Source organism: Microbispora sp. NPDC004025 (assembly GCF_053604425.1).
Genome location: NZ_JBSGHN010000008.1, coordinates 57,672 through 115,149 on the forward strand (window position 1 = coordinate 57,672; position 57,478 = coordinate 115,149).

A 57,478-nucleotide genomic window follows, 5' to 3' on the forward strand; every position below is an offset into this window, starting at 1 on the left:
GGGCACCCGGAGCAGCAGGCCGGTCACGGTAGGTCGATCGCCGCGTAGGTGACGTCGAGGTACTCGAGGATGCCCTCGTGCGACCCCTCCTTGCCGATCCCGGACTGCTTCACGCCTCCGAACGGAGCAGACGGGTCAGAGATCAGACCACGGTTGATGCCGATCATCCCCGTCTCCAGCCTTTCGGCGAAGCGGAGCGCCCGCTGCAGGTCACGGGTGAAGACGTATCCGGCCAGGCCGTGCTCGGTGTCGTTGGCCTTCGCGATCACCTCGTCGTCGGACGTGAACGAGATGATCGGCGCCACCGGGCCGAAGATCTCCTCCTGCAGTATCCGCGCGTCTTCGGGCACGTCGACGAGGACCGTGGGCGGGTAGAAGTGGCCCGGCCCATGCGAACGCTCGCCGCCCACCAGGACACGGGCGCCGCGATCGACCGCGTCGGCGACGAGCTCGTCGATCTTGGTGACCGAGGGCTCGTCGATCAACGCGCCGACGTTCACGCCGTCGTCGAGACCATGGCCCATCGAGAGCGCGCCCATCCGCTCGGCGAAGCGCGCCGTGAACTCCTCACGCACCGGCTCCTCGACGTAGATCCGGTTGGCCGCGATGCAGGACTCCCCGATGTTGCGCATCTTGGCCACCATGGCACCGTCGAGCGCGACGTCCAGGTCCGCGTCGGCACACACGATCAAGGCCGCGTTGCCGCCCAGTTCCATGGAGGTGCGCAGCACGTTGTCCGCCGCCTGCCGCAGCAGCACACGCCCGACCTCGGTCGACCCGGTGAACGACAGCTTGCGGGTCCGGCGGTCGGCCAGCAGTGCCGAGACCACCTCGCCAGAACGCTTGGTCGTCACCACGTTGACGACGCCCGGGGGAACGCCGACCTCCTCCATGATGCGGGCCAGGAACAGCATGGTCAGTGGCGTCTGGGCGGCCGGCTTGGTGATCGTCGTGCAGCCCGCCGCCAGCGCAGGAGCGATCTTGCGGGCACCCATGGCCAGCGGAAAGTTCCAGGGCGTCACGAAGACGCACGGTCCGACCGGCTTCGGCACGGTGAGCACGCGATATCCACCAGCGGGAGCGGTGTTGTAGCGCCCCTCGACGCGCACCGCCTCCTCGGCGAACCAACGGAAGAACTCGGCGCCGTAGGCCACCTCTGCCCGAGCCTCGGCGAGCGGCTTGCCCATCTCGAGCGTTATCAGCCGGGCGACCTCCTCGGATCGCTCGGTCAGTGCCCGGTACGTCGCGAGCAACAACTCTGACCGTTTTCGCGGCGGGGTCGCCGCCCACTCCGCCATCGCCGTGCTCGCCGCGTCCAGAGCGGCGAGCCCGTCAGCGACGCCGGCGTCCGCCACCTCGGCGATGGTCTTACCGGTGGCCGGGTCCTCGACGGGGAAGGTGGCTCCGCCGGCGGCATCGCGCCAGGCGTCGCCGATCCGGAGCCGCCGGTGCTCGGGGGCCAGGACGTTCATCGGGTCACTCATCGCGTCGCCTCCTGTGATGTTCTTGGTGATGTCCGGTGTGACCTCGGCGATCGCGCCACGCGCGTTGACGAACGGGTCACACGACCTCGTGGGGCCGAGGTCGCCGAGCGGGTCCAACGTGGCCTCGGTCCTGGCCGCAGGGCGACGCCCCACGCCCACGATCGCCTTCTCGGGCCATGGCTGCTTCGGCGTCGTCAGGCCGTGCTCACCCGTGACGCCGAGGCTCGATCGCCACGTGCGGGCGCATGTCGACGTCGCCGCCCTGTCGCCGCCCCTGTGCGGTTACCTCCCGGCCTCGGACAGCGCCAGCCCGGTGCCCGCGTCGAACAGGTGCGCCCGGTCCAGGTCCACCGTGACATGCAGCCGCTCGCCCGGCGTACCGGTAAAGGTGGGTCGTGCCTTGACCTTGAGGATCTCCGTCCCCACTTGGACGTCGACCACCGTCCGGTCACCGAGCGGCTCAAGGCCGTAGAGCTCACCCGGCAACGACGCGTCCCCACGCTGCTCGACGGACAGGTCCTCCGCGCGCAGGCCCAGCAGCAGCGGACGTCCGTCCTCAGCCGTGGTCCAGCGGGGCCGCGGCAGCGTCCAGCCGTCCGTCCCGACCAGACGATCTCCCTCGGCGCGGCAGGCGAGCAGGCTGATCGACGGGCTCCCGACGAAGCCTGCGACCCACTGGTTGGCCGGACGCTCGTACACCTCGGCCGGCGTTCCGACCTGCTGCACCTTCCCGTCCTTGAGGACCGCGACCTGGTCGGCCATGGACAGGGCCTCGACCTGGTCGTTGGTGACATAGATGAAGGTCGCTCCGAGGCTCCGGTGGATGCGGGTGAGCTCGGTGCGCATCTCGACGCGGAGCTTGAGGTCGAGGTTCGTCAGCGGCTCGTCCATGAGGAACGCGCGCGGGCTACGGACCAGCGCCCGGGCCAGGGCGACACGCTGCATCTCACCGCCCGACATCTGCGCCGGACGACGCTGCAGCAGACGTTCGATGTGCAGCAGGCTCGACATCCGCTCGACGGCAGCGGCGATCTCGCTCGAAGAGCAACGGCGTGCCCGCAGCGGCGAAGCGATGTTCTCGTACGCCGTGAGTCGCGGGTAGAGGGCGTAGCTCTGGAAGACCATGGCCAGGTCGCGATCGGCCGGGGCGTCACCGGTCGCGTCCCTCCCGTCCAGATGCACCGACCCGGCGTCGAGCTTCTCAAGGCCGGCGATCGCTCGCAGGGTCGTCGTCTTGCCCGCCCCGGAGGGTCCGAGCACGACGAAGAACGAGCCGTCCGGCACGTCCAGCGTCACCCCGTCCAGGGCCTGGACCTTACCGAAGGACTTGCGCAGCCCCTCAACTGCCACGGTTCCCATCAGGCCACCAGCTCTTCCGTGCTCACGTCGTAGACCGGCGGGGGCCCGCCGGTGTGCCGCAGCCCGACCGGTGCGTCAGCGGCGAAACGGACAGTCGGTGGCATCCGAACCCGTACGTCGCGCTGGCCGCCGTGGTCGACCACGTAGATGATCTCGTCGCCCAGCCACTCCGCCGAGACCACGCGGGCCGGGACCGTACCCTCCGCCCCTGGTTCTGTGACTTCCAGCGCCTCCGGCCGGACGCCCGCGACCAGGGATCGGTCGCGCGGCAGGCCCGGCGGCGGCGTGAGGACCAGTCCGCCCTGCGCGCGCAGCTTCCCGTCGGCCACCTCCACCTTGATGAGGTTCATCGGCGGGGAGCCGATGAATCCGGCGCAGAAAAGACTCGCCGGACGGTCGTAGACCTCCAGCGGCGTGCCGATCTGCTCGACGCGGCCCTTGTTGAGGATGGCGATTCTGTGACCGAGCGACATCGCCTCGACTTGATCGTGGGTGACGTAGACCATCGTCGCCCCCAGCTCCCCCTGCAGGTGCTTGATCTCCGTGCGCATGTCCTCCCTCAGCTCCGCGTCCAGGTTGGTGAGAGGCTCGTCCATGAGGAATGCGCGCGGGCGTCGCACCAGGGCGCGGGCAAGCGCGACGCGCTGCTGCTCCCCGCCGGACAGCCGGTGCGGTCGCCGGTCCAGGAGCGGAGTGAGCCGCATCAGCCGGGCGGCCTCGTCGACCCGCTCGCGCACCTCCGCCTTGGGCAGTCCCTCGGCCCGCAGTGGGAACGCCAGGTTGTCGCGGGTTCTCAGATGCGGGTAGAGAGCGTAGAACTGGAACACCATGGCGATGTCGCGCTCGGCGGGCGGCAGGTCGTTGACCAGCGTGTCGCCGATGCGGATGTCGCCCGTCGTCTGCCTCTCCAGGCCGGCTATGGCCCGCAGCGTCGTCGTCTTGCCGCAACCCGAAGGGCCGAGCATCACGAACAGCTCGCCGTCGCCGATGGACAGGTCCACGTGTTCAACTGCGACCGTCCCGTCCGGGTAGCGCTTGTGCAGGGCGGTCACCTCGATGCCGGCCATCAGCGTCGCACCGCCCCGAGCGTCACACCGGCGACGAGGTGCTTGCGCACCAGGTAGGCGAAGACGAGCACCGGTAGGGCGAACACCACGGAGGCGGCGGCCACGAGACCCCAGTCCACAGTGGTTCCACCGATGAGACCGGCGATGGCGGGTGGGGCCGTCCGCACGCTGTCGCTGGAGGTAAGGAAGATGGCGAACACGAACTCGTTCCACGAGAAGATGAGTGCGAAGACCGCGGTCGCGGCGATGCCGGGCAGGAGCAGGGGAAGGGTGAACTTCCAGAACGCCTGCAAGCGGGTGTAGCCGTCGAGCATGGCGGCATCCTCATACTCCGCGGGCACCTCGTCGACGAACCCCTTCATCATCCAGATCGTGAACGGGACGTTGAACGCGGCGTAGATGAGGATCAGGCCGAGCTTGCTGTCGATGAGTCCGACTTGGCGGTACATGAGGAAGATCGGGATCACGACCACCACGGGTGGCATGAAGCGGGTGGACAGGATGAAGAACAGCTGGTCCTTCTTGGCCTTCACGGAGAAGCGTGAGTAGGCCCAGGCCGCCGGGACCCCCAGCACGGTGGCCAGCGCCGTGGAGACTCCGGCGACCACGACGGAGTTAAGGAACGAGACGGACAAGGCCGAGCGGCCGCCGGAGGCGACGAACACGTCCTTGAAGTGATCCAGAGTGACCGTGAAGTCGAAGAACTTGGCCGGGATGGCGTAGACGTCCCGGTTCTCCTTGATGGACGTCTCGATCATCCACAGCGCCGGGAAGAGCATCACGACGGCCAGCACGGCCAGTAGCGCGACCTCCAGCACGGCGCGGCCCCGGCCGCCGAAGCGACGCGCGGGGGGCGTGTGATCCCGGCCAGGACCTGTGGACACGGCCTCGTCGACGGAGACGGCCATCAGTCCTCCTTGAGCTTGTTCAAGTAGCGCAGATAGAGCTGCGTCAGGACGATGACGATGAGGACCATGAGGATCCCGTACGCCGAGGCGGTTCCGGTGTTGAAGCCCAGGAACCCGACCTTGTAGACGTGGAACGACAACGTCTCGGTGGAGACGCCAGGACCTCCGTTGGTGAGGATGTAGACGAGGTCGAACAGCCGGAAGGCCTCGATGGCCCTGAACAACACGGCGATGAGGAGCAGCGGCCACACCAGCGGAAGGGTGATGGTGCGGAACTTGAACCACTCGGACGCGCGATCGATCGAGGCGGCCTCGTACAAGTACTTGGGAACCGCGGTGAGGCCCGCGAGTGCGATGAGCATGATGAACGGCGTCCATTGCCAGGTGTCGACCACGATCAGGGAAATCAGGGCCGTTCTCTGCCGGGTGAGCCACTCCACCTGTCCCAGGCCGAGCGAGCCGAGCATGCTGTTGATCACGCCGAATTGCGCGTCGAGCATGAATCGCCAGAACAGCCCGACCACGACCGGCGACAGCATCATCGGAACCAGGAACAGAGTGGTCAGCACTCCTCGCCCGCGCGTGCGCCGTGAGATCAGGTAGGCGATGGCGAAACCGAGCACGGTCTGCAGGACGACCGCGCCGACCACGTAGATCAGCGTCGTCAAGGCCCTCAGGTGGACCTGCGCCGAAGTCAGGATGGCGGTGTAGTTCTCGAACCAGACGAAATGGGCCGGCCCCCCGCGGGTGGCCGAGTAGTCGGTGAAAGACAGGTACAACGCCCACAGCAACGGGAAAACCGACATCGCGAGCAACAGCAGCAGCGCCGGGGAGATGAAGGCCACGGCGAGCGTGCGGTCGCTCAAGCGGCGGGACCGCCCCGGTGCAGGCGGCGTCGCGGACGCCACCTGCCCGGGGTGGTCGGTCGTCAGAGGGGAACTCACAGTCCGCCGCCGCCCTTGCGGTTGCCGGAGTCGAGCACGCCCTGCTGCTGCTTGGCGATGTCGTCGAGCGCCTCCTTCGGCTTCTTCGCGCCGTTGAGAGCCGCGTTCACGTTGGTGTTCTCGATGTCGACGAGGCGCGCGTACTCGGGCACGTTCCACATGTCCCGCATCCGCGGAACCGAGTCGGCGTACACCTTGTTGAACGGCCCGGCGTTGAGGAACTCGGGCGACGCCAGGGCGTCCGTACGCGACGGCACGCCGCCGGCCGCGGCCCACTTCTTCTGGATGTCAGCCTGTTCGAACCACTTCATGAAGTTCAGGGCCTCCGCCTGGTTCGCCGTGGGCGAGTAGGCCGACACGTGCATCCCCATGCCGCCGAGAGGCACCAGGTTCGTCTTCTGGCTCGGCAGGGGGGCGAAACCCAGCTTGTCGAGAATCTGCTCCCGTGAGGTGCCGAGCGTCGACTGCTTCGGGTCGAGCAGGCCGCCGCTCGCGGCGATCCAGTTGAACGCGATGCATGCCTTGCCCTGGGCGACCGCCGCGTTCACCTCGTCGATGAACCAGTTGCCGGAGCCCTTGGCGGTCAGCGGCTTCATCTTGTTGACCAGGACGTCCATCGCCTCCTGGCCCGCGGCGTCGTTGAGAACGCCGTCGATCTTGCGCGTCTTGGCGTCCCAGAGGTTGCCGCCGTAGACGCCGTTGACCGTGTTGTAGGTGACGGCCGCGGCGTCGGAGCCGTTGGCCTGGTGGAAAGCCAGCCCGCTGACGCCGGGGTTGTCCGCCTGGCACTTCTCGGCGACCGAGATCATCTCGTCCCACGTCTGCGGCGGCTTGTCGCCGATCAGATCCTTGCGGTAGATCATCGTCCAGGTGTCGCCGAGCAGCGGCAGTCCGTACAAGCTGGCGTTTTCGTCGCGCTTGCCGGTCTCCGCCTGGGGGTACTGGCCGTAGGCCGCCAGGAGGTAAGGGTTGTAGGCATTGACGTCGATGTTCTTCTTGACGAAGTCGGTGATGTCGAGGATGTTGCCGTTCGTCACGGCCTCGCCGATGTGTTGCGAGTCCAGGATCGCGATGTCGAAGTCGGTCTTGTGCGCTGCGAACTGGGTGAACATCGCGTCGTGCCAGTTCGCGTTCGGCACGGTGTTGACCTTGACGGTGACGTTCGGCCGCTCCTTGGCGTACTCCGCGTTCGCGAACTCTTCCAGCGCGTGGGCGGGGGGCCAGTCGAACCAGATGAACTTGAGGGTCAGCGGGTCCTTGGTGAGCTCCGGGACGGTCGCCGGCGCCTTGGGGGCGCTCGACTGCGCGCCGTCGTCCTGGCCGCAAGCCGCCATGGTCGTGGCCACCAACATGGCCGCCGTCGCCAGCCGCACCGTTCGACCGGGAACGGACAGTCGTCCTATTCGCTTCGGATACCGCATCCTCTTGCCTGCTTTCTGGGGTGGGGACGTCTGGAGCCCTGCTGCGTGCTTCGCCGAGCAGTCTGGGGGGTGTTCAGGCGTGTTGCCGGCTGTCGCAGGGGCTGACCCGCAGACCGGCGTCACGAGTACGCCGCGACGTAATTGGGCTTCAAGCAGTCGAGAAGTCCTTCGGTCCTTGTGCCGCCCAGTGGCGGATCGAGTAGGACCGACGTCGACATGCTCATGAGAAGCTCCAACTGATCGAAGCGGAGCGATGACGGGCGGTTTCGTAATGGGTGAAGGATGGCTGGCATCCGCCACCTTTCCTATACGATCCGAGTGGGGGCGTCAATATCCCGCAGCGTTGCGACCGACGTCAACAGGTCCCCGAAGACGTAAGAAAGGACCTCATGTCAACGATGGACGACGAAGTCTTGATCGCGCGGCGCCGTGGGGCCACGACGGGCGGAACGCCGCCGCGAAGATCTCGCGGCCGGCTTGCCGACGAGGTGTACGACACGCTGCTCGGACAGCTGATGTCGCTACGGATCGAGCCTGGCTCCCGCGTCACTATCGACGTCCTGGCGCGAGAGCTGGGGGTCTCGCAGACGCCGATCCGCGACGCCTTGAACCGCATGGAGGCCGAGGGCCTGGTCGTTCGTGTGCCCCATGCCGGCTATCGCATTCCCCCTCAAATCACCCGTCAACGATTCGAGGACATGCTTGAGCTCCGCCTGCTCCTCGAGCCGGCGGCGGCGCGCAGATCCGCCGAACGCGCATCCTCACAGCAGGTGGCCGGCCTGCGACGGATGCTGGAGGAGATGGCGGAGCTGGAGGGGGGCAACGGGATCATGGCCTATGGCGCTTTCGGGCTGCGCGACGCCGCTTTTCACGATCTCGTCGCCTTGAGCGCGGAGAACCAGGTCATCCGCGAAGCGCTCGCTCGCCTGCACACGCACGTGCACCTGTTCCGGCTTCTCCACGACACCCAGGTCACTCACTTGGCCATGGCCGAGCACGAGGAAGTCGTGGCCGCGATCGCCGCGCGCGACCCCGACGCCGCCGCCTACGCCATGCGTCGGCACATCCTGCTGTCCGGCGAGCGGTTCCGGCGATTGTTCGACGAAGTCAAGGACGCGGACGAATAGCGGTAAAGGCTTGACGGGCGGGCTGGGCCGAGGAATGCTGACTCAATCGGATCGGATCCGATTGGATCCACCTCATCCGCCCCAGTTGCGAGGAGAAGCAGGTGCCCAGAGCACTGCTCCTTACCGGCGATGCCGCCGAGGAGCTCGACACCATGTATCCCTACTATCGCGTGCAGGAGGGCGGCTGGGACGTCGACGTCTCGTCACGGACGATGCGTGACGTTCAGCTGGTCATCCACGAGTTCGACCCCAACTCCGACGCCTACGTGGAGAAGAACGGCCGGAAGTTGCCGGTCGACGTGCCCTGGGCCGAGGTCGACGTCGAGCGCTATGACGCCCTCATCATCCCTGGGGGACGTGCTCCCGAGTGGATCCGGGTCGACCCCGACGTCAGGCGCATCACCGAGCACTTCTTCGCGCGCAACCTCCCGATCGCGCTGGTGTGCCACGGCGCGCAGGTGCCGGCTGTCTACGGGCTGCTGAAGGGCCGCAAGACGGCGTGCTTCCCGCCCATCACCGGCGACATGGAGAACGCGGGCGCGACGGTCATCGACGCTCCCGACGTCGTGGACGGCAACCTTGTCTCCTGCCGCGGCTGGCCCGACATGCCGCAGTTCGGCCGGGTGATGATGGAGGTCTTCTCGAAGTCCGTCAACTCCGCATCGGCATGAGCACACCTCAGGTGTCTCGGTGACGGCACTTCGCACCGTTACGGTCGACGGCTCCCCCGTCCACGTCATGGAGAGCGGCACCGGGCCCGCAGTGCTGATGCTGCACGGCTCCGGACCCGGTACGACCGGATCCGGAGCCTGGGCGGCGACGGCACAGGCGCTGGGCACGTCCTGGCGCCTGGTGGCTCCTGACCAGGCGGGGTTCGGCCGTACACCGATCCCGGCGGGCTCCAGGGGTGGACTCCGGCTGTGGACGGAGCAGGCCGCGGGCCTGATGGACGCTCTCGGTGTCGAGCACTACGCCGTGGTGGGCCACTCCATGGGCGGTGCCGTGGCGCTGGCGTTGGCGGCCGCGCGTCCCCAGCAGGTCACCCGTGTCGTGGCGGTCTCGACGATGGGCGCCCCCGGGGCACCCCTGTCCGCCGACCTCGACGCGGTCTGGGCCGCCCCCGCCGGCCCGCTCGGGGCGCGGGACATGTTGAGTCGCCTCGTCTTCGACCAGGCGCTCGTGACCGAGTCGGCCGTCGCGGCCCGTGCTGCCGCAATGGAAGCGGGGGCGGCCGCATACGCGTCGTTGTTCCCTCCACCCAGGGCACGCTGGGCCGAGGATCTCACCCTCTCGGCGCAAACGCTGGCAGGGATCCGCGCGCCCGTGTTGCTCGTCCACGGTGCCGAGGACCGAGTCACCCCGCTCGGGACGGCAGCCCTGCCCCTGCTCGAACACCTGGCCGATGTCCGTCTGCACGTGTTCGGCCGCTGCGGGCACGTGCCGGCGCTCGAGCACCCGCACGACTTCAGGCGACTCCTGTCGTGCTTCCTCGGCGGGGAACGAGGTCACTGATCGCTGCGACAGGTCCGCAGCCCGTGCTCAGCAGATCAACATGAAGCAGGCGTGATCCGCGCAGAAGCTAGCGCCCTCCCCCAGACCCGAGCCGTGACGAGGCAGTGGCCTACCGCCAGGGCAGGTGCACCGGTTCGGAGGGGAGGTCACCGGCAAGCAGCCGGGGCAGAAGTGCGCCGATGCCGACGGGGAAGACGAGGTCGGAGGTGGTTTGAAGCTCGTGGACGGTCCACCAGCGGTGTGCGGCGATCGCCTCGCGTTCATGGGCTTCGTGGCCGGAAGGGGCCAAGGTCAGACGGTCGACTCGGGTGAAGAAGAACGAATCGACAGCGTGCAGGGTGAGCTCGCCGAATCGGGCAGGACCAGAGGAGACGGCCACCACCGAACCCAGGCGCTGCGGAGCCAGGATGTGACCGGTCTCCTCGAACAGTTCACGCACCGCCGCCTGAGAAAGGGTCTCTCCGTCGTCGACACCACCGCCGGGCGTGACCCAGAAATGGGAGGCGGGCAGATCGACGGAGGCACGGAACCGGAACAGCAGGAGCCGGTCGTCGCGGTCGACCAGCAGAACGCGGGCACTGGCCCGCATGGCGGGGACGGTCACTCTGCCGATCCTAGGTGGACCCGATCGTGGCGTTGGTGACAGTCGGCTGATCGGTGGAAGGCCGTCCGGTGCGGTGTGACGTTGTCGGGTGTTGTCGTACCCCAGCCATGGTGCAGGGCTTGAGCGCGCGTGCCTGCCCGGCGGTGTGGTGCTATCTCCGCCGGGGTGCCTGTCGGAGACGGACGCCGGGCAGGTCGCCGACTGAGCCGCCCGGTCAGTCGATGCCTTCGACGATGCGGGAGTCGCGCTCGACGCCGTCGGAGAGGGCGAGCAGCGCCTCCTGGTAGGCCTCACTCTCGTATGCCGCGACGGCCTGTTCAAAGCTGTCGAACTCGATCAGGACACTGCGCTCGGCGATTCCGGCGTCGTGTGCGACGACCGATCCCGGTACGGACCCGGCGCCGCCAGGTTCGACCAGGGCTGTCATGCGCGGCTTCGTCGCCCGCACCGTTTTCGAACGCCGGCGAAAGGTGAAGGCGGCCACCGGCGCGCAGTTCTGCGAGGTCCGGGTGGACCCCGACACCATGGAGGTACGCATCTCGCGCCGGCTCGGCGTCTTCGACGTCGGCACCGTGATCAACGCCAAGACCGCGACCAGCCAGCTACGCGGCGGCATCGTGATGGGCATCGGCATGGCCCTGTCGGAGCAGACCCTCATTGACGGCCGTGACGGCCGGATCGTGAACCCTAGCCTGTCCGAGTACCACGTGCCGGTGCACGCCGACATCCCCCACATCGACGTGTACTACCTGGACGAGCCCGACCCCGCCACACCGCTCGGCCCGCTCGGCATCGGCGAGGTGGGCATCACCGGGGTCGCCGCTGCCGTGGCCAACGTCGTGGCCACCGGCAAACGCGTTCTCGACCTGCCCATCACCCTCGACAAGCTGCTGTGAACCAACAGGGTGTCCAGCCGGGGTGATACACGAGTTTCGCGACTAGCGATGCAGCTACCCGTTCACCCCTGCGCCACAGCAGCCTCACCGTCGGCCATCACGATATCGTGATGGCCCAGGTCCTCGGCGATGGCCAGGAGTTCCGCGGTGCCGCGGCCCAGGCGCTTCATCTCGTGCACCGTGAAGATGACCCGCTGGTGCGGCACGGCGGTCTTGATGGTCTGGGCCGGCAGCTTGGTCGCGATCAGCACCTCCAGCAAGTCGAGCGTGTCATCCACCGCAGGTCGAGCGCGCTCGCCGCCGCGCCCTCCCGGGGCGAGCAGATGGAGCGTCGCGCCCGGCGCGACACGCGTTGGTCACGCGTCGCTGTGCATCCTCGATACATCCGATCTTTTTTCCTCGCCTCCATCGGGCACCTAGGAACCGGCAAACCCCCTGCTTACGTCGGCAATGTGAGCCGTCTCGGGGGAAATTGTTGATTTTTTAGAATAAGAATTAAGCCTTGACGGAGCTAGACATCCGATGTTGACTGCGGCTGACAGTCCTGAGACGGCGGCTGTGCGGTGCCTCGTGCCGGAGGCGGCGTGCGGATCGCGTCCAGACTGCGATGCGGGGGGAGAGGTCTGCGTGGCGCCCGTCCGGTCGCCGATTGCCGGGCGACGCCGCGTGGCCTCTCCACCCTGCATTCCTCCGGAAATCCCCTACGCAAACACTTCTACATCTCCGGTGCGTTCACTGCCGGAGAGCGGTGCCGCGACGCGTCCACCCATGAGGGGCGGCCACCATCACGAAAGGTGATCAGGTGATGAGGCTCTTACGGTTCCTGCCGCTGCTGGCGCTCCTTGGAGGGCTGGTGGCTGGCGGGGTCGCCGCCCCCGCGGTCGCCTCGGCGGCCGACGCCGCCTTCGATCAGGCGAGCGGCGCGCTGAACGTCGACTACGCGAGCTACCTGTCCAAGCACGACGTCGTCTACAACCGGCCCAACACCAACCCCGCGTACGGGCTGACCGTAGGCAACGGCCGTACCGGCGCGATGGCCTGGAGTCAGAACGGGCTGACGATGCAGACGTCCGGGGTGGACCTGTCCGAGCAGTCCGCGTACGCGGCGGGGCTGGTCAACCTGGCCACCAGCCCCGCCATGGACTCGGGCTACTCCACCTTCCAGCAGCGGCTGTCCCTGTACGACGGCACGCTGGTCACGAAGTACGACTCCAACCGCACCGTGACCGTCATGGGGTCGCCGAACTCCGAGGTGATGGGCATCCACGTGGACGACTCCCGGAGCGGGCTGTCGAACATCGCCCTGACGCTGAGCATGTGGGACCCGGCCACGGTCACCAACAGCGCCGACGTGCCCGACCTGAACACCTGGAAGACGATCTCCACGTTCGCCGACTCGAGCGCCGCCGGCCTGAGCCGCGGGCAGTCCGACCCGAACGGCTTCGGCTACACGCTGGCGGCCACGGTCGAGGGCGCAGGCTTCTCCACCCAGGTGGTCGACTCGCGGACGGTCCGGCTGACCATCACACCGACATCGTCCTACACGATCTGGTTCAGCGCGGCGAGCCGGATCAACGCGTCGAACCGCGACTCCGTCGCCCAGGCGCGCGGCCAGCTGAGCTCCGTGAAGTCCACCGGGTACGCCCGCACCTTCGCCGACTACAAGAACTGGTGGCACGCGTTCTGGGCCAGGTCGTTCGTGCAGTACTCCGGCATGGGCGGTGACGCCGACTACCTGGAGAACGTCTATTACCTGTCCACCTACATGATCGCTGCGGGCGGCCACGGCAACTACCCGGCCCACTTCATCAACGGCGTCTTCCGCGCCACCCAGGACAACACGAAGTGGAGCAACGCGTACTGGTACTGGAACCAGCGGGACGTCTACCTGTCGTTCCTCGCCTCCAACCACAGCGACCTCACCGACCGGCACAACAACCTGTACAGCCGGAACTACAACGCCTTAAAGTCGTACACGCAGACGAGGTACGGCGTCGACGGCCTGTGGGTGCCGGAGACCATGGGCTGGGACGGCAACGCGCGCGGCACGGTCGGCAGCGACTACACCAAGAACATCCTGTCGACGGGCTACGAGGCCGCCTACAGCATGTACATGAGGTACCGGTACACCGACGACGCGAACTATCTGCGGAACGTCGCCTACCCGTTCATGCGGGAGACCGCGAAGTTCTACTCGGCCATGCTGTCGCACGACAGCGCCACCGGCACGTACTCCGTGGCCAACTCCAACTCCCACGAGACGTACTGGAACGTCCGCAACGCGATCACCGACCTGGCCGCCGTGCGCAGCCTGTTCCCTCTGGCGATCCAGGTGAGCACGCAACTCGGGGTGGACTCCGGTTTGCGGTCCACCTGGCAGAACGTGCTCGACCACCTCGCGCCGTACGTCGTCTCCAACGGCGCCTACCAACCGCACCAGCCGCCGATCTCGCAGACCAGGAACAACGAGAACGTCTCGGCCGAGCTGATCTGGCCGTACGAGGTGACCGGCATCGGCTCCCCCGACTACCAGACGGCCCTGAACACCTGGAACCAGCGGCCCTTCCCCTACGGCAACGTGTGGTCCAACGACGCCGTGCAGGCCGCCCGGCTGGGCCTCGGCGACCAGGCCTACCAGGGCATGAAGACCATGCTGCAGAAGTACCAGAACTACCCGAACGGCATGACCAACAACACCAACGGCGTCTTCGAGTACCTCGGCGTGCACCTGACCGCGCTCAACGAGTCGCTCATGCAGAGCTACAACGGCAAGATCCGGGTGTTCCCGGCCCCGCCCGGTGACGCGTCGTTCGCCGGGAAGTTCACACTCCTCGCCAAGGACGGCTTCCTCGTCAGCTCCGAACGTGAGGACGGCGAGGTGAAGTACGTCGGCGTGAAGAGCCTGTACGGCAAGCAGGCCACGGTCGTGAACCCGTGGAACGGCCAGCAGGTCCGGGTCCGCCGGGTGTCGGACGGCACGATCCTCACCACGAGCTCCAGCGCCGAGATCACGTTCGCCACAGCCGGGAACACGGTCTACGTGGTCGAGCGCACGGCGAGGCCGCTCAGCTCGTACGCCTCGGCCCGGCTGACCGGCACCGCCAACCAGAACGCCAAGTCCCTGAGCGGCACCGCCTCGACGCTGGGCCTCGGGTCGGGGGTCCCCGGCGGCTCCGGCACGGTCAGCCTGCGGGCGCGCGCCAACAACATGTACGTGGCCGCGGACAACGCGGGGGCGTCAGCGCTCATCGCCAACCGGACGACCATCGGCGGCTGGGAGCAGTTCGACCGGGTGGACCTCGGCAACGGGAACATCGCCCTGAAGGCGCGCGCGAACGGCAAGTACGTGACGGCCGAGAACGCGGGCGCGCAGCCGCTGATCGCCAACCGCGACGCGATCGGCCCGTGGGAGACCTTCCAGCAGATCAGGAACCCGGACGGCACCATCAGTCTGAAGGCGCAGGCCAACGGCAAGTACGTCTGCGCCGACAACGCTGGAGCCTCCCCCCTCATCGCCGACCGCACCGCGATCGGCCCCTGGGAGTCGTTCGACCTCATCACCAACTGACATTCACGCCGTCCCGGCCCGGCGGGCCCGCGCGGCCCGCCGGTCCTTCGCCCTATGGGAGAACCCCTTGAGCCTTCGCATGTCCCTGACGGCGGTGGTCGCGATGCTGTTGCCGATGGCCGGGCCGTTCACCACCGCGGCCCCGCGCCGGCGGCCGACGTACCGTGGAACGGCACCTGGGCAGCGTCCCCGCAGCGGGGCACCACCAACCGGTTCGACCGGGACGTGCTCGCCCAGGCGAACGTCCGCTGTCGCAGACGGCCTACGACTCCTACGACAGGTACGACCGCGACACCATGACAGTTCCGGTGGGCCGGAGCTCACGCGGCTCCGGTCCAGCGTGGCGCGCCGCCACCGGCCCGCGGCATCGACCTGCGGCACCGGCTCTCCGGACACGGCGGGCCGGAAAGATCCGATGACTTCCGCCTGCCGGTCGCACTGCGAAGGCGAAGACATCGCGATCGACGCGATCTGCGCATCGCTGCCTTCGCATTGCACTCTCGCAATCTGAGTATTGCGCTACTTTGTTGATTTCTGTCACCATGGCTGTAAGCGGTCCGATGTTAGGCGGCGCTGACATACACCGCTCAGCGCCTTCGGTGGTGCTTGGTCGGAATGCAGCCCCTCGTACTGGAATGGGCCATCGAGCTCTTCCCCGTGACACGGCGACCGCTCATCGTCGTCCGGCCATGCCCGGATCCGCGCGCTGACGACCGCCGATCCGACGCGGCGGCTTCGCCGGCTCCACCTTCCCGCAGGCGCGCACGAGCAGTCCCTCTAATCGAAGGAGAGATTACGTGTCCGTCTCGCGCCGTACGTTCATGACCTCCGTGGTGTCCGGGTCCGCCCTCGCCGCGGTGTCGTCGTCCCAGCTGGTGTCCGCGCTGACCAGCGCGGCGAGCGCCGCGAGCGCTCCTGGCGACGTGGTCGGGAAGATCACCGTCGGCTACCAGGGCTGGTTCGCCTGCCCCGGCGACGGAGCCCCCATCAACGGCTGGTGGCACTGGAGCGCCAACATGTCGCAGCCGCCTTCCCCCAGCAACACCACCATCGTCGCCTGGCCCGACATGCGGGAGTTCACCAGGTCCTACCCCACGGCGTACGCCAATCTCGGCAACGGGCAGCCCGCCACGCTGTTCTCCTCCTACGACCAGCAGGTCGTCGACACGCATTTCCGGTGGATGCGGGAGAACAACATCGACACCGCCGCCCTGCAGCGCTTCAACCCCGTCAGCGGCGAGGGCCCCACCCGCGATGCGATGGCCACCAAGGTCCGCACCGCTGCCGAGGCCAACGGCCGCAAGTTCTACATCATGTACGACGTGTCCGGCTGGACCAACTTCCAGCCCGAGATCAAGACCGACTGGACCAACAAGATGAAGGCCCTGACGGCCTCACCGATGTACGCCAGGCAGAACGGCAAGCCCGTCGTGGGCATCTGGGGCTTCGGCTTCAACGAGAGCAAGCATCCCTCCGACCCGGCCGCCTGCCTGGACGTGGTCAACTGGTTCAAAGCGCAGGGCTGCTACGTGATGGGCGGCGTGCCCACCTACTGGCGGCAGGGCATCAACGACTGCCGGCCCGGCTTCATCGACGTGTTCAACGCGCTGAACATGCTCTCGCCGTGGATGGTCGGCCGGATCGGCAACATCGCCGACACGGACCGGTTCTACACCAACATCAACGTCCCGGATCAGGCGTACTGCAATTCGCACGGCATCGACTACCAGCCCTGCGTGCTGCCAGGGGATGTGAAGTCGCGGCAGCGGGCGCACGGCGACTTCATGTGGCGGCAGTTCTACAACATGGTCCGCCTGGGCGCCCAGGGCATCTACATCTCCATGTTCGACGAGTTCAACGAGGGCAACCAGATCGCCAAGACCGCCGAGACGATGGCGATGGTCCCGACCAACGCCGGGATGCTGGCCCTCGACGAGGACGGCACCTTCTGCTCCTCGGACTACTACCTTCGGCTGACCGGCGACGGCGGCCGCATGCTGAAGGGCCAGATCGCCCTCACCGCCACCCGGCCCACTCCGCCCGTTGCCGGGGGTGGAGGTCCCGCCCCCACGGTGATCGCCCTGCGGTCCAGGGCCAACAGCCGCTACGTCACGGCCGCCAACGGCACGGCGCTGATCGCGAACGGCACGTCCACCGGGACGGGCCAGCAGTTCGAGCGCGTCGATCTCGGCGGCGGCAAGATAGCGCTGAAGGCGAAGGTCAACGACATGTACGTCTGCGCCGAGAACGCGGGAGCCGCGCCGCTCATCGCGAACCGCACCGCGATGGGCGGATGGGAGACCTTCCAGCTGATCAACAACCCCAACGGCTCGGTCACCTTCCTGGCCCAGGCCAACAACATGTACGTCTGCGCCGAGAACGCGGGAGCCGCGCCGCTCATCGCCAACCGCACCGCGATCGGCCCATGGGAGCAGTTCGACGTCGTCGGCATCTGAGCACCGGCATCTGAGCAGCCGCGTCCGGGCATGCCTTCGGGGCGTGCCCGGATGTCGCTCGCATCACCCCCATCCTGATCACGGGCCACTCGGACCGCCCCTGCTCGGGCCGCGAGCATGACGTGCGTCTTCCCACTCCCGACGAGGTCCTCAAGGCGCTAGAGCTCCCCGAGGGCAGTGGGAGGTGCTCCTGCTCGCGGAGCACGAGCGCGTCCCGCCCCGCCCCGACGGCCCGTCCGGTTCCCGCACCGACAACGTCTCTAAAGGCCCGGCGCCTCGACGGCCCACTCCCCCAGCGGCCCACACCCTGACAGGCGAATGGGCACGCAGGCTTCAGGAACGCACGTGCGTCAACCGCAGGGGCGTGATCACTCGCAGGCGGCGACCAGGCGCTCCAGACGGGGTTCGGCGATATCGGGAAAGGACAGGCTGGACAGGTAGGTGTCCCCGAACTCGAGTACCCGCGGGCTGGGTTTGAAAAGCCGGCCGTCCGTGTGCATGCAGCCCAAGTCGACCACAGTGAGCAGAAAACGACGGGCCGCAGTCCGGGTGAGATCGGTCCGGGCGGCCAGTTCGCTGAGGGTGAGCTCGGGGTTGTCGGCGTCGAACGCGCGAATCACTGCAAGCCCGCGCTCCAGGGACTGGAGAAGTAGCTGTCGCGCCCCCGGCCGCCGGCCCAGGCTCAGCAGCGCCGCATTGTGGATGACGGGGCGGGCCGGGGGCCGCGCGGCTCCCGGCCCGCCGTGGTGCTAGGGAGACCTAGCTGCCGTAGACCTCGAAGGTGAACAATGAGTAGCCCCATTGCGTGCCGCGGGCCGTGCCGTAGATGCGCACGTACCGGGTGGAGGCGTTCAGGCCGGTGTTGTCGTCCTCACCGCCGTTGCCGCCGGTGACCGATCGGATCGTCGTCCACGTGGTCCCGTTGGGCGAGGTCTGGATCTGGTACGCCGAGCCGTATGCAGCCTCCCACACCAGGCGCACCCGGCTGATGGTGTAGGTGGCGCCCAGGTCGACCTGGATCCACTGCGGGTCGGAGAAGGCGCTCGACCACCGGGTCGTCGACGAGGCGTCCACCGCGGCCGACGCCGGGTAGGCGGCCGACTCCACGCTCGACGCGGTCGCCGGCTTGTTCAGCGCGAGGTTCGTCGCGGGCGGCGGTGGCGGCGTGCCGAGGTCCTTGATCCGGATGTTGCGGAACGCGACCTGGTCGGCGCTGCTGTGGTTCTGGATGCCGACGTACCCGTCGAGGTTGCGGTTCGGATCGGTGTTGGTGAAGTCGTTGATCAGCGAGCCGTTGAGGTACACGCGGATGCGCTGGCCTTCGACGAGGACCTCGTAGGTGTTCCACTCCCCCGGCGGGTTCAGCGCGGCGTCGCGCGCGGCGATGTCGGCGGATTTGAACCCGTAGATCGAGCCCGTGGTGCGGTCAGGGGTGTCGGTGGCGTCGATCTGGATCTCGTACCCCTGGTTCACCGCGACGTTCGGGTCGCCGCCCGGGTTGGGGAAGCCGACGAAGATGCCGGAGTTGCTGTCTCCGGTGAGCTTCCAGTCCGCCTTCAGCGAGTACGAGGTGTACTGCTTGGCGTTGTACCAGAACAGGCCCATGCCGCCTTGGGAGGTCAGCGTGGCGTCGGAGTTGGTGAAGCTGCCCGGTCCCGACTGCGCCCAGCCGGTGGTGGAGCCGTTGTAGAGCGTGGTGTACCCGGTCTCGGGCCGGCAGTCGGCCTTGGCCCGCTTGGCCGCGTACCGGATGCCGCCGAGCAGCTGGGAGCGGAACGCCGCCTCGGTGTAGGACGCCTGTGTGTGCCCGAACCCGGTGTAGAACGACCGTCCGCTGTCGATGGTCTTGCACCAGGTGATCGGGTGGTCGGCGCCCATCGAGCCGCCGGAGTAGGAGGACTCGTCGAGCGTCGCGAGGACGCGGGCCGAGCTCCGCGGGTTGGTTTGGTAGTTGTACAGCTCATCAGTACGGGTCCAGGTCTGCGGCAGGTGCGCCGTCGCCGGGTGGGCCCGGTTCTCGGTCTTGGAGTTGACCTGCTGGATCGCGGGGTGGCTGGCGAACCAGGCTCCGACGAGCTGGCCGTAGAACGGCCAGGCGTACTCGGTGTCGGCGGCGGCGTGGACACCGACGTAGCCGCCGCCCCCGCGGATGTAGGACTCGAACGCGGTCTGCTGGGTCGCGTTGAGCACGTCGCCGGTGGTGCTGAGGAAGACGACCGCCTCGTACTGCGCGAGATTGGCCGTCGTGAACGCGTTGGCATCCTCGGTCGCGGTGACCGTGAAGTTGTTGGCCGCGCCGAGGTCCCGGATCGCCTGGATGCCGTTCGGGATCGAGTCGTGCCGGAACCCGGCGGTCTTGGAGAACACCAGGACGTCGTAGGGCGCGTCGGCGGCCTGGGCCGCGGGCGCGGAGAACACGGAGGCGGCGAGGGCGACCGCGGCGCCCACCCCCGCTAAGAGTCTGCGCATGGTTCCTCCAGCGAGCGGGGCGCCCGTGTGCGGCACGGGCGCCCCCGTCATCGGTGTCAGGGAAGGGTCCACTTCTGGTTCGCCGCGCCGGCGACGCACGTCCGCAGCTCCACGACGGTGCTGTCCGCGGAGCCGGTTCCGGCCACGGACAGGCACTTGCCGGACTGCGGGTTGCGCAGCGTGCCGTCGGACTGGGACGCCCAGTTCTGCGCGGCCGTGCCGTTGCAGGTGTAGATCTGGATCTTCGCGCCGTCGGCGGTGCTGCCGCCGGAGATGTCCAGGCACTTGCCGAGGGCCCGCAGGGTCTGGCCCGACCGGGTCCAGGTCTGCGCGGCCGTCTGGTTGCAGGTGTAGATCTGGACCTGTGTGCCGTCGGCGCTGGAGGCGCCGCGCACGTCCAGGCACTTGCCCGCCAGGCCGGTGATGGGCCCGGTGCCCGTACCGCCGCCGGTGCCGGTCGCGAAGGTGAAGCTGTCCAGGTCGAACAGCGCGGCCGTCCCCGAGCCGGCGAAGGTGACGTAGAGCGAGGTGGTGGTGGCGGGCGCGCCGCTGATCGTGCCGGTGACGTTGGTGAACGTCTCCCAGCTACCGGTAGGCGCCACCGCCGCCGAGCCGATGATCGTGCCGGTCGGCGAGCCGGTGCGGAACTGCAGCGTGCCGCCCGCGCCGCCCGAGGAGACCCGCGCGGTGAACGAGGTGGCGTTGTTCAGCTTGTACGGGTCGAACTGGATCCAGTCGCCGTTGTTGATGTCACCGACGGTCTTGCCGCCCTCGGCCGCGGTCTTGCTGTAGGTGGCGACGCCGGAGGAGGTCTTGAAGTGCTCGGCCTGCCGTTTGCGCGGCTGCAGGATGTTCTGCGCGTGGACGGTCAGGCCGCCGTTGTCGGTGTAGGAGGCGTCGAAGATCGGGAAGATGTTCGCCGCGTCGTCGTGCTCGCCGTCGACCGGGATCGTGATCGTGCCCGAGCAGCCGGTCTGCGAGGTGATCTGGTGCGCGTGCTGGTCGTGGCCGAGCACGTACGCCATCGTGACGCGCGAGCAGTTGATCGTGCCGTCCTCGGGGTCGGTGACGGTGACGCTCCACGGCACGCTGTCGCCGAACGAGACGAGCTGCCCGGCCGCCGGGGTGTTGACAGTGACCGTGGGCGCCGTGTTGCCGACGCTGATGACGACGCTCGCGGTGCCGGTCGCGCCCTGCGGGTCGCGGACGGTCAGCGTCGCGGTGTAGGTGCCGTTGGTGGAGTAGGTCTTGGTCGGGTTGGCCGCGGTGGAGGTGGTCCCGTCGCCGAACGCCCACGAGTAGGTCAGCGCACCGCCTTCGGGGTCGCTGCTGCCCGCCGAGGAGAACGTCACCGTGAGCGGCGCCGCGCCCGAGGTCTTGTTGGCGCTCGCGACGGCGGTGGGGGCACGGTTGCCGCCGCCCACGTAGTCGTAGCGGTAGAGGGCCGAGTTGGCGTCGCCGTTGAAGTAACCGGTGCCGTAGTCGAGTACGTACAGCGCGCCGTCCGGGCCGAAGGCCATGTCCATGACCTGTTTGCCGTTCCACGGGAAGTTCTCGATGGCACCCGGGGAGCCGTCCGTGTTGAGGTGGATCGGCTTGACCCAGCCGCGGCCGAACTCACCGGCGAAGAACTGCCCGTCGAACCCCGCCGGGAACTTCGTGGCCGAGGGGTTGGAGGCGTTGTACCGGTACACCGGGCCGCCCATCGGCGACTCGCTGCCGCCGCCGAACTCCGGCGGGGACCCGGCGTCGCCGGCGTAGCGGATCCAGGCCGGGCGCGCCGCGGGCAGGGTCTGCTGGCCGGTGTTGCGGAACGAGTTGTTCGTCGGGCCGCCGGCGCAGTTGAACTTGGGGCCGGTGCTGTTGGTGGCGAAGTTCCACTCGTTGTAGGTCTCGCTGGTGGTGTTGGCGCCGGTGCAGTACGGCCAGCCGTAGTTGCCTGGGCCGGTGACGCGGTTGAACTCCACCTGGCCGGACGGGCCGCGGTTCGGATCGGTGGTGCCCGCGTCGGGGCCGTAGTCGCCGACGTAGACGTAACCGGTGGCCTTGTCGACGCCTATCCGGAACGGGTTGCGGAAGCCCATCGCGTAGATCTCGGGCCGGGTGTTGGCGGTGCCGGGCGGGAACAGGTTGCCGGCCGGGATCGAGTACGTCCCGTCGGCGTTCACCTTGATGCGCAGGATCTTGCCGCGCAGGTCGTTGGTGTTGCCGGCGCTGCGCTGCGCGTCGTAGGCGGGGTTGCGGTCGGTGCGCTCGTCGAGCGGGGCGTACCCCGCCGAGTCGAACGGGTTGGTGTCGTCGCCGGTCGACAGGTAGAGGTTGCCGGCCGCGTCGAAGTCCATGTCGCCGCCGACGTGGCAGCACATGCCGCGGTTGGCGGGCACGTCCAGGACGGTGACCTGGCTGGCCATGTTGACGGTGAAGTCGGCGTTGAGGGTGAAGCGCGCCAGCCGGTTGACGCCGGTCCAAGTGGTCCAGGTGCTCGCCGTACCCGTCGCCGGCGCGTCACCCGCGGGGGTGCTCAAGGGCGGCGCGTAGTAGAGGTAGATGAACCTGTTGGCGGAGAAGTTCGGGTCGACCGCTACGCCTTGCAGGCCCTCTTCGTCGTGGGTGTAAACGGGGATGTTCGCGATGACCGAGGTGGTGCCGGCGGCGTCGGTGCGCCGCAGCGTGCCGTTGCGGGCGGTGTGCAGGACCGAGCGGTCCGGCAGCACCGCGATCGTCATCGGCTCGCCCGTCTCGGCCACGCCCTTGGCGAGGGTGACCTGCTGGAAGTCGGTGGCGTTGATGGGGTGCGCCTGAGCGGGAGCAGCCGTCGTGACGGTCGAGACGACGGTGGTGAAACTCGTTGCCACGAGCAACATGGCTGCGGCCATCAGCCGCCATCGATGTGCTGGGGGGTGTGGCTTCATTCTGTCCCTTCCTGACTGAACGTGCCAGGTGGGGCGCGCGCCGTCGCGCCGGAGCCATAGACGGGGTGTCGCGATTGAAATCTCCGCTGTCATCTCCGCGTCCACGCCGATTGGACACATCGACGAAACACATCCGTCTCGTGATGGACACAGTAGGAGCTTTCGATAGACCTGTCTATGCTTTTGACACCACTAGGATAACTTCTGCTCAGTTCATCAGAAGCTGCGAACAATTCCCCACAGAAGGCGGTTGGGCTGTGCGGGCGGGCACAGCCAAGTGCCAGCCCGCGAGTTAGGCGGTGACACACCGAGGACGCGAGGCGGCCGTAGCGAGTCGGCACGGCGCCAATGAGGACCTGGACACCAAGTTCCCCGTACGACCACGAGGCTGCGCGGCGATGAGGCACATGCGACCGTGCCGTGAACGTAGCCGCTGCTGAAGGACGGGCGCGGTCGCGGCAGATATGCGGTTGTCGCCGATTACCGGCCGTTGCTACGGCTGTGGCCGGCAATCACGGGTGATGATGGGTGAGCCCGCCGGGGAGATGCCCCGCTCATCGGTTCAGCGGAGGCGGTACCCGATGGGCGCTGGTGCCGTCAGCGCCTACCGGCCTCGGCCAATGATGAGCGGGGCGGGGTCGGCAGGGTGGTCGGCGTCCGCCCTGTCGTCCCCGATTTCCCTCGTCCGGTCGCGCGGCTCGACCCGGATGTGTCCGATGTCGCCGGCGCATTCGTCCGAACCGCAGTACAGCTTGCTTCCAAGGAGGGTGCCGCAGCCGACACCACTGCGAGCTGCGGTCCCGAATCGCTCCACCTCCTCCCAGTTTGTCAACAATGGGAATGACTTTTGATGCAATCTTAAAAATTTCTCGGAGGTTGTCTAGAGGTTTCGATGACTACCGCTCAACTTTTGTTACTTCGAGGCCAAACTTTGGATATTAAGGACGAATAGGATGGATTATGCAGTGACTAGCGGTAGCAGGTCGATTATGACACAAACCAACAAAAAACCCCCATCAGTGGTAGGTGCCGACGTCCTGCGCCAACACCATCAATGGACGCGAATCAGCACGCAGGCGCGATAGACCGCCACCTGGCATCGCTCCGCTTGCTCCGGCCGCCCCCACGACGCTCCTGGCGAATTTCCGTATCAGCGGCGAGGCGGGATCACTCGCAGGTCGGCCTCGATGTGCGCCGCCGCGGCCAGCAATTGCGGCCGCAGACCCCCGTCGCATCGCCTCGACCGTGTAACGGGCGGCATGCACAGGATTGTTGATGGCCGCGACGACGGAAACCGGTCCGGGCGCGGATGGGTGCCGCCCCAGAAACCCAGCCCTTCCGCCGCGGTAGCTCAGGCGAGCGCGACCCGATCGATCGACGATCACCCAAGCAAGCGATCTATCCCTGAGCGCTCGCCTTTACAGCGTAGATTCCATTCGCACTTGAACACGGCCCGGCACCCGGCTACGCAACCCCTCGAATGCGGTGACACGCTGGACAGCCACCGGGCGGCACGGTCCGGGGGCGACCACACTTGCAAGTTCGAGCCTGCTGCCAGGAATCCGGAAGAAGACAACGTTCCCCCGGCGCGCGCTGGAAAATCTCGTCGTCCTCGCCAGTAGGGAGGGCGTCGATGCAGTGCTCTTCGCCGGAGACGTCTACGACGGAGACTGGCCCGACTACCAGACAGGGCTGACCTTCGCCCGCCAGATGTCACTGAGCCTTCAGTGGAGATCCGGCTGGACCTCGGTCAGTCGATGCCTTCGACGATGCGGAAGTCGCGCTCGACGCCGTCGGAGAGGGCGACCAGCGCCTCCTGGTAGGCCGCACTCTCGTACGCCGCGACGGCCTGCTCGAAGCTGTCGAACTCGACCAGGACGGTGCGCTCGGCTAGTCCGGCGTCATGCGCCACGACCCGACCGCCACGGACGAGGGTCCGGCCGCCCCCGGCCTTGACGGCCGGACCGGCCAGCTTGTTGTAAGCAGCCAGCTTCTCAGGGTCTGAAATGGTGCGGTAGGCGCTGACCCAGTAGCCCTTGGGCATGGAACCTCCAGTGTCGGGATGGGTGGATCTTACTTACGGGTTGATCTCGGACGAGCGTCGGCGGGCGAGAGCGAGGCTTGTCAGCGTCGTGATCGCCATGGCGCCGATGCCGACCAGCGCCGCGGTGGTGTAGGCGCTGTCGTCGGGGAAGAGGCGGCCGGGGCCGGTGCCCGCGGCGAGGATCAGGCCGCCGATGGCGCTGCCCAGGGAGTACCCGACGCTGCGGACGACGTAGTTGAAGCTCATGGCGCTCGACGTCTCGCTCTTGGGGGTGACGGCCAGGATGACGCCGGGCATCGCGGCCGAGAAGCCGCCGACGCCGAAGCCGAGCACGCCCATCGCCGCGAACAGTTCGGCCAGGTCCGACCGGGCCGCCGCGAACAGCGCGAACCCGCCGCCGACCACGACGGCGCTGCCGGCCAGGAGCAGGGGGTCGGCGATCCGCGTCCGGACCCGCGACGTGAGCTTGCCGGCGACGAACCCCAGCACCGAGAACGGGATGAGGACCAGCCCGGCGACGAAGGTCGTCAGCCCGAAGCCGTAGCCGACGCCGTGCGGCGTCTGCGCGTACCGGGTGATGAGCGTGAGCAGGAGGTACATGCCGATCCCGCCGACGAACATGGCGAGGTTCGCCCCGGCGACCGCCGGGTGCCGCACCGCCCGCACATCGACCAGGGGCGTCGTGCTGCGCAGCTCGATGACGGCCCAGACGCAGAGCAGCACCACAGCGACGACGGCGAGGCCCGCCGCCACGGCGAGGTGCCGGCTCCACAGATTCCGTTCGCCGGCGAGGAACAGCACCAGGAGCAGCGCAGCGGCCAGGACGACCGCGCCTGCCACGTCCACATGGGCGGAGCGGCCTTCGGGGGCTTCGGGCATGGAGCGCCACGCGGTCAGGAGGGCGGCGGCGGTGACGACCAGGCCGAGGCCGTAGGCGGCCCGTACCCCGCCGAGCTCGGCGAGCAGTGCGGCCAGCGGGTAGCCGACGCCGGCCCCGATGATCGACACCACCGAGACCAGGGCGATCACGGCCGCGCTGCGCTCCTCGGGGAGGTGGTCCCGGGCCACGCCCATCATCAGCGCCGTCAGCCCGAGCCCGACGCCCTGGGCCGCCCTGCCGGCCAGCAGCCACGCGAACGGCAGCGGCAGCACGGTGAGCGCGCTGCCGGCGACGACGACCGCCAGCGTGGCGAGGATCGTGGCCCGCCGGTGCGGGCCGGCTCCGAGCCGGCCCAGGACCGGCGTGGCGACGGCGCCGCTGAGCAGCGCGACGGTCAGCGTCCACTGCGCGCTGCCGAGCGAGACGTGGAACGAGGTCGCCACGGCGGTGATGAGCGGCGTCCCGAGGCTGGCGACCGCCGCCACGACCAGAGCGATGAACATCAGGGCGGGGACCAGCAGCCGCACCTCGGAACGCGCCCCCGGGAACGCCTTCGCCGCGACCCCGCCGACCGGCTGCCCGGTCACCGCTTCGGCCCTTCGCGGTCCTGGCTTTCGAGCTCTGCCAGATGATTCAGCGCCGGAAGGGCCGCCACCAGCGCCTCGACCTCGTCGCCGGTGAGCTCGCCGATCAACCGCTCGAACGCGTGGACGCCCGCCTGGCGCCGCGTCCGGACATAGGAGGCGCCGGCCTCGGTCAGGCACACCAGCGTGACCCGCTTGTCGGACGCGTCGCTCCGCCGCTCGACCAGGCCGGACTCCTCCATCACCCGGACCAGGGCGGTCATCGCGGGCTGGGTGACGCCCTCGACCGCGGCCAGATCGGTGATGCGCCGCGGGCCGGTCCGGTCCAGGGTGGCCAGGGTGGCGGCGGACGTCAGGCTCATGTCCCGGGGCAGGCGTCTCACGGCCCTGGTGGCCAGGCCGTAGAGGGCTGCCCCGATGGCGGCGGACGCGCCAGGCGAGGCGTCTTGACCACTCATGCTCGAAGCATAACACTTTTATATTCATAGTTTATGTAAATGCCGGCCAGCCGGTCCGGCTTCGCCCGCAGCGGCTCCAGCGTCACTCCGCCTCGACATCCTTCGTACCGGTGCGGGGGTGAGGCAGCGCGGAGCCCACCCTTCTGTCGCTTACTGCGAGCCATCGTGCGGGACACGTTGATCAAGACAGTGGTGCAGCTCCGGTTTTCGTTCCGATGTTCCTCAACCCCGGGAGGCCAAGCCGTCCGGGGCGCCCGCGGCGGCGTCGGAGCCGGCCAGACGCGCGTACGGTCCCCCCTCGCGCAGCAGACCGGCGTGGGTGCCGGCCTCCACGACCCGGCCGCCGTCCATGACGAGGATGAGGTCGGCGTCCCGCACGGTGCTCAGCCGGTGCGCGATCACAATGCGGGTCATGTCCAGCCGGGCGAGGTTGGCCTCGATCGCCGCCTCCGTCGTCGTGTCCAGGTGGCTGGTGGCCTCATCCAGGAGCAGCACCTTCGGCCGGGACAGCAGGGCCCTCGCGAGGGCGACGCGCTGCCGCTGCCCCCCGGACAGGCCGCCTCCCTCGGCGAGCATCGTCCCGTAGCCCATCGGCATGGCCATGACGTCGTCGTGGACGCATGCCAGCCGGGCCGCCTCGGCGATGTCCTCCGCCGACGCGTCGGGCGCGTTGAGCGCGATGTTCTCGGCGATCGTGCCGGTGAACAGCACGGGATCCTGCGGCACCACCGCGAACTGGCGGCGTAGCATGCCGGGGTCGAACCGGGAGGCGGGGAGGCCGTCGTAGCGGATCTCCCCCTCGGCCGGGGTGAAGAGCCCGAGCAGCAGCCGGGCGAGGGTCGTCTTGCCCGAGCCGGACCGGCCCACCAGGGCGATCTTCTGGCCGGCCGCCACCTCCAGGCTGACGTCCCGCACCACCCACGGCGCCCCGGCCGCGTAGCGGAAGCCCACGCCTTCGGCGCTGACGCGGCCGCTCAGCCGGGCGGTCACCGGGTTCGCGGGGACGGGCTCCGCCTCGGCCCCCCAGACGTCGGCCAGCCGTTCGACGTACGGACGCGCGGACTGGAGCCCCTGGAGACCGCCGACGAGCGAGGACAGCAGGGACAGCGCGACGGCCGCCAGCGCCTGCAGCGCGAGCATCTCTCCCAGGGACATCTCCCCGGCCACGACCTGTCGGGCCCCGACCCACACCAGGACCAGCGGGGCCGTGAACCTGAGCGCGTCCAGCACCGCCTGTTGCAGGCCCTGGGCCCGGCCGCTGCGCCTGGCCCGGTTCACGTACGTCCCGAGCAGTCTCGTCCACCGATGCCGGATGCGGGGTTCGGAGCCCGACGCCTTCACCGTCTCGATGCCCCGCACCACCTCGACGAGCCGGCCCTGGACGTCGCTGCGCGTGTCCGCCTCGCGGCGCGCGAGGTCGGCCACGTGCCGCCGGGTCGCAAGCAGCAGGGTGATCTGGGCCGCCGCGAAGGCCAGGAGGCAGGCGCCGGTCAGCGGATTGCGCACGGCCACCGTCGCCAGGTATCCCAAGGCCAGCGGCCCGTCGAACACCGCGAGGAGGGCCTGGCCGATCACGATCTCCCTGATCAGCACGGTTCCCATGACCTTGTTGGACAGGTCCACCGAGCTCCGCCCGGCGAAGAACCGGAACGGCGCCGCGAGCAGCCGCGTCGCGGTGGTCGCCAGCAGGTCGGCGTCCGCACGGACGCGCAGGGTCGCGAGCGTCGCCGCCCGTAGGACTCCGACCGTCGCGTGCGCGGCGAAGACCGCGACCACACCCGCCCCGAGAGAGGCGATAAGGTCACGCTCGCCCGCGAGGACCACCCGGTCGACGATCAGTTCCGTCAGGATGGGAAGCGCGAGCCCGAACCCCTGCACCATGACGCTGAGCAGTGCCAGCAGGGCGACCAGGGACCGCCGGGCGGCGAAGGCGGTGCGGACGAGCTGGAGCCACGCGCGGCCCGGCCTGTCGCCGAACCGCCCACGCGCGAAACCCGGCCCCGGCTCGAAGACGAGCACCACCTCGGCGAAGGACTCGGCGAACTCCTCCTCGCTGATGCGGTGACGCCCCGCTCCCGGGTCCACGACCTCGACACGGCCGCGCCGCACGCCCTCCAGGACGACGAAGTGGCGCGACTCCCAATAGACCACGGCGGGGAGGGGGACGTGACGGATCCTGTCCGCCGGGAGGGAGAACGCCCGGGCGGTGAGGCCCCGCCGGCGCGCCGCCTGGATGATCGACAGGGCGTTCGCGCCGTCTCGCCCGACGCCCATCTCGTCGGCGAGCGCGCGGACCGTGGTGTGGTGCCCGTACGTCCCGAGGATCATGGCGAGGCAGGCCGCGCCGCATTCGGTCATGGAGTCCTGATACTTCAGCGGAACTCTCGTGCGAACGAACCTCATGGACCCCGGAGTGTTCCCCGGCCCACTGGGGAACCGCTTGCATCGCCTCGCGTGACTTCACGGTCCGCGCGCCGGCGCGGCCCATCGTGAAGATCCGGAAACCGGCCTCCACCTCGGGTTGCAGTGGCCCGCAAGCCATGCTCAGCCTGCCCGCAAGGCGATCACAAGATCTTCCGTCGAGCCTGGGCAGCACGGGAGCCGCCCGGCTCCCCGGGAAAAGGAGGTGGCCCGCATGGGCAAGGCACCGCGCACGGAACTGCGCGATATCTCGGAGATCGGCAGCGAGCTGGACGAGAGCCGGCTCCAGGGCATCAACGGCGGGATGTACTCGGACGGGGCGTTCAGCCTCACCGGCTGGGCCGGCACCCGCGACGACGTGTACTGCTAGGACAAGGGAGACATCGACATGACGGCGCGAACCGTACTCACCGACATCGACGCGATCGGCGCCGAGCTCGACGAGGAGTCCCTGCGGGGGATCAGCGGCGGCATGTGGCCCGAGTACAACACGGGCTCGTACGCCAACAACATGTGCTCCTGGGACGACATCGCCCTCTGAGCACCGGCGGTGGGAGCACCCCGGCGGTGCTCCCACCCTCCCCGACGACCACGAAAGGCCCCGCGATGCCCTCGCCGCACGTCCTCATCCTCACCGGTGCGGACGACCCCCACGCCGATCGGGTGGGCGCGATGCTCACCGGTCGCGGAGCGCGGGTCACCGTCTTCGACCCCGGCGACTTCCCCGTCACCTGGCGGGTGGACCTGACGTACGCGGCGGACGGCCTCCTGCGGCGCGTCCTGCGCGACGGGAAGCAGGAGATCGCCCTCGACACGGTCACCGCGGTGTGGTGGCGCCGCCCCACCCCGCCCACGCCGCACCCCGAAATAGCCGACCCGGCGGTCGCCGCGCATGCGGGCAAGGAGTGTCAGAGCCTGCTCGGGGACCTGTGGGAGCACCTGCCGTGCCCGCAACTGCCCGCGCGCGAGTCGGTCTGGCGCCGGTCCGGCCAGAAGGCGTCCCAGCTCGCCCTCGCGGCCGAGCTCGGCTTCGCCATACCGGAAACCCTGATCACCACGGACCCGGAGGCGTTCCTCGACTTCCACGAGCGGCACGAGGGCCGGATCATCACCAAGTCGTTCCACATCCCCTTCATCGAAGGGGTCGGAGACGGCCTCACGGTGACGCGGCTGAGCGATCCCGTGTCGCCACGCGACCTGGCGTACGCCGACGGGCTGCGGTTCTGCCCCATGATCGTGCAGGAGCAGGTGCCGAAGCGGCTGGAACTGCGCGTCACCATCGTGGGCCGCCGGATATTCGCCGCCGAGATCCACTCTCAGGTGTCCAACCGGTCCAGCGTCGACTGGCGGCGCTACGACACCCGGGTCACCCCGCACCGCCCGCACCGCCTGCCGGACGAGGTGGCCGCCCGCTGCCTCGCCCTCATGGAGCGCCTCGGCCTTGAGTACGGCGCGATCGACCTCATCCTTACCCCGGACGACCGCCACGTGTTCCTCGAGGTGAACCCCAACGCGCAGTGGTTGTGGGTGGAGTACCTCACCGGCCTTCCGATCAGCGAGGCCGTCTGCGACCACCTCCTCCAAGGAGCCTGACGTGCCGATCTTCTCCGACCACCTGCTGACCGACGTCCTGGCCTTCCTGCGGCGAATCGGCGACGTGGAGCCGGCCGAGGCGAGACGGCTGCTGGGCGGCCTGCGCGCCGAGCACCCGGGCGTGCCCATGCGCCTGGTGTGGCAGCGCGACCACCCCGGCGGGAGCCGCCACTACGACATGCTGATCTCCGCGCCGGACGGCACGGTATCGGTCGCCTTCGCGCCGGCCCGGGCTATCCCGTGGCCGCTGCGCGGCAGCCACAACGCGGACGAGCAGGTCGTGGTCCGCGTCGACGGCGTGGACGTCAAGATGGAGCAGGCCATGGCCGTGCTGGACGGGCTCTGGGGCGACTCCTCCCTGGCGGTCCGGCTGGTGAACGCCGCCCTGGTCGAGCAGGAGCTGGAGCGCGACCCGATCGAGCTGTCCGCAGAGGACCTCCAGAACGCCGTGGACGCCTTCCGCCGGGCCCGGGGGTTGCTCACGGTGGAGGCCACCCGGGAGTGGATGACGGAACGTGGGCTCGACCACGCCGCACTGGAGGAGCTCGTCCGCCAGGAGGCCGCCATCGCCGGACTGCGCCGGCGCGTGACCGGCGACGCGGCCGGGCTGTTCGCCGCCGCTCCGGGCGACTTCGACCGGCTGCGTGTGGTGCGAGCGCGGTACGCCCGCCCGGAGGACGCCGAGGCCGGCGTCGCCCGGCTCCGGGAGGCGGGCCGGTCCGCACCGACCGAGGATCTGCTGGCCGCGGCCGCCACCGAGGCGTTCGAGCACGGCGCGGACGTCCGCCTGGCGCTGACGTACCGCTGCGACCTCGGACCGGACGCCGCCGAGGCCGGGGCCGGGGACGTCCTCGACGGGGCCGGAGGGGAGCCGGTGGTCGCCTGCGTGCTCGCGGTCCGGCCGGCCGTGTTCGACGACGAGACCCGGCGGGCTGTCGAGAAGCGGATCTTCGATCGCTGGCTGACCGCCCGGCGCCGTGAGGCGAGCGTCGAGTGGATGTGGGGCACCGCGCGGCGGACCGACTCGGTCACCCTGGCGCTTCGCGCGTTCACGCCGGCCGCGTCCGAAGTCCCCTGAGCGAACGCCGGCGGACGGCATGGCACTACCTGCGGCGCCTGGCCCACGCCAGCCGACGGCGGCCCCCGGCGGTGATGTCACGCCCCCCTTCTCGCCCCCGGCGTGCTGGGGGGCTCGCACGATGGTGGAGTCCACCGCGACCAGCCAGTCGATGTCGCCGCGCGCGTCGGCGCCGGCTTGCAGGGCCCGCAGCATGCGGGTGAAGGCTAGATCACATTGAAGACAGGGCCTAGCGTGCCCTGCTGGCCTGGCTGATCGACGACACAGGCTTCCCGGAAGGACGGAATCGCCTTACCCCGGGGGCGCCCCGGCAGTACTCCAGCACCTTGGGCGGCAGTGCCTGGCGGACCGGGAGGGGACCGCCCGAAGGTGGGCCCGGGGTGCGGGCGCGGCGGCGTATGCCGGGGCCGTCCCGTCCCCCGTGGGCGAGGCAGGCGCTCGACAACCAACACTTACTGTGACCTAATGATTACGCACAGTGTTGTCGTTGTTTCGGGAAGAGGATCCATGCGTCTGCACTCTGCCGTGGCCGCCACCAGCGGCGCCCTCATGCTGGTTCTGGCGGTTCCCGGCTTCGCATCGGCCGCCACAGGCCAGTTCCGTTACTCCTACAAGACCGCCGACGGGTACGACGCCGTTGGCTTCATCAACGACCCCGAGAGCGGGAGATGTATCGACATCAAGGGGGCCGGCCCTGACGGCACGTCGGCCGCCTACGCGCCGAAGAACCTGACCGACTCAACGGCCACGGTCTTCCTCGAGGCCGGCTGTATGGGAGATGTCTTCTACAGCCTGCCCCCCGGCGCAGGCGCTTCAGAGCGCCTACTGCTGCGCTCCGTCGTCTTCTCCTGAGCGCGCGGATTCGGCCGCCCTGGCCATCACGACCCCTCGCGGAGCGGCTGGTGTGGCCGTCCGGGTCGCACCGACAGACTGGTCAGCCCTCGACCGACGCCGCGGTGGCGTCGTGCTCGCGGAGCATGCGCAGGACGGGTGCCGGCCCTTCTCCTTGCCCTTGGTGATCACAAGCTGGGCGGCACTGTCACGCAGGCTGAGGTTCTGCTCGCGCAGGTGAAAGGCCACGGGGAGCATGGCGCCGTCCGTGATGGCGGCGCCGCCGGTGGTCTTGCCGCGGCTGCGCGCGAACTCGTGGCCTCCCAGGGTGCGGTCGCGGATGTACTCGCGCTCCCCCGAACACCGAGGTCAGGCATACGGATGCGTTCTTCCACGCCCCGTAGGCCGGCTCAAAAGGCGTCTCCCGCGCACCGTGAAAGGAACAGCAGTGAGCGCTACCGTCCCGCACCATCCCCGCAGCGTTCCCGCCGTCCCCCGCCGCCCCCGCCACGTGCGCCGTGCCGGGCATGCCGGTCGGGTTCTGGCAATCCTGGCGCTGAGCGCCACGGCCCTGGCCGTTCCCGCACCCGCCCAGGCCCGGGCAGCCGAGCAGGTGGCGGTGTCCTTGGGGGACAGCTTCATCTCCGGCGAGGCAGGCCGGTGGTGGGGCAACAGTACGGTGTCCGCCGCTGCGGGCTGCACCCGCGGCGGAACCGACCGGGCCGCTTATCGCAAGCGTTTGATCTGTTACTACGACCCCCAGCGGGTGTATGACGGCACGGCCGTGCACGGAGAGGGCACAGGATGTCACCGCTCCGACGTGGCCGAGATCACCGGGCTGGGCCAGGCCGGGCTCACCCCGGTCAACCTGGCCTGTTCAGGGGCGGAGACGCGGCATGTCATCGACGAGGCGTTCAAGGAGAACACCGCCTCCCAAGCCGAACTGCTTGCGCAGGTTGCCGCCACCCAGCAGGTCAAGGTGGTCGTGCTGTCGATCGGCGGCAACGACCTGAACCTGTCCGGGATGCTGCGCCGCTGCGCCGCGATGTACATGGCGGGCGACAGGCGCTCCTGCGCCTCGACGGGCGAGGGCGATCGGTTTCTCGATGCGCTACCGGCGGTGGAGCAGCAGGTGACCCTGGCGGTTCAGGAGATCCGCCAGGTGATGAGCCAGGCGCCCGCCCGTTCCGCCGGATACCGGCTGATCCTGCAGTCCTATCCCTCTCCGGTGCCCTCCTCGGCCCGGGTGCGCTACGGCGAGGGCGGCGGCGGCAAGGCCACCACGCGTACGCTCGTGGGCGGCTGCCCGCTGTGGGACGCCGACTTCGACCTGATGCACGACACCCTGGCACCCGCGATCGACGCCATGCTGCGGCGGGTCGCCACCGCGACCGGTGCGGAGTTCCTGAGCATGCTGGGCGCCGTGGAGGGCCACGCGTTGTGCGAGCAGGGCACAAGCCAAGCCGGCCCGCTGGACGACGCCGCCAAACTGGGCGACACGATGGAATGGGTACGGTACGGCACCGCCGGCGCGAAGATCAGCCAGGGACACCAGCAGGAGGCCATGCACCCCAACGCGTTCGGCCAGCAGGCGCTCGGCCGCTGCCTGCTGGCCCTCTACCGCAATCCCGGCACCCAGCCCTGCAACGCGGGCACGCCCAAGGAGCCAGACCTGATCCGTTCCACAGCCCGCACATAGTCCTCGACGGCACCGTCATCGAACTCACCCGGCGGCCAGCGCTGCACGCGCGGCGCTCCATCCGCCGACGAGCCACACCAGTATCGATCCCGGAGAAGTCCGCGTGAGGCCCACCCGCCCACGCCGCAGGATGCCCGGCGGGGCGCGGGTGCCGGCCGGTCCGGGTGTTCGGCTGGGAACCTTGCCGAAAAACGGCCTGCCGTCGGCGGCGAAGGCGATGAAGATCCGGCCGCCTTGCTGGATGAAGGCATGGCTGACGCCGTCGATCGTGCCGGTGATCCAGCCTTGCTTCTGGTAGAAGTCGTACTTCTTGCCACCGGCCGTGAAGTTGATCGCGCCCGTGCCGTCCCAGGGGACCCACATGGAGCGCTCTTGGCCGCAAGCTCCGGCTGAAAGCTGCCCTGCTCGACGCTCCAGGGACGGGCACACCAACAAGATCCACCTTGCCGCGGACCGCAAGTGCCGCCCGCTGGCGTTCGTCGTGACCGCGGGACAGTCCGCCGGCAGCCCGCAGTTCATCCCCGTGCTCAAGAAAGTACGCGTCCGGGTGCACGTCGGCCGTCGCGGCACCCGGCCCGGCGCGGTCGCCGCCGACAAAGCTTACTCCCTAAGATCGATTTGCCTGGAGTGAGTCGCTCTGGATGCCCCGGGCGACGGGGTGTGGTGAAGGCTTACTGCTGCGGTTGTGGCTCGGGAGGAGTGGCCGCCTCGTCGCCCTGGACGCCCTGGCCGCTGAATGAGATCTACTGCGGATCGTCGCTGTTTAGGCATTCGACAGCGGGGTCGTCCATGGGCTCGACCAGGAACAAGAGGACGAGCCGAGTGTCGGCGCCGGATGTGTGGATCGGTATCGACGCGGGCAAGGCCAGCCATCACGCGGTGGCAATCGACGCCGATGGCAAGAAATTGTGGGCGGCCAAGGTCGGCAACGGCCAGCAGCAGATCGAAGAGCTGATCAACCGGGCCGCCACGACCGCGGCGAAGACCGGCGGGCAGGTTGACGCCGGAGTAGAACAGCAGCCGGCCGATGGCGCGGGCGAGGGCGGCGTTCGACGGCGCGCTGGTGGCGCTTCTGCTGGCGGGCGTCTAGGCGCGGGGCGCGAGCTTGGGGCGCTATCGCGGCGGACGACGGCGGGGTCGAGTCCGAGCTAGGCGAAGAAGTGGTGCAACTCGGCGAGATGGGCGTTGACGGTACTCGACGCGCGGTGCAGCACGGTCTTCATATGGGTCTTGTGGTCGCGGTGGGGCGTCACGTTTCAATTACCCACTGTAGTCAAATAATAGCTGTCTGTGATTGAGTGGTGACGTCCTGATGAAGGCCCGTCAGCCGACGGCCTTCCCGCCGCCGACAGATGACAGGAGCCCCATGAGAACTCGCTTCCCGCTCGTCACCCTGGCCGCCGGGTGCGCCCTGGCCGGCCTGCTGGGCACGGCCATGCCCGCCCACGCCGCCACCGGCCAAGTCGTGGTCTTCTCCACCGAGCACCAACCGCTGGACATCTACACCGACCCCACCGGCTGCTACAAGCTGCGCATCACCGCCCACTCCCTGGACAACCAGACCGACGCCCCCGTCGCCGTGTACGCCGACCCGTTCTGCCTCACCCCGGGCATCACGGTCCAGCCCGGCTACGGCGCGCACCTTACACCGGGGTCCGGAAGCTTCTCGGTGAACTAAGGCCACGGCCGCTGCCGACCACATTCGAGCACCAGGGTGCTGAGACGCCAGCGCGGTCTCGGCACACGATCTGCGCACCGTGGTGCCAATACGTGAAATGAGCACAGGGCCACGACGCGAGGGGCGATTCCTTCGTGCACGAACTCCGGGCGGTGGCGGTGTCGTCTCTTGGTAAGGGCATAGTGGCGGATCGGTCGTTGCCGGGAGGAGGACATGTGAATACGGTGAGTAAAAAGTCGATTACGCAGAGTACAGACTACTGAAGATCGCCAGTCGGCCCACCCGGGAAGGAAGGACGATTTCGGTCTGCCTTTGCGCGACGTCCGGTCAAAGACATCCTGTCTCAGGAGAGGAGCATCCGATGACCCGTTGGGTTAGCCTGGCCGCCGTAGCGGCGCTGGGAGCCGGGCTTGCGGCGGTTCCTGGTGCCGCACAAGCCGCGTCGGCCCCCGACCCGGTGGCACGACAGCAGCGCGCGGCACGCAGCGTCGACGTCACGTTCAACAACACCACCAAATGTGTGCTGACGCTGCGCGACAAGGAGCTGGACCACGGAATCTGGGTCAAACACCCCGCGCGGACGATTCAGCCCGGCGCCGGCGACAACTTCGAGACCGAGTCCGACGGATTCATGACCGGCACCGAGGCCGCGGTGAGCTATCTGGCCAGCAACTGCACCCAGTCAGGCAAGCGGATCCGCTTCCACTGGGACAACCCCTACACGGGACGCAACAGCTACGACTGGGACCAGACCGACCAGGTCTTCGACACCTACTACACCGGTGGTAACGGCGACAACGCCACCGTGACCGCAACGGTCTCGGCACCCGACTGATCCGCCGGCCTATCGGCTCTCACCCAGGCAGATCACCGACCCGGTCCCGCAGCGGCGATCCCCCGCGGCCTGTTCTGGAGCCTCCTGCCGGCCAGATCAGGCCGCCGGGGACGGACCGCCCCCTCCCGGGGGCCGGTCCGGGTCGCGGCAAGGCCAGCCTCCCTGTGATCCTTCATTCCAAGGAGCGCGCTGTGACGACAGCCGACCAGACCTACGACACCTCCCAGCCCTCCGGCGCCACGCTCAAGCCGGGCGGCATCTACCTGATCAAGCAGGCCGACGGGAACAACGTGCGGGTGTACCGGCCCGAGCTGCCCAAGTGCCTACTCGACCTGGCCGCCAAGCCCGAGGCCGCCAACTACTTCCACCTGATGCCGATCAACAGCGCACGCACCATCTACTGGATCGTCAACGCAAACCGGGGCGAGCTGGTGATGCCTGAAAACCTCAGCAGCGCCGCGGACACGAACCTTGTGATCGAGACCTCCGGCCAGCAGCGAACCTGGGCCGCCAACACCCTCACGCACTGGGCCATCGTCGGCAACGGCGTCGGCTACGAGATCACCAACGCGAGCACCAGCCTGTACGCCCGCCGCAAGAGGGCGGCCGACCCACCGCTGGTCGTCGGGGACGACGATGAAGTCCTGGCCCGGTTCACCCTCCAAAGGGTCAACCACCTGCCCAAGGTCGAGAACTTGACGCACATCGACACCGACCCGTCCCAGATCGGTGACGTGGACCGGCTCAAGGGCTTCCAGCAGCCCAGGATGCGCACCGACGAGGTCCTCATCGGCCAGGTCGCCATCCCCTACCTGGCAATCAACGAGCCCGGTAAGGACACCACGTGGCAGGCCAAGCACAGCCCGTACTACATCGTGCGGCGCTACGGCTACTGGCAGCAGGTGCTGTACTACGAGCACGCCGGCAACAGCAACTACACCAAGACCGAAGAGGCCTACATCGGGCTGACCACTCGCAACCAGCAGGTGGTCGAGGACACCACCAACATCCGCGTCAGCCTCGACCTCGCGTTCTCCTACGAGGGATTCTCCTCCGCGGTCAGCTCCTCCTACGAACACGAGCTGAAGGTCACCACCACCTCGGAAGAGATCAAGGAGCAGTGGAAGAAGGTGACCGTCAGCCGGGACTTCAAAAACGACGGGAAGCGTGTCGCCCTGTGCGTTTGGTACCGCGGAGATCACTACACCGTTAACCGGATCGATTCGGCCGAAACCCTGATCGCCGACTGGCGCACCCTCACCGAGACCGGCCACATCGACGACGGGTGGCCAAAGAACTGACCCATCCCGGCCTCCATGTCGACACGCCGTTCTCGACTGGCCTCAGTGTCCTGATCGCCAGCACGCCGGCCTCGGCCCGAGCCGGCGATGGATGAGGTCTACGGCCAGGACCCGCGCCTGCGCGGGCTGCTGGAAGCGTGGCAGGCCGGGTATGTGCTGGTGATCGCGGGCACGGCCCGGGTGCGGTGCGAGGGCCTCGACTGGCAGGCCGCGATCACCGCGCACGTCCCCGATACCCACTGGCACCTCTACAGCGCCGGACGCGGCGCCAAAGGGCACCGATGGTACGCCTAGCCATGGACCCGCATCGGCACCCACCGCAGCGGTCACCGTTGGCTGCTGATCCGCCGCAACCTCACGACCGGGGAAGTGGCCTTCTACCGCTGCCACGCACCACGGCCGACACCACTGGCCACCCTGGTGCGCATCGCGGGTGCCCGCTGGACCCTCGAGGAGTCCTTCCAGGCCGCCAAGGGCCAGGTCGGGCTTGACCACTACCAGGTCCGCAGCTGGGACGGCTGGTATCGCCACACCACCCTGGCGATGCTCGCCCTGGCCTTCCTCGCGGCCCTGGCCGCATCCCAGCCCGACGGCGACGAAGGCCATCTCCCCTTGACCATGCCCGAGATCCGCCGCCTGCCGGCCGTCCTCACCCGCACCCGACACCACCGGATCGAGGAGATCCTGCACTGGTCACACTGGCGACGCCGCCAAGCACTCCCCGGCGTTTCCTGCGGATGATCGAGGCCAACCCGACCATGGCGGCCCGCCACCGGGGATAGCAGCAGGCCTGGGAGGGAGCTGCTCGTCCCGCTGGTCGCCGCCCACCTGCCGGGTGACCTGCCCGCCGATCGGGACCCCGCGCCCCGGGCCCTCGTCGCCTCCGCCGTGGCCTGGCCCAACGCCGCCATGCGGGCATGGGCGGCAGGCGACGGCGCCGGCTCCCGGGACGTGTTGCTCGACCGTACGATGAACGCCCCGCTCGGCTGACCGGCGTTACCGGACGAAACGGATCTCGGGATAGCGCGGGTCCGCGCCGCACATCAGCCGGCTGCGCCGGCCCCGCAGGTGCTGGTCGAAGAAGGCCCGGAGGTGGTCGCGCTGGATGGTGACGGAACGCTGCGGGCGGAGCGTGCCGACCAGTCCGGCGAGCTGCTCGGGGGTGAGGCCGATCTCCGGGGCGGCCTGCGGGTACAGCACCTGGCCGTCGTTGAACGAGCCGTGGACCGAGCCGGTCAGGCTCAGCTCACGTTTCCAGCCCCGCTGGCTCGTCCAGAACGCGTCCCAGGTCGGGTCCTCCGGGTCGGTGCCGTGGTCGCTGCTCAGCAGCAGGAACGGCCGGTCGGAGCCCGCGACGGCGCCCGCGCCGACGAGTGTGCCGTCCAGGTTGACCCCGGCCTTGATCCGCCGGTCGTGGTGCATCGTGGCGGCGGCGGTGCTGCCACCGAGTGAGTGGCCGAACATGCCGATCCGGTTCAGGTCGAATGCGCCCCGCAGTCCGACGGGAAGCCGGCGGTTCCCCGCGTCGGGGTTGCCACCGGCGTTGACGACGGCCAGCTGGTCGAGGACGAACCGGGTGTCGGCCGCACGAACCGCGACGGCCCGGGCGATGATCCGCTCGTCGATGTCGGACGGGATGGCCGCCACCTCGACCCGCCCGTCCGGGAACTCGACCTCGCTGGCGTCGTGGGTGTGGTCGATGGCGACGACGATGTAGCCGTGGCTCACCAGCTCCTCGGCGAGGACGGTGCTGGTGCCGCGGTCGCCGCCCAGACCGGGCGAGTAGAGCACGACCGGACGGCCGCCGTGCACCGGTGCGCCGGCCCGGCCGTGCGTGGCCGTCGCTCGGACTCTCTCTGCGGGCAGGCCGAAGACCTCGGAGAAGTGGGGCACCGCGCCCGGCGACAGCCACGGCGCCGCCGGGTGGCCGTGGATGTGCCGGGCCGGATACCAGATCTGGATCATGATTTCGCGAACCGGCCGGCCGGGTACCCAGGGATCGGTACGGGTGCGGTCGACGAGGTGGAGCGCGACGGTGCCGAGCTGCTCAGGGCCGGTCGGCATGGGCAGCGTGTACCCCTCGGCGGCCGATCGTGGCCGGGCGGCGGCCGGCGCGCGGGTGATGACGCCGAGGCCGGCGGTCAGGACAGCGGCCGACAGCAGCGACCGGCGGGTGAGGGCCGGGGCGAGTCCGGGCATGGTGCGACTCCTCAGGAGGCGGGGTGAACGGTGATCACCCTGCCGGGATCCGGACGCGCTGTCGGTGGGGCGGGCAGCCGGTTCGGGGTGGGGTTACCCGTACCTCCGCGGGTGGGGTAGCACCATGACCCGCGCCGGCGGGCCGGTCTAGGTTGATCCCGTGACTTCGGTGGAAAAGGCTGTACCCCGGCGCGGCGGTGCGCTCCCCAGGGTGCTGAGTGCCCTCTGGCCGGCGCGCACCTGGCGTGCCACCCTCCACGCGCTGGCCGGGCTACCGCTCGGCGTGGCCGCCTTCGCGCTGACGTGCGGGTTGCCGGTCGGCGTCGGCTACAGCGCGATCTGGAGCCTGCTGTACGCCTCCGGCGACGACGTCGCGCTGACCACCCTGTTCGTCGTGCTCACCGTAACCGCCACGCTGTCGCTGCCACGGGTGGTGCGGGGCCTGTCCGCGGTTCAGCGCCGACGGTTCCGGGCGCTGCTCGACGTCGAGATCACGCCGTCGCACGGGTGGTGGCGGCAGTTCGGCTACCACGTGCTCAGCCTGTTCATCGGGGTGTCCGGCGCTGCCGCGGTGGCGGTCTGCTGGTCGGCGACTCTCCTGGCCTGGGCCGAGCCCGCCTACCTGGTCCTCGCGGCACCGGCGCTCGTCGCCGCACCGTGGGTGGCCCGCGTCGTGGCGCGCGCCGACACGGCGGCGGCCCGGGCGCTGCTCGGGCCGAGCCGCAACGAGGAGCTGTCCGTGCGGGTGGAGACGCTGTCGCGCAGCCGCGCCGAGGTCGTCGCCGCCACCGACGCCGAGCGCCGCCGGATCGAGCGCGACCTGCACGACGGCGCCCAGCAGCGGCTGGTCTCCCTGGCGATGAATCTCGGCATGGCCCGGGCCAACCTCACCGACCTGCCCGCACCGGCCCGGCAGGCCATCGTGGAGGCCCACGACGAGGCCACACAGGCCCTCGCCGAGTTGCGGGAGTTCGTCCGCGGCCTGCACCCGGCGGTGCTCGACGACCGTGGCCTCGACGCGGCGCTGTCCGGCATCGCAGCCCGCGCACCTGTCCCGGTGCGGGTGGCCGTCAGCGTGCCAGGTCGCTGCTCGCCGGGCGTCGAGGCGGTCGCCTACTTCGTCGTCTCGGAGGCTCTCACCAACATCGCCAGGCACGCCCACGCGAGCCGTGCCGAGGTCACTGTGGACCGCGTCGCCGACCGGCTCCGCGTCGTCGTCACCGACGACGGCCGAGGCGGCGCCACACTCGTCGGCGGCACGGGGCTGCGCGGGCTCGCTCAGCGCGCCGCGTCGGTCGACGGGACGTTCGCGTTGCACAGCCCGGCCGGCGGGCCGACGACGGTCACCGTGGAGCTGCCGTGCGGATCGTGATCGCCGAGGACTCGGTGCTGCTCCGCGCGGGTCTGACCAAACTGCTCGCCGACGGCGGGTTCGACGTCGTCGACGCGGTGGCGGATGCCGAGCAGTTGCTGCGCGCGGTCGCCGAGCACCGTCCCGACCTGGCCCTGATCGACGTGCGGATGCCGCCCACCCACACCGACGAGGGCATCCGCGCCGCCCTCGTCATCCGGCACCAGTTTCCCGCGGTCGCCGTCCTCGTGCTGTCGCAGTACGTCGAGGAGCGTTACGCCACCGACCTGCTGTCCGTGCGAACCAGCGGCGTCGGATATCTGCTCAAGGACCGGGTCGCCCACGTGTCCGACTTCCTCGCGGCCCTGCGCCGGGTGGCCGCGGGGGGCACCGCCCTGGACCCCGAGGTGGTCGCGCAGCTGCTGGTTCGCCACCGCCAGGACCCGATGGACCGGCTCACACCCCGCGAGCTGGAGGTGCTGCGCTTGATGGCGGAGGGCCGCTCCAACCACGGCATCGTCGACAGCCTGAAGGTCAGTCACAGCGCCGTCGAGAAATACATCACCAGCATCCTCAGCAAGCTCGACCTGCCCCCGACCGACGCCGACCACCGCCGCGTCCTCGCCGTGTTGCGGTTCCTGCGCATCTGACCGCCGGGCCGGTTGCCCAACCCCCCGCACTCGCCGCGGCGGCCGGCAGCCGGCGGTCAGCCGACCGGCCAGGTCCGGCGGATCGGCGCCCACCGCCACCACGTCAGGCATCGCCATGCCCATTCCGCCAGGCCGTATCGGAACCGCAGCAACCAAAGCCGGCTCCACCGCCTGCGGTATCAGGATTCCCATCGTGAGCCCGACGATCGCCGGGAAGTCGTCCGTGCTGTCGATGCCGCGCAGCGGTCCCTCGCCAGGGCGTAGCCGATGGTCAGCAGTCCCGGAATGAGCCCGTACCCGATGACCGCCTGCGCCCCGAGGATCAACAGGACCAGCCCGGTCACGAGCGCCGCCCGGCCACCGAGGCGACTCAGCGGCAGAAGAACGACCAGGCCCACGATCGTGTATGCGGTGAGTGCTTCCCCGGGGTGAAGGAGGAAGTGCAGCGCGCCGATGCCGAGTAGCTAGCGTCGGGTCCGCGATCGTATGGCTCAACGGAACCCCACGGCGTCGGCAAGACAACGACCAGCGCACTCGTGCAGCAACTGATCCCGAACTCACGGTGCGAGCGACCAGCACGGTGATCATGCTTGTCGCCATCCGCTGTCGGCGACCACCACAGACCCGGAGGTTGCGCTGCCGCTTGTACGACGGGAACCTGCGTACCGGCTTGGCCAGCTCAAAGCGCACCTCTGCCGAGTCCAGCAAGGAGGCACAGACCTCCAGATCGTCGGCGCCAACGAACCCGACCTCGAACTCCGCCGTTAACGACCCACCACCCAGGCCCGGCATCGCACCTTCTCGGCCTGCTCGTACGCGCTGGGGTCGGCGGCGAAGAAGGCCTCGACGGGCGTCTGCGACGGCTCCCCGCTGAGGATGCGTTGTCGATCAAGATGCACCGCTCAGCATCGGCGTCCTTTACGGCGTAGATTTCGCAGTCCCGTTCAAACACGAGGCGCTCCCGCGGCCAGAGGACCGGCGAATGCGGTGACACGCTGGACAGACATCCGTCACTGGGCGGCACCGTACGGGAGGGCGACTCCTGATAACACCTGGGCGGTCCAACAGAAAAGCCACAATCCCCGATCGAGCGGTTCGAGGATGTTTGAAATCCCGACTTCACGCTCTCGGTCTACTCTTCTAGCAGGAGAATCATCTGCTCGACAGCAAGCTGGTTTCCGGATTACGCCTGCCTTCGCAACATTGTTATTGCCTGGTCCGGCTCTCCATTTTGCTTCATTACCGCAACGATCTGCTCTAAAGCATAATAATCTCCTGCCTCTGCCTGCGCTGCAAGTTCCTCGATCCGACCTCCAGCCGCAAGCAGCTCCGCAAGTCGCTTGGATGAACCAGACACTCCCAGAATGCCGATCACGACGCCGGCCTGCGCGCAGTAGCTCTGCCAGCGGTGGTGGGCGGCGTCGTAGGCATCCGCGAACGCGTCCCGGCGCCGAACACCCCGACATCCTGACCACCCGGCGCAACCTCGCCTGGTGGACGAGGGAGGCAGGAGAGGCGGAAGGTACGTAGACGGCGGCACAGAACGAGGGCTCTGTACAGTCAACGCTCCGGCGTGACCCATGTCCGCTGTATTCCGGTAGCACCCCAGCTATGGACGATCCGGCTCACGGTTGCGATCCTGTGAGCCAGGATCGTTCGGCCCGGAGGGGCGGTCGACGAATGAAGCAGCAGCCGAAGGTGAAGATCGCGCTGATGGCCGGGGCGTTGACCGCCGGGGTGGCGCGCCTGCTGTGGAAGAAGATCGCCTCCCGGCGCTCCGGCGCCGAAATGGAGCCCGATTCCACCGACTCCAGGATCGTGTACTTCACCTATTCGCCGACCGTGAATTCTCCCACCGGGGAGGAGCTCATCGCCCGGAGTTCGATCAAGCTGGTTCCGGCGGGAGTTCTTGCCACCTGGAGCCGGATCAAGCGCTATCAGGATCTGACCGCTGCGGACTATGTGCTGGCCGGTGATGAAGGCGGCCGCCCGGTGGTCTGTGTGTCGCATCGATGGATCGAGACCGGGCATCCGGATCCCCAGGGCCGGCAGCTCCGGGAAATTCAGGGGCGCCTGCGAGAGCTGGCGGCCCTCGATGCCCGATACGCCGACTGCCTGGTCTTCTATGACTACAGCGCGGTGCCACAGGAGCCGCGCACCCCCGACGAGGACCTGGTGCAACAGCGGGAGATCAACGCGCTGGGCACTCTGTTCGGCACCTGCGACAAGGTGATCATCCTGTCGGAGGGCTACCGGGACTACATCGAGCGCGCCTGGTGCTTCTTCGAAGCGTTCGCGGCAACACGCGACTCCAGCTGGGACGGGGAAACAGCCACGGCGAACGTGCATTTCTTCGCCGATCAGCAGGACATCCGGACTGACCTGGAGTTCCTACTCTCGTCCATCTACCGGCGCATGTTCGGCACGGTCGTCTCCATTCGGACCTCGTTTGGCCACACCTACAAGCCGGAGCTGCGCGAGGTGCAGAACATCGCCGCGGTGTTCCAGCACTTCGGCTCGTGTGGAACGACCCGGCCCGACGACAAGCCGATGCTCAAGCAGATGCTGGTCACGGAGTTCCTGACCCGCCAGAACATGACGCCCTACGCGCGACTGCTGATCGCGATCAATAAGTTCTTCGACGTCACGCTCTGCATCATGACGACCAAGATGACGATCTGCCCCACGGTTTCCCGCATCGGCCGGACCGACATGCTCGTCCTGCAGTCGCTTGCCGTTGACGGACAGGGGGCCGGGGAGATGGAAGTGAGCCCGCTCGCGATATCGCGCGAAGACGCCGAGATCTACAAGCGAGAGCTGATCCAGGAATTCGTGCTGCGGTTGACCTGCCCGGATGGGTCCAGTCCGGAGGACCTGATTCAAACGGCCCGGGAAGCCCGAGACTGGAAGGGGTATTTCGTACCCGCCTACCCTCCGACCGCGGATGAGTACGCCGACCGCGCTCTGGACCTGTTCCCCACCCGCGACCATGTCCTGCACACGATGCTCGCGCTCAACCTACCCTTCATCAGCCATCCGGACGGGCATGTCTATTTCCCGATCATGCAGCCGGAGAACCCCGAGTTCAGGACAGCCTTCACCTCCGTCAGCTACGACAGCGACGGCAAGTCCACTCAGCTGGTGACGCTGTACCAGGTCGACGGCGCATGAATCCGGACAATACTCAGCGCGACGTCGCGCCGGCCGTGCTCGACCTGTACAAGCTGGCCGTGGAAATGGCCGACCGGCTGTCCGCGCGCCGAGGGTCGGCCAATGCGTTCTTCCTCACCGTGCAGACCACCTTCATCGCGGTGCTGGCCGTGACGGCGCCCAATCTGGCTAGGTCCCCGTGGGGTGTGGGACTCGTCGTGATGCTGGCCGGCATCGCTCTGTCGGCGACGTGGTGGCTGCAACTGCGCAGCTACCGGGACCTCAATGCGGCCAAGTTCAAGGTCATCAACAAGATCGAAGAGAATCTGCCAGTGAAGGCGTTCTCCGACGAGTGGGAGCATCTGAAGCGCGATCCCGTCCGCACGTGGCGGAATCGCTACGCCGAACTCGGGATGAGCGAACGTGCCATCCCGTGGGTGTTCGCCGCGTTGCACACCCTCATGTTCGTGGGAAGACTGTGGCAGTGAGCTACCTCAGCGACGACGCCGCGCTGATCCGGCGGTATCTGGACCGGACGGCCCAGCCACCACCGGAGTCGGATGGGCTGTTCCTGCTGTACGCCGTCCTGATGCGGGCCAAGGGCGAGCAGGTCACCGCCTCCGATGTGCACGACGCCTGGACCGCGTGGACGCTCACCCGCAACCCCGGCCATCCCGCCCTTCTGCCGTTCGTTGAGCTCAGCCCGGAGATCCGCGCCCTGGACCTCCCCTACATGCGCGCCATCCACTCGGCCGCCCGGCAGCGCGCGCAGGACGGCTGAGCGCCGGATCGGTCAGCGGGTGATCGGTGATCAGCGGATGCCCAGGGCGACCAGGACCAGGCCGGACACTCACCGGGATAGAGCTCCTCGAACCATGGCTGCGACGCCAGTTGGGGAGCCCACGCCTGGCGGCAGGCCTCTGGGGAGGATCGGACCGGATCTTGGCGCTACACGGCGCGCGGTAACGATCACTCGTGAGGTCCAATCCCCGTTGATCTTGTTCTCAGAAACACGTCCGGCATGGTGCGGTTATGCCATCGGCAATGTCACCAGCCCGCCGCGCCTGCGTCCTGGAGGGGCGGCATGAGTGGCAGTGTCGCCGAGGGCGACCGCCTCGCCGGTGGGCGCTCGGTTCGATTGGGCCTTGGCATGTCCGGCAGGATGCGTCGGCAGTCGGGGCTGCCGTCGGCTCCGTCACCGCGGCGGTAATGAGCGGCCCGACCTCGGTTTCGGCGTCACCACCCGGGCCGGACCCGCCTCCGATCCCGCCTGGCCCACCGCCGTACCGGTCTGCTGGGTACTCGGCCGCAGGACGGGTGCCTTCTCCGGTCCGGCGGTGATCAGTTCGCTGATCTCGCAGCCGAGCACGGCGCAGAACGCGTCCAGCTCTTCAGGGCGCAGGACATTGGGCTGGCCCGACCACAGCCCCGACAGCTTCCCCACGCTCATCTCCACGCCGCGCTCGGCGAGCAGTCGGCGCAGTTCGCTGGCTTTCCAGATCCCCCGGTTGGCTGCCGCCAGGCGTAGGTTCCGGGGTGACCGCCGAGGCGCTGGCCGACACCGGCGACGGGGTCGGCGTGCGGCTGTCCGACGGCACCACCGGCACGTACGACCTGGTCGTGGGCGCCGACGGCATCCGCTCGGCGGTGCGCGGGCTGATCGGGATCGACGCCGCTCCGCGGCCGACCGGCCTGGGCATCTGGCGTGTCCACACCCGCCGTCCCGCCGGGATCGAGCGCACCGACCTCGTCTACGGCGGCCCCTGCTTCACCGCCGGATACTGCCCGACCGGCCCGGACACCATGTACGCCTACCTCGTCGAGAAGGCCCGCCCGCGTGAGGCGGCCGGCGACAAGGTCGCACACATGCGCGCCCTCGCCGAGGGATACGGCGGGGCGTGGGACGAGATCCGCAAGGACATCACCGACCCCGAGCGCATCAACTACACGTGGTTCGAGTCGCTCCTGGTGGACCGTCCGTGGAACCGCGGCCGCGTCGTGCTCATCGGCGACGCCGTGCACGCCTGCCCGCCCACCCTCGCCCAGGGGGCGGCCCAGTGCCTGGAGGACGCCGCCGTCCTCGCCGAGCTGCTGCTCGCCGCCGACCGGCTCGACCGGCCGGTGTTCGACGCGTTCACAGACCGCCGGCGCGATCGGGTGAAGGCCGTGGTCGAGGCGTCCGTGCAACTCGCCTGCTGGCAGCTCGACCCGGCGCCGGACGCCGACATGCCCGGCCTGGTCGGCCGGATCACCGCGCTCGTGACGGAGCGGCGTGAGCCGGCGCGCTCCTCGCGGGCGGCGGTCACACGTGTGTCGCGGCGGCGACTCCGACCCGGACGCGCCGCGCGGCTTGTGAACACGAAGACCCCCGGCGGGGCGGGACGCCCGGCCGGGGGTTCCTCAGTCTCCTAGGGGAAGGTGGGGTACACGTCGTAGATCTGCCCGCCGACGCCGCGGTAGTTGGCACCGGCGGCCCAGAGGCCGTCGTTGATCAGGGGCTTGTAGTAGAACTGCTGCCCGATGGGGACGTTGATCCCGCACTCCCACAGGCCGGCCGACCTGCTGACGCAGTTCTGCCCGCCGGTCCAGCTCAGCGGCGCGTCGCCGCGCAGGGTGATCCGGTTGCCGGCGCCCGGGTCGTAGTGGACGCGGACGGTGGTCGTGAAGGTGGAGGTCGCCTCGAGGTGCCCGCCGAGCGAAGTGCGCACCGAGGCGCCGCCGGACGACGTGGCGGTCAGCACACCGCCGTAGAGGCTGTTCGCGGCGTCGACCTGGTGCAGGGTGACGGTGACCTGAGCGGTGCCGTTGGCGGGCACCGTGACCTGGTTGGCGCTCAGGGTGAACAGGCCGGCCGGGGCGGGCGTGCCGCCGGTGGAGCCGGTGGCGGACACGGCCAGGCCCAGCGTGACAGGCGTGGCGGCGTCGTTGGTGTAGGTCACGGTCTGCGTGGCCGTGGGCTGGGCGGCGGTGACCGACAGGGCGGCGCTCGGCGGGTTCGCCGTGACCTGCTGGCTCACCGCGCGGGCCGCGTCGACCCGGCCGGTGCCGTACGCGTAGGGGCTGGAGCCGGCCGCGGCCACGGTCGTGCCCATCAGGGCGTCCTTCAGCCGCTGCGCGCCCCAGGCGGGGTGGCGCTGCTTGACGAGCGCGGCCGTCCCGGCGACGTGCGGGGTCGCCATCGAACAACCGTCCTTCGCGCCGTAGCCGCCACCGGGCACGGCCGCGGTGATGTTCACGCCGGGCGCGGTCATGTCCGGCTTCAGGCCCTGCTCCCCCACCGGGCCCCGGCTGGAGAAGTCCGCCACGGTGTCGTTCAGGTCCACCGCGCCCACGGTCAGCGCCTTATCGGCGACGCCGATGGAACTGATGGTGGACGTGCCGGGCCCGGAGTTGCCCGAGCAGACCACGAACAGCGCGTCGTACTCCGCGGTCAGGCTGTTGATCGCCGCCGCGATCGGGTGGTCGACGCGAGCGGGGTCGCTCACGATGCTCATGCTGACGATCTTGGCACCCTGCTCGCCGACCGCCCAGTTCATCCCCGCGATGATCCAGGAGTCGTAGCCCAAGTTCCCGTCGTCGAGGACCTTGCCGACGACCAGGTCCGCGCCGGGGGCGACCCCCTTGTAGCGGCCCCCGGAGGCGGCGCCGGTCCCGGCGACGGTGGAGGCGGTGTGCGTGCCGTGTGAGTTGCCGTCCTCGACCCCGTTCGCGTTGCCGGTGAAGTCGGCGGAGGCGACGACCTGGTTCTGCAGGTCGGGGTGGTCGGTGTCGTAGCCGCTGTCCAGCACCGCGACCTTGACGCCGCTGCCGTCATACCCGCTCGCCCACGCGGTCGGCGCGCCGATGTGCGGGACACTCTGGTCGAGGCCGCCCGTCGCCCTGCCGTCGAGCCACAACTTGGTGACGCCTCCCTGCAGGCCCGAGGGCTTGGCCGAGCCGCCGGTGAGGCCGCGCCAGCCCTCGCGCGCGGCCTTCTTCTCGATGGCGAGCGCGCTGATGCCCAGGCGGGGGAATGCGAGGCGCCGCTTGGCCGCGCCGTCGAAGACGGCCCGGGCCCGCTCGGCGTTCTCCGAGGTCGCGCTCTTGCGGTAGGTGGTCATGACCGGGATGGCCTGGCTGTGCTCGTCGTCATAGCCGTCCGCGATCAGCGTGCCCAGCTCGAAGAGCTGGGGGTCGAGCCGGCCCGCCCGGATGAGGGAGGCCGCGTCCGACGGGACCACCGACACCTGGTCGCCCCGGTCGGTGACGGCGAAGGTGACGCCGGTGCGGCCCTCGCCCGGCTCGACCGACAGGACGCGCAGGTCGTGGCTCTCCAGACGCGCACGCACCGTGTCGCCGGTGACGAGCGTGACGGTGTGGTCTCCGGCCTCCGGCGCCGCGGCGGCTCCCGTCGCCGCGGAAAGACCGGAGGTGCCGGAGGAGGCCGAGGGAGTCGAGGGGCTTGGGGGCACGGTCTGCGCCGCGGCGGACGCGGCGAGCGGACCGAGGAGGGCGGCCGCCGTGAGGACGGCGGCCACGGATGAACTTCGCAAGGGTTGTCTCCCGAGTGGTCGAGATGATCACTACGCGAAACAGGCTAAGTTTTTCCGCGAAGTTCTGAAATTTGCGAAATCCGTGTTGTTCGGCAGAGTCCGCGATCAGAAAATCGGCGTGTCGCGCATCGATGAAAGCGGTTTCATCACAATCGGCCCGGCCGTGCCGCGAGATCGGCAGATATCCGCGCTCATGTGGCTTCGATCACATTGGTTTCCATTGTTTCCGCAGCTGGACGTGCTGTACGGGGCGCGACGCCCCAGCGTGGGCGAACCCGGAGCGTTAGCCACCATGCGACAAGCGAAGATTTCATCCGGCCGAACAGTACGTGAAACAAATGTAACGAACTATTGTTCCGGAGCGGGATGTCGATCGGGAACGGAGCGAAGTGGCCGCCCTGTAGGGCCTGGTCGAGATGCTCCAGATGTCGCCGGGGTTGCGGCCGTTCGAGTTGGCCGCATCATGGGCGCGGCCGGTGGGGCGGATAGCGGTGCCGTGCGGTGCGCCGCCTGACTCCTCCAGGCTGTACTTGCCGACCGGTGGCCTGGGCGTCTGAATGGCGTTGGGCTTCATCCCGCCGTGCCGAGAGCGGCGGGACAACGCGCGGTCGCCGGTGTATCGCTCGCGGACGGTGTCGAGGTCGAACCAGTAGAAGCGCAGTTTGACGAGCGGGAAGATCAGCTCGTACCCCTGCGGCTGCAGATCGTGACCCTGCTCGCCCGGGAGACGCTGTGCACCACGCACCTGGTGGCCGAGACCGGCGCGCGGCAGACCAACCTGTCCAACCACCTGAAGGTGCTGCGAGACGCCGGGGTGGTGGACACCGAGCCGTGCGGCCGGTTCACCTACTACCGGCTCAAGCCTGACGTCATCGCCTCTCTGGCGGGTCAGTTCGCCGAACTGGCCGAGACCGCCCGCGCCACCGCCGCCGCTGACAGGAAGAGGTCCTGCCCATGACGGCCACCGAGCCCGCGCTCGCCGCGTCCGGGGGCGTGGTGGGCAAGCTGTCGCTGCTGGACCGCTTCCTGGCAGTGTGGATCCTGGCCGCCATGGCCCTGGGTCTCGGCCTGGGCCGCGCCGTTCCGGGCCTGAACGACGTGCTGTCGAAGGTCGCGATCGGCGGGATCTCCCTGCCGATCGCCCTCGGCTTGCTGATCATGGTGTATCCGGTGCTGGCCAAGGTCCGCTGTGACAAGCTCGACGCCGTCACCGGCGACCGCCGCCTGATGATCTCCTCACTGGTCATCAACTGGGTCGTCGGCCCGGCCGTGATGTTCGCCCTGGCGTGGATCTTCCTACCGGACCTGCCGGAATACCGCACCGGCCTGATCATCGTCGGCCTGGCCCGCTGCATCGCCATGGTCATCATCTGGAACGATCTGGCCTGCGGCGACCGCGAGGCCGCCGCCGTCCTGGTGGCGCTCAATGAGCTGGCGATCGCCGTGGCCATCGCCACCTTCGGCGTCACCTCCGGCCAGGCCCTGTCGGGGGTCGTAGGACCGCTGATCGAGGTCCCCGTGCTGCTGGCGCTGGTCTACGTCTCCCTCGCGTGGCGTCGCAGATTCGCCCCTGCCACCCCCTGACAAGACACCCCCGTCGACGCCACGGGGGCCACTCCGGTAAGTCCGGAGCAGCCTCGCCGCATACAGGCCCAGGCTGTGGTTCTCAGGCGGGGGCGGCGCCGGTCAGCAGCCGGCCCATCCCGGCCAGCACGCTGGGCTCGACCCGGTAGTACACCCACGTGCCCCGCCGCTCGGAGGCCAGCAGACCGGCCTCCTTCAGCTTCTTCAAGTGGTGGGAGACGGTCGGCTGGGACACCCCGACATCGGAGATGTCGCATACGCACGCCTCGCCGCCGGGCGCGGAGGCGACCGCGGAGAACAGGCGCAGCCGCACGGGGTCGCTGAGCGCCTTGAACATCGCCGCCGTCCGCTCGGCTTCTGCGGCCGTGAGCGTGCGTTCGGTGAGCGGCGGGCAGCACGGCACCGCCACATCGGGCTCCAGCACCGGCAGTGTCCGCATATTCGACATGCATCTATGTTGACACACATCGAACCAACACGTGAGGGCCAACCCAGTCCACTCGTCCGGTGGCGACTGCAGGCCGGTCAGCGGCGCAGGCGGGCGGCCAGCCGCCGGGCGGTGCGGACGGCGTCCCGTCCCACCCCGCGCAGCGAGTTGGACGACAGGCTGCGCTGCCATTCCAGTCCCACGTAGGCGAGCAGGGGGTGAGTGAGTGAGGCGCCGTCGCGGTGCAGCGGACGCCCGGCCGCGTCCAGCGCGCCGAGCCCTGCCAGATAGGGGAGATCAGGGCGGTAACCGGTGGCCAGGACGATCGCATCCACCTGTTCGGTGGTGCCGTCCGCCCAGGTGACCTTGCCGTCTCCGACCTCGGTTAACATGGCACGCCTATCCGGGGCGCCGGAGTTCAGGGCTGAGCAGTAGCGGCCGTCGTCGAGGACCGGCTGAGTCGGAGGTGTGCGCAGCAGGCGGCCCAGGGGCGCGGTGTCCAGCCCGGTGACCGTGAGCCAGAAGTGCAGGTCCCGGCCGAGCAGGTGCTGGCGGGCGAACCGGACGGGGGCGCGGGTGGCCAGCGTCACCCTCGCCACTGCTGCGAGTTCGGCGGCGATCTGCACCGCGGAGTTCCCTGCCCCGACCACGATGACCCGCTGGCCGGCGAACAATTCGGGGGCGCGGTAGTCGGCCGCGTGCAGCACCGTCCCGGTGAAACCCTGCAGACCGGGCAGCGGGGGCCGATAGGGGTTGCCGAAGGTTCCGCTGGCCGCAACCACGGCCCGCGTGGCGAAGCGACTGCCGTCGTCCAGGGTGATGCCGAACCCTTCGCCCTCCACGCTGACCTCCGCCACGCGGGCCCCGGTGCGAATGTCGGCGTCCAGGCGGTCGGCGTAGGCGGTGAGGTAGTCGACCACCTCGTCACGGTGTGGGTAGCGGTCCGGGTCCCCGCCGAACGGCATGCCCGGCAGCGAGCTGTAGCGGGCCGGAGAGAACAGGGTGAGGCTGTCGTAGTAGCGCGGCCACGACCCGGCCGGCCGGTCGGCGGCCTCCAGCATCACCGGCGTCAGCCCTTGCCGTCGCAACGCGTACGCCGTGGCCAGCCCCGACTGGCCGCCCCCGATCACCACAACCTCGGCGTCCATGACGAACCCTCTCCCTAATTTGATGAGTGTCTATGTTGACGGTTATCGAAACAGATGCCATGCTGGCCGCGCAACTTATAGACGAATGTCGAATCAGAGGAGACACCGTGACCACGCCCGCCGCCGAACTGCCCGTCGTCGTGATCGGAGCCGGTCCTATCGGCCTTGCCGCCGCCGCCCACTTGATCGAACGCGGACTCGACCCGCTGGTGCTGGAGGCCGGCCCTGCGGCCGGGTCCGCCGTCCGGGAGTGGTCACACGTGCGGCTGTTCTCCACCTGGGGCGAGGTCGTCGACCCGGCCGCTGAAAAGCTGCTCGCCCCGACCGGCTGGGTCCGCCCGGACGCGGCGACGTACCCGACCGGCGGAGACTGGGCCGAGCAGTATCTTCAGCCGCTCGCCGACGCCCTCGGCGACAAGGTCCGCTACAACACCACAGTCACCGGCGCGGCCAAGGCCGGACGAGACCGGGTGGTGGACTCCGGCCGCGACGAGCAGCCCTTCACCGTGCACGTACGCGCCGCCGACGGCCGCGAAGAGCGCATCAGCGCCCGCGCGGTCATCGACGCCTCCGGCACCTGGACCACCCCCAACCCGCTCGGCGGCGACGGTCTGCCCGCGCTCGGCGAGAAGAGCGCGACCGATCGCATCTCCTACCGCGTCCCCGACCTGCGGGACCCGGCCGTACGCGCCCGGTACGCGGGGCGGCGCACCGCGGTGGTCGGCTCCGGGGCCTCGGCCTTCACCGCGCTGGCGGCCCTTGCCGACCTGGTGGAGCAGGAGCCGGGCACGCACGCAGTCTGGATTCTGCGGCGGGGCATCGGCGCAGGCACCTTCGGCGGCGGCGAGGCGGACCAGCTTCCCGCCCGCGGCGCCCTCGGGCTCGCCGCCAAGGCCGCTGTCGAGGCGGGACACACCACGGCGGTCACCGGCTTCCGCGCCGCCGCCGTGCAGCGGGACGGCGACCGCCTGGTCCTCGTCGCCGATGACGGCCGCCGCACCGAGCCGATCGATGAGGTCATCGTGCTGACCGGCTTCCGCCCGGACCTGTCGTTCCTGTCCGAGGTGCGCCTCGGCCTGGACGAGCGCCTTCAGGCCCCGCTCGCGCTGGCGCCGCTGATCGACCCCAACGTACATTCCTGCGGCACCGTCTACCCCCACGGCGTGGGCGAGCTGTCCCACCCCGAGCATGGCATCTACCTGGTCGGCATGAAGTCCTACGGCCGCGCCCCGACATTCCTGGCCATGACCGGCTATGAGCAGACCCGGTCCATCGCCGCCGCCCTGGCCGGCGACCGCGAGGCCGCCGAACGCGTCGAGCTGGTCCTGCCCGAGACCGGGGTGTGCGGCGGCTCCGGCCTGTTCGACCAGCCCGAGAACGCGGCTTCCTCGTCCGGCGGCTGCTGCGCCGCCCCGGCCACCCTGCAGATCGGCATCGGCGCTCCCGCCTCCACCGGCGGCTGCTGACCGCGGTGACTGACCTCCGCACCAGCGCGGCCGCGACCGGAGATGACGACCGGCCGCGGCCGCGCGCCGTCCTGCCTGCCCTGTGCCTCACCCAGGTGACCAGCTGGGGCGTGGTCTACTACGCCTTCCCCGTGCTCAACCCGGCCATCACCGCCGACACCGGCTGGTCCGCTGCCGCCACCACCGCGGCCTTCTCCGCCGCCCTGCTCGTCTCCGCGCTCGCCGGCATCCCCGTTGGCCGCATCCTGGACGCCCGCGGCCCACGGGCGGTGATGACCGTCGGGTCCATCCTGGCGACGCTCAGCGTGCTGGCCGCCGCCTACGCGCCCACCCTGCCCGCCTTCACCGCGGCCTGGCTGCTCGCCGGGATCGCCATGGCGGCCACCTTCTACCAGCCGGCGTTCGCCGCCGTGACCCGCTGGTGGGGACCCGACCGCGTTCGCGCGCTCACCATCGTGACCCTCGCCGGCGGGCTGGCCTCCACCGTCTTCGCCCCCCTGACCGCCGCCCTCGCCGAGCACCTGTCCTGGCGCACCACCTACGCGGTGCTCGCCGCGATCCTGGCCGTCGTCACCATCCCGGCCCACGCCCTCGCGCTGAGAGCCCCCTGGCCCCTCGCCCCATCGCCACCGTCCGGTCAGCCTGCACATGGACCTGGCGATGCGCTGGTGAATGTGGCCAGAAGCAGGCCGTTCCTCCTGCTGGCTGCCGCGCTTACCGCCTCCGCCTTCGCGATGTACGCCGTCGTCATCGCGCTGGTTCCCCTTCTCACCACTCGTGGCGCCTCTACCACGGCGGCCGCCTGGGCACTCGGCCTAGGCGGCGCCGGCCAGACCCTCGGCCGCACCCTGTACGCCGCTCTCGCCCGCCGCACCGACGTGAGGCTCCGCACCGCCGCGCTGATGGCGGCCGGTGGCGCCACCACCGCTGCCCTGGCCATCATCCCCGGACCCGTCGCGCTACTCACCGCGATCGCCGTCGCCGCAGGCATGGTGCGCGGCAACCTCACCCTGCTCCAGGCCACCGCCGTCCCCGACCGCTGGGGCACCACCCACTACGGCCGCCTGTCCGGCCTGCTGGCCGCCCCCGCCACCATCGCCGCAGCTTTGGCTCCCTTCGCCGGGGCCGCTCTCGCCCCACCCCTGGGCGGCTACCCGCAACTGTTCACCCTGCTAGCCGCCGTGTCCGCCCTCGCCGGCTTCCTCGCCCTGGGCACCGGGCTCCACCGCATCAGGTAGCGATCATGGCGCGCCACCGGTGACGTCAGACGGCGGGGCTGCGGCGTTCGATCATGAGGACGTCGCGCCAGACGCCGTGATGGCGGCCGATGCGTTCGCGGGTGCCGAGGACACGGAAGCCGGCCGCCTGGTGCAGGGCCAGGCTGGCCGTGTTCTCGGGGAACACGCCGGATTGGATGGTCCAGACGCCGGCGTCCTCGCTGGCGGTGACGAAGGCGTTCAGAAGGGCACGACCCAGGCCCCGGAAACCGTAACCAGGGTGAACGTAGATGCTGTGTTCGACGACGCCCGCGTAGACGGGACGGGCGGAGACACGGGAGGCGGCCACCCAGGCGACCACCTGTCCCGTACGGGTGTCGGCGACGACGTACCGCAAATGGCCGAGGCGGGCGGAACTGAACGTCTCCCAGGCCGGGGCGGTGGTCTCGAAGCTCGCGTGGCCGGTGTCGAGGCCGAGCTGGTAGACGCTCAGAACCTGGCCGGCGTCCTCGGCCCGCATCGGGCGGATCTCGAAGCCGGGAGCGACGGGCGGCTTGGCGGCCTTCACGATGGCCGAGTGGACGCCGTCGCCGTGGTCGGCGGTGGGGGTGATGGTGATGCCGGTGAAGCCGGCCTCCAGGAGCAGGGTGCGATACTCGCCGACGGTCAGGGAACCGGCCGTGCAGCCGATGCGGGTCTCGGTGCGGCGGCGCAGGTCCTGGTCGGGGATGGTGTCCTCGGTGACGACGTCGCTGACGCCGAAGCGGCCGCCGGGGCGCAGGACGCGGAACGCCTCAGCCAGGGTGGCGGCCTTGTCGTCGGACAGGTTGATGACGCAGTTGGAGATGACCACGTCGACCGTACGGCCGGGCATCGGGATGTGCTCGATGGTGCCGTACAGGAACTCGGTGTTGGTCACGCCGGCCTGTGCGGCGTTGTCACGGGCGAGGCTCAGCATGTCGGGGCTGGCGTCCAGCCCGTAGACCCTGCCGGTGGGGCCGACGCGGCGGGCGGACAGCAGGACGTCGATTCCGCCGCCGGAGCCGAGGTCGAGCACGACGTCGCCCTCGTGCAGGTCGGCGACGGCGACGGGGTTGCCGCAGCCCAGGCTGGCGCGCAGGGCGCCGTCGAGCAGGGCGGCCGTGTCGTCGTAACCGGCGGCGCCGACGCAGCCCTCGCCGAACGAGGCGGAGTCGTGGCCGGACTGGCCGGTCATCGCGGTCCTGGCGAACTTGGAGTAGCGGTCGACGATCTCATCGTGAGCCACGGCGGCCTCCTTCACGCGCCGGACGGGTGCGGCGGCGAGCCCAGGCCGCTCCCCGCTTCACCTCATCCTGCCGCGGCGGGGATCCGGTAGGTGGGACGCGGGTAGCCGGGCTTGAACGAAGGGACGCCGGCGCTCTGTACGGCCGACGTGCCGGTGGCGGCGGACACCTCTTCCACCGCCTCGGCCACTGCGGCGTCGAGTTCTTCGGGCTCGCATGCGACGCGGGCGTTGATCCGTGCCACCGCCTCGGTGAACGACCTCCCCGCGACGGCGTCCACGGTCGGCTCGGCGCCGCCGGCGGTCACGCTCACCTTGCTAAGGTCACCGGCGGCGGACTCGAGGCTGACCTTCACATGGC

General features: G+C 69.3%; 52 protein-coding genes and 3 pseudogenes (2 of these 55 only partly in view). 28 read left to right on the plus strand and 27 right to left on the minus strand.

The genetic code is table 11. From position 1 onward, the window contains the following. From ACWEQG_RS20985 to ACWEQG_RS21015, 7 genes are all read right to left on the minus strand, one after another. A protein-coding gene (locus tag ACWEQG_RS20985) for an Ldh family oxidoreductase (RefSeq protein WP_452286887.1) crosses the window boundary here: on the minus strand, positions 1–27 show its 5' end (the start). The gene continues 462 nt to the left of window position 1, outside the view; 27 of the gene's 489 nt are visible here — the first part of the coding sequence; the start codon lies at positions 25–27; its stop codon lies off the left edge, out of view. Then, the gene (locus ACWEQG_RS20990; protein ID WP_452287271.1) at positions 24–1,484 is read right to left on the minus strand and encodes an NAD-dependent succinate-semialdehyde dehydrogenase; all 1,461 of its coding nucleotides are present in this window, start codon (positions 1,482–1,484) and stop codon (positions 24–26) included. The genes ACWEQG_RS20985 and ACWEQG_RS20990 overlap by 4 nt, the downstream gene beginning before the upstream one ends. 282 nt (positions 1,485–1,766) lie before the next feature. Beyond that, positions 1,767–2,843 (minus strand): ABC transporter ATP-binding protein, encoded by a 1,077-nt coding sequence (locus tag ACWEQG_RS20995; RefSeq protein ID WP_452286889.1) that lies wholly within the window; start codon positions 2,841–2,843, stop codon positions 1,767–1,769. Next, positions 2,843–3,910, minus strand: a complete 1,068-nt coding sequence (locus ACWEQG_RS21000; RefSeq protein WP_452286891.1) for an ABC transporter ATP-binding protein — start codon at positions 3,908–3,910, stop codon at positions 2,843–2,845. The genes ACWEQG_RS20995 and ACWEQG_RS21000 overlap by 1 nt, the downstream gene beginning before the upstream one ends. After that, positions 3,910–4,818 (minus strand): carbohydrate ABC transporter permease, encoded by a 909-nt coding sequence (locus ACWEQG_RS21005; protein ID WP_452286893.1) that lies wholly within the window; start codon positions 4,816–4,818, stop codon positions 3,910–3,912. Before ACWEQG_RS21005 ends, ACWEQG_RS21000 begins: the two co-directional genes overlap by 1 nt. Beyond that, entirely contained in the window at positions 4,818–5,684 is an 867-nt protein-coding gene (locus ACWEQG_RS21010; protein ID WP_452286895.1) for a carbohydrate ABC transporter permease, read from the minus strand. Before ACWEQG_RS21010 ends, ACWEQG_RS21005 begins: the two co-directional genes overlap by 1 nt. A 74-nt stretch (positions 5,685–5,758) precedes the next feature. Then, the gene (locus tag ACWEQG_RS21015) at positions 5,759–7,135 is read right to left on the minus strand and encodes an extracellular solute-binding protein (RefSeq protein ID WP_452286897.1); all 1,377 of its coding nucleotides are present in this window, start codon (positions 7,133–7,135) and stop codon (positions 5,759–5,761) included. A gap of 446 nt (positions 7,136–7,581) precedes the next feature. Here ACWEQG_RS21015 and ACWEQG_RS21020 point away from each other — a divergent pair, with 446 nt between their 5' ends. The 3 genes from ACWEQG_RS21020 (at position 7,582) to ACWEQG_RS21030 (ending at position 9,822) form a co-directional block, all read left to right on the plus strand. Then, positions 7,582–8,310: a GntR family transcriptional regulator gene (locus ACWEQG_RS21020; RefSeq protein WP_452286899.1), complete on the plus strand. Its 729-nt coding sequence runs from the start codon at positions 7,582–7,584 to the stop codon at positions 8,308–8,310. 101 nt (positions 8,311–8,411) lie between these two features. Beyond that, the gene (locus tag ACWEQG_RS21025; protein ID WP_452286901.1) at positions 8,412–8,981 is read left to right on the plus strand and encodes a DJ-1/PfpI family protein; all 570 of its coding nucleotides are present in this window, start codon (positions 8,412–8,414) and stop codon (positions 8,979–8,981) included. Between the two features lie 19 nt (positions 8,982–9,000). Then, on the plus strand, positions 9,001–9,822 hold the full coding sequence (locus ACWEQG_RS21030) for an alpha/beta fold hydrolase (protein WP_452286903.1): 822 nt from the start codon (positions 9,001–9,003) through the stop codon (positions 9,820–9,822). A gap of 109 nt (positions 9,823–9,931) precedes the next feature. Here ACWEQG_RS21030 and ACWEQG_RS21035 read toward each other — a convergent pair whose 3' ends face one another. Both ACWEQG_RS21035 and ACWEQG_RS21040 read right to left on the minus strand, forming a co-directional pair. Further along, positions 9,932–10,426: an NUDIX hydrolase gene (locus ACWEQG_RS21035; RefSeq protein ID WP_452286905.1), complete on the minus strand. Its 495-nt coding sequence runs from the start codon at positions 10,424–10,426 to the stop codon at positions 9,932–9,934. A gap of 214 nt (positions 10,427–10,640) precedes the next feature. Beyond that, complete coding sequence (locus ACWEQG_RS21040) at positions 10,641–10,853, minus strand: DUF1330 domain-containing protein (RefSeq protein WP_452286907.1); 213 nt, start codon at positions 10,851–10,853, stop codon at positions 10,641–10,643. Between ACWEQG_RS21040 and ACWEQG_RS21045 the strand changes: the two genes are divergently transcribed. Then, positions 10,852–11,322, plus strand: a complete 471-nt coding sequence (locus tag ACWEQG_RS21045) for a molybdopterin cofactor-binding domain-containing protein (RefSeq protein ID WP_452286909.1) — start codon at positions 10,852–10,854, stop codon at positions 11,320–11,322. The two genes, ACWEQG_RS21040 and ACWEQG_RS21045, sit on opposite strands and share 2 nt — an antisense overlap. A 62-nt stretch (positions 11,323–11,384) precedes the next feature. On the opposite strand, the gene ACWEQG_RS21050 is transcribed toward ACWEQG_RS21045, so the two are convergent. Beyond that, complete coding sequence (locus tag ACWEQG_RS21050) at positions 11,385–11,600, minus strand: hypothetical protein (protein ID WP_452286911.1); 216 nt, start codon at positions 11,598–11,600, stop codon at positions 11,385–11,387. Between the two features lie 527 nt (positions 11,601–12,127). On the opposite strand from ACWEQG_RS21050, the gene ACWEQG_RS21055 reads away from it, so the two are divergent. Next, on the plus strand, positions 12,128–14,890 hold the full coding sequence (locus ACWEQG_RS21055) for a fascin domain-containing protein (protein ID WP_452286913.1): 2,763 nt from the start codon (positions 12,128–12,130) through the stop codon (positions 14,888–14,890). A gap of 3 nt (positions 14,891–14,893) precedes the next feature. Here ACWEQG_RS21055 and ACWEQG_RS21060 read toward each other — a convergent pair whose 3' ends face one another. Next, complete coding sequence (locus ACWEQG_RS21060) at positions 14,894–15,025, minus strand: hypothetical protein (RefSeq protein WP_452286915.1); 132 nt, start codon at positions 15,023–15,025, stop codon at positions 14,894–14,896. Between the two features lie 662 nt (positions 15,026–15,687). Between ACWEQG_RS21060 and ACWEQG_RS21065 the strand changes: the two genes are divergently transcribed. After that, positions 15,688–17,346 carry a hypothetical protein gene (locus tag ACWEQG_RS21065; protein ID WP_452286917.1) on the plus strand — a complete coding sequence of 553 codons (1,659 nt, stop codon included), beginning with the start codon at positions 15,688–15,690 and terminating at the stop codon, positions 17,344–17,346. Positions 17,347–17,726: 380 nt separating this feature from the next. Here ACWEQG_RS21065 and ACWEQG_RS21070 read toward each other — a convergent pair. The 7 genes and pseudogenes from ACWEQG_RS21070 to ACWEQG_RS21100 form a co-directional block, all read right to left on the minus strand. Beyond that, a pseudogene (locus tag ACWEQG_RS21070) lies at positions 17,727–18,032 on the minus strand (helix-turn-helix domain-containing protein); the annotation flags it as partial. 73 nt (positions 18,033–18,105) lie between these two features. Next, complete coding sequence (locus ACWEQG_RS21075) at positions 18,106–19,815, minus strand: ThuA domain-containing protein (protein ID WP_452286919.1); 1,710 nt, start codon at positions 19,813–19,815, stop codon at positions 18,106–18,108. Between the two features lie 56 nt (positions 19,816–19,871). Beyond that, a complete protein-coding gene (locus tag ACWEQG_RS21080) occupies positions 19,872–22,679 on the minus strand; it encodes a PQQ-dependent sugar dehydrogenase (RefSeq protein WP_452286921.1) in 2,808 nt (935 codons plus the stop codon). 1,798 nt (positions 22,680–24,477) lie between these two features. Continuing rightward, entirely contained in the window at positions 24,478–24,771 is a 294-nt protein-coding gene (locus ACWEQG_RS21085) for a DUF1330 domain-containing protein (RefSeq protein ID WP_452286923.1), read from the minus strand. A gap of 33 nt (positions 24,772–24,804) precedes the next feature. Next, entirely contained in the window at positions 24,805–26,238 is a 1,434-nt protein-coding gene (locus tag ACWEQG_RS21090) for an MFS transporter (protein WP_452286925.1), read from the minus strand. Beyond that, positions 26,235–26,693: a MarR family winged helix-turn-helix transcriptional regulator gene (locus ACWEQG_RS21095; protein WP_452286927.1), complete on the minus strand. Its 459-nt coding sequence runs from the start codon at positions 26,691–26,693 to the stop codon at positions 26,235–26,237. Before ACWEQG_RS21095 ends, ACWEQG_RS21090 begins: the two co-directional genes overlap by 4 nt. Positions 26,694–26,915: 222 nt before the next feature. Continuing rightward, positions 26,916–29,096, minus strand: coding sequence for a peptidase domain-containing ABC transporter (locus ACWEQG_RS21100; RefSeq protein ID WP_452286929.1), 2,181 nt, complete (start codon positions 29,094–29,096; stop codon positions 26,916–26,918). Positions 29,097–29,328: 232 nt separating this feature from the next. Here ACWEQG_RS21100 and ACWEQG_RS21105 point away from each other — a divergent pair, with 232 nt between their 5' ends. From ACWEQG_RS21105 to ACWEQG_RS21130, 6 genes are all read left to right on the plus strand, one after another. Continuing rightward, positions 29,329–29,484, plus strand: coding sequence for a hypothetical protein (locus ACWEQG_RS21105; protein ID WP_452286931.1), 156 nt, complete (start codon positions 29,329–29,331; stop codon positions 29,482–29,484). Positions 29,485–29,502: 18 nt separating this feature from the next. Beyond that, positions 29,503–29,655, plus strand: a complete 153-nt coding sequence (locus ACWEQG_RS21110) for a hypothetical protein (protein WP_363460747.1) — start codon at positions 29,503–29,505, stop codon at positions 29,653–29,655. Between the two features lie 65 nt (positions 29,656–29,720). Beyond that, positions 29,721–30,707 (plus strand): MvdC/MvdD family ATP grasp protein, encoded by a 987-nt coding sequence (locus ACWEQG_RS21115; RefSeq protein ID WP_452286933.1) that lies wholly within the window; start codon positions 29,721–29,723, stop codon positions 30,705–30,707. A gap of 1 nt (position 30,708) precedes the next feature. Further along, positions 30,709–31,785 (plus strand): TIGR04500 family putative peptide maturation system protein, encoded by a 1,077-nt coding sequence (locus tag ACWEQG_RS21120; RefSeq protein WP_452286935.1) that lies wholly within the window; start codon positions 30,709–30,711, stop codon positions 31,783–31,785. Between the two features lie 507 nt (positions 31,786–32,292). Continuing rightward, positions 32,293–32,637, plus strand: coding sequence for a hypothetical protein (locus ACWEQG_RS21125; RefSeq protein ID WP_452286937.1), 345 nt, complete (start codon positions 32,293–32,295; stop codon positions 32,635–32,637). Between the two features lie 427 nt (positions 32,638–33,064). Further along, positions 33,065–34,315: a GDSL-type esterase/lipase family protein gene (locus ACWEQG_RS21130; RefSeq protein WP_452286939.1), complete on the plus strand. Its 1,251-nt coding sequence runs from the start codon at positions 33,065–33,067 to the stop codon at positions 34,313–34,315. Positions 34,316–34,339: 24 nt separating this feature from the next. Here ACWEQG_RS21130 and ACWEQG_RS21135 read toward each other — a convergent pair whose 3' ends face one another. Then, the gene (locus ACWEQG_RS21135; RefSeq protein ID WP_452286941.1) at positions 34,340–34,678 is read right to left on the minus strand and encodes a hypothetical protein; all 339 of its coding nucleotides are present in this window, start codon (positions 34,676–34,678) and stop codon (positions 34,340–34,342) included. Between the two features lie 14 nt (positions 34,679–34,692). On the opposite strand from ACWEQG_RS21135, the pseudogene ACWEQG_RS21140 reads away from it, so the two are divergent. The 6 genes and pseudogenes from ACWEQG_RS21140 to ACWEQG_RS21165 all read left to right on the plus strand — a co-directional run. Continuing rightward, positions 34,693–34,928, plus strand: a pseudogene (locus ACWEQG_RS21140) (hypothetical protein); the annotation flags it as partial. Positions 34,929–35,137: 209 nt separating this feature from the next. Beyond that, positions 35,138–35,467, plus strand: a complete 330-nt coding sequence (locus ACWEQG_RS21145) for an IS110 family transposase (protein WP_452286943.1) — start codon at positions 35,138–35,140, stop codon at positions 35,465–35,467. Between the two features lie 214 nt (positions 35,468–35,681). Then, the gene (locus ACWEQG_RS21150) at positions 35,682–35,993 is read left to right on the plus strand and encodes a hypothetical protein (RefSeq protein ID WP_452286945.1); all 312 of its coding nucleotides are present in this window, start codon (positions 35,682–35,684) and stop codon (positions 35,991–35,993) included. A 361-nt stretch (positions 35,994–36,354) separates the two neighbouring features. After that, positions 36,355–36,828: an aegerolysin family protein gene (locus tag ACWEQG_RS21155; RefSeq protein ID WP_452286947.1), complete on the plus strand. Its 474-nt coding sequence runs from the start codon at positions 36,355–36,357 to the stop codon at positions 36,826–36,828. 191 nt (positions 36,829–37,019) lie between these two features. Then, positions 37,020–38,129 carry a hypothetical protein gene (locus ACWEQG_RS21160; RefSeq protein WP_452286949.1) on the plus strand — a complete coding sequence of 370 codons (1,110 nt, stop codon included), beginning with the start codon at positions 37,020–37,022 and terminating at the stop codon, positions 38,127–38,129. 90 nt (positions 38,130–38,219) lie between these two features. Continuing rightward, a pseudogene (locus ACWEQG_RS21165) lies at positions 38,220–38,870 on the plus strand (IS701 family transposase); the annotation flags it as partial. Between the two features lie 255 nt (positions 38,871–39,125). On the opposite strand, the gene ACWEQG_RS21170 reads toward ACWEQG_RS21165, so the two are convergent. Beyond that, positions 39,126–40,328: an alpha/beta hydrolase family protein gene (locus ACWEQG_RS21170; protein ID WP_452286952.1), complete on the minus strand. Its 1,203-nt coding sequence runs from the start codon at positions 40,326–40,328 to the stop codon at positions 39,126–39,128. A gap of 211 nt (positions 40,329–40,539) precedes the next feature. Between ACWEQG_RS21170 and ACWEQG_RS21175 the strand changes: the two genes are divergently transcribed. Next, on the plus strand, positions 40,540–41,700 hold the full coding sequence (locus ACWEQG_RS21175; protein WP_452286954.1) for a sensor histidine kinase: 1,161 nt from the start codon (positions 40,540–40,542) through the stop codon (positions 41,698–41,700). Further along, on the plus strand, positions 41,688–42,329 hold the full coding sequence (locus ACWEQG_RS21180; RefSeq protein ID WP_452286956.1) for a response regulator: 642 nt from the start codon (positions 41,688–41,690) through the stop codon (positions 42,327–42,329). Before ACWEQG_RS21175 ends, ACWEQG_RS21180 begins: the two co-directional genes overlap by 13 nt. 764 nt (positions 42,330–43,093) lie before the next feature. On the opposite strand, the gene ACWEQG_RS21185 is transcribed toward ACWEQG_RS21180, so the two are convergent. Further along, entirely contained in the window at positions 43,094–43,228 is a 135-nt protein-coding gene (locus ACWEQG_RS21185; protein ID WP_452286958.1) for a hypothetical protein, read from the minus strand. A gap of 781 nt (positions 43,229–44,009) precedes the next feature. Between ACWEQG_RS21185 and ACWEQG_RS21190 the strand changes: the two genes are divergently transcribed. Genes ACWEQG_RS21190 through ACWEQG_RS21200 form a run of 3 tightly spaced genes read left to right on the plus strand, consistent with a single transcriptional unit; the run spans position 44,010 to position 46,260 of the window. Continuing rightward, complete coding sequence (locus ACWEQG_RS21190) at positions 44,010–45,500, plus strand: hypothetical protein (RefSeq protein ID WP_452286960.1); 1,491 nt, start codon at positions 44,010–44,012, stop codon at positions 45,498–45,500. Beyond that, positions 45,497–45,967 carry a RipA family octameric membrane protein gene (locus ACWEQG_RS21195; RefSeq protein ID WP_452286962.1) on the plus strand — a complete coding sequence of 157 codons (471 nt, stop codon included), beginning with the start codon at positions 45,497–45,499 and terminating at the stop codon, positions 45,965–45,967. Before ACWEQG_RS21190 ends, ACWEQG_RS21195 begins: the two co-directional genes overlap by 4 nt. Beyond that, positions 45,964–46,260, plus strand: coding sequence for a DUF7701 domain-containing protein (locus ACWEQG_RS21200; protein ID WP_452286964.1), 297 nt, complete (start codon positions 45,964–45,966; stop codon positions 46,258–46,260). Before ACWEQG_RS21195 ends, ACWEQG_RS21200 begins: the two co-directional genes overlap by 4 nt. Positions 46,261–46,674: 414 nt before the next feature. Here the strand turns inward: ACWEQG_RS21200 and ACWEQG_RS21205 are convergent, their stop codons facing one another. Then, positions 46,675–47,001 (minus strand): helix-turn-helix domain-containing protein, encoded by a 327-nt coding sequence (locus ACWEQG_RS21205; protein WP_452287273.1) that lies wholly within the window; start codon positions 46,999–47,001, stop codon positions 46,675–46,677. Between the two features lie 14 nt (positions 47,002–47,015). Here ACWEQG_RS21205 and ACWEQG_RS21210 point away from each other — a divergent pair, with 14 nt between their 5' ends. Beyond that, positions 47,016–47,891, plus strand: coding sequence for an FAD-dependent monooxygenase (locus tag ACWEQG_RS21210; protein ID WP_452286966.1), 876 nt, complete (start codon positions 47,016–47,018; stop codon positions 47,889–47,891). On the opposite strand, the gene ACWEQG_RS21215 is transcribed toward ACWEQG_RS21210, so the two are convergent. Then, complete coding sequence (locus tag ACWEQG_RS21215) at positions 47,888–50,011, minus strand: S8 family peptidase (protein WP_452286968.1); 2,124 nt, start codon at positions 50,009–50,011, stop codon at positions 47,888–47,890. The genes ACWEQG_RS21210 and ACWEQG_RS21215 overlap by 4 nt on opposite strands. 697 nt (positions 50,012–50,708) lie before the next feature. Between ACWEQG_RS21215 and ACWEQG_RS21220 the strand changes: the two genes are divergently transcribed. Next, positions 50,709–50,969 carry an ArsR/SmtB family transcription factor gene (locus tag ACWEQG_RS21220; RefSeq protein ID WP_452287275.1) on the plus strand — a complete coding sequence of 87 codons (261 nt, stop codon included), beginning with the start codon at positions 50,709–50,711 and terminating at the stop codon, positions 50,967–50,969. Next, positions 50,966–51,595, plus strand: coding sequence for an arsenic resistance protein (locus ACWEQG_RS21225; protein ID WP_452286970.1), 630 nt, complete (start codon positions 50,966–50,968; stop codon positions 51,593–51,595). Before ACWEQG_RS21220 ends, ACWEQG_RS21225 begins: the two co-directional genes overlap by 4 nt. An 82-nt stretch (positions 51,596–51,677) precedes the next feature. On the opposite strand, the gene ACWEQG_RS21230 is transcribed toward ACWEQG_RS21225, so the two are convergent. Next, on the minus strand, positions 51,678–52,043 hold the full coding sequence (locus ACWEQG_RS21230) for an ArsR/SmtB family transcription factor (protein WP_452286972.1): 366 nt from the start codon (positions 52,041–52,043) through the stop codon (positions 51,678–51,680). A 77-nt stretch (positions 52,044–52,120) separates the two neighbouring features. After that, a complete protein-coding gene (locus ACWEQG_RS21235; RefSeq protein ID WP_452286974.1) occupies positions 52,121–53,170 on the minus strand; it encodes a flavin-containing monooxygenase in 1,050 nt (349 codons plus the stop codon). Between the two features lie 59 nt (positions 53,171–53,229). Between ACWEQG_RS21235 and ACWEQG_RS21240 the strand changes: the two genes are divergently transcribed. Further along, on the plus strand, positions 53,230–54,636 hold the full coding sequence (locus tag ACWEQG_RS21240; protein ID WP_452287277.1) for an FAD-dependent oxidoreductase: 1,407 nt from the start codon (positions 53,230–53,232) through the stop codon (positions 54,634–54,636). 5 nt (positions 54,637–54,641) lie between these two features. Beyond that, complete coding sequence (locus ACWEQG_RS21245) at positions 54,642–55,874, plus strand: MFS transporter (protein ID WP_452286976.1); 1,233 nt, start codon at positions 54,642–54,644, stop codon at positions 55,872–55,874. Between the two features lie 25 nt (positions 55,875–55,899). Here ACWEQG_RS21245 and ACWEQG_RS21250 read toward each other — a convergent pair whose 3' ends face one another. Both ACWEQG_RS21250 and ACWEQG_RS21255 read right to left on the minus strand, forming a co-directional pair. Continuing rightward, positions 55,900–57,120, minus strand: a complete 1,221-nt coding sequence (locus ACWEQG_RS21250) for a GNAT family N-acetyltransferase (RefSeq protein ID WP_452286978.1) — start codon at positions 57,118–57,120, stop codon at positions 55,900–55,902. A gap of 62 nt (positions 57,121–57,182) precedes the next feature. After that, positions 57,183–57,478 carry the 3' portion of a GTP-binding protein gene (locus tag ACWEQG_RS21255; RefSeq protein ID WP_452286981.1) on the minus strand. It continues 808 nt past the right edge of the window, so 296 of the gene's 1,104 nt are visible here — the last part of the coding sequence; its start codon lies off the right edge, out of view; its stop codon occupies positions 57,183–57,185.

Excerpts from the sequence above, each read along its gene's own strand:
- ACWEQG_RS21115 (WP_452286933.1), top strand. The coding sequence starts at position 29,721 with ATGCCCTCGCCGCACGTCCTCATCCTCACCGGTGCGGACGACCCCCAC.
- ACWEQG_RS21075 (WP_452286919.1), bottom strand. The coding sequence starts at position 19,815 with ATGCGCAGACTCTTAGCGGGGGTGGGCGCCGCGGTCGCCCTCGCCGCC.
- ACWEQG_RS21125 (WP_452286937.1), top strand. The coding sequence starts at position 32,293 with ATGCGTCTGCACTCTGCCGTGGCCGCCACCAGCGGCGCCCTCATGCTG.
- ACWEQG_RS21055 (WP_452286913.1), top strand. The coding sequence starts at position 12,128 with ATGAGGCTCTTACGGTTCCTGCCGCTGCTGGCGCTCCTTGGAGGGCTG.
- ACWEQG_RS21225 (WP_452286970.1), top strand. The coding sequence starts at position 50,966 with ATGACGGCCACCGAGCCCGCGCTCGCCGCGTCCGGGGGCGTGGTGGGC.
- ACWEQG_RS21135 (WP_452286941.1), bottom strand. The coding sequence starts at position 34,678 with ATGTGGGTCCCCTGGGACGGCACGGGCGCGATCAACTTCACGGCCGGT.
- ACWEQG_RS21110 (WP_363460747.1), top strand. The coding sequence starts at position 29,503 with ATGACGGCGCGAACCGTACTCACCGACATCGACGCGATCGGCGCCGAG.
- ACWEQG_RS21000 (WP_452286891.1), bottom strand. The coding sequence starts at position 3,910 with ATGGCCGGCATCGAGGTGACCGCCCTGCACAAGCGCTACCCGGACGGG.
- ACWEQG_RS21235 (WP_452286974.1), bottom strand. The coding sequence starts at position 53,170 with ATGGACGCCGAGGTTGTGGTGATCGGGGGCGGCCAGTCGGGGCTGGCC.
- ACWEQG_RS21100 (WP_452286929.1), bottom strand. The coding sequence starts at position 29,096 with ATGAGGTTCGTTCGCACGAGAGTTCCGCTGAAGTATCAGGACTCCATG.
- ACWEQG_RS20990 (WP_452287271.1), bottom strand. The coding sequence starts at position 1,484 with ATGAGTGACCCGATGAACGTCCTGGCCCCCGAGCACCGGCGGCTCCGG.
- ACWEQG_RS21085 (WP_452286923.1), bottom strand. The coding sequence starts at position 24,771 with ATGCCCAAGGGCTACTGGGTCAGCGCCTACCGCACCATTTCAGACCCT.
- ACWEQG_RS21080 (WP_452286921.1), bottom strand. The coding sequence starts at position 22,679 with ATGTTGCTCGTGGCAACGAGTTTCACCACCGTCGTCTCGACCGTCACG.
- ACWEQG_RS21095 (WP_452286927.1), bottom strand. The coding sequence starts at position 26,693 with ATGAGTGGTCAAGACGCCTCGCCTGGCGCGTCCGCCGCCATCGGGGCA.
- ACWEQG_RS21155 (WP_452286947.1), top strand. The coding sequence starts at position 36,355 with ATGACCCGTTGGGTTAGCCTGGCCGCCGTAGCGGCGCTGGGAGCCGGG.
- ACWEQG_RS21170 (WP_452286952.1), bottom strand. The coding sequence starts at position 40,328 with ATGCCCGGACTCGCCCCGGCCCTCACCCGCCGGTCGCTGCTGTCGGCC.
- ACWEQG_RS21240 (WP_452287277.1), top strand. The coding sequence starts at position 53,230 with ATGCTGGCCGCGCAACTTATAGACGAATGTCGAATCAGAGGAGACACC.
- ACWEQG_RS21045 (WP_452286909.1), top strand. The coding sequence starts at position 10,852 with ATGCGCGGCTTCGTCGCCCGCACCGTTTTCGAACGCCGGCGAAAGGTG.
- ACWEQG_RS21195 (WP_452286962.1), top strand. The coding sequence starts at position 45,497 with ATGAATCCGGACAATACTCAGCGCGACGTCGCGCCGGCCGTGCTCGAC.
- ACWEQG_RS21020 (WP_452286899.1), top strand. The coding sequence starts at position 7,582 with ATGGACGACGAAGTCTTGATCGCGCGGCGCCGTGGGGCCACGACGGGC.
- ACWEQG_RS21105 (WP_452286931.1), top strand. The coding sequence starts at position 29,329 with ATGGGCAAGGCACCGCGCACGGAACTGCGCGATATCTCGGAGATCGGC.
- ACWEQG_RS21150 (WP_452286945.1), top strand. The coding sequence starts at position 35,682 with ATGAGAACTCGCTTCCCGCTCGTCACCCTGGCCGCCGGGTGCGCCCTG.
- ACWEQG_RS21190 (WP_452286960.1), top strand. The coding sequence starts at position 44,010 with ATGAAGCAGCAGCCGAAGGTGAAGATCGCGCTGATGGCCGGGGCGTTG.
- ACWEQG_RS21005 (WP_452286893.1), bottom strand. The coding sequence starts at position 4,818 with ATGGCCGTCTCCGTCGACGAGGCCGTGTCCACAGGTCCTGGCCGGGAT.
- ACWEQG_RS20995 (WP_452286889.1), bottom strand. The coding sequence starts at position 2,843 with ATGGGAACCGTGGCAGTTGAGGGGCTGCGCAAGTCCTTCGGTAAGGTC.
- ACWEQG_RS21040 (WP_452286907.1), bottom strand. The coding sequence starts at position 10,853 with ATGACAGCCCTGGTCGAACCTGGCGGCGCCGGGTCCGTACCGGGATCG.
- ACWEQG_RS21230 (WP_452286972.1), bottom strand. The coding sequence starts at position 52,043 with ATGTCGAATATGCGGACACTGCCGGTGCTGGAGCCCGATGTGGCGGTG.